This window comes from Priestia sp. MDV22-iso46, from assembly GCF_058629175.1.
Window position 1 is genome coordinate 461372 of record NZ_JBZVWT010000002.1, and the last position, 57671, is coordinate 519042.

General features: G+C 40.6%; 55 protein-coding genes (2 of these 55 running past the window's edge). 53 read left to right on the forward strand and 2 right to left on the reverse strand.

All coding sequences use genetic code 11. From position 1 onward, the window contains the following. From ileS to pyrE, 14 genes are all read left to right on the forward strand, one after another. Positions 1 to 1984, forward strand: the 3' portion of a protein-coding gene (gene ileS, locus AC4NPH_RS14335) for an isoleucine--tRNA ligase (protein WP_098793012.1). It extends 782 nt beyond the left edge of the window; 1984 of the gene's 2766 nt are visible here — the last part of the coding sequence; the start codon falls outside the window, past its left edge; it ends in the stop codon at positions 1982 to 1984. A gap of 170 nt (positions 1985 to 2154) precedes the next feature. Further along, positions 2155 to 2442, forward strand: coding sequence for a conjugal transfer protein TraR (locus AC4NPH_RS14340; RefSeq protein WP_013058943.1), 288 nt, complete (start codon positions 2155 to 2157; stop codon positions 2440 to 2442). A gap of 80 nt (positions 2443 to 2522) precedes the next feature. Further along, on the forward strand, positions 2523 to 2990 hold the full coding sequence (gene lspA / locus AC4NPH_RS14345) for a signal peptidase II (protein WP_013084844.1): 468 nt from the start codon (positions 2523 to 2525) through the stop codon (positions 2988 to 2990). Beyond that, the gene (locus AC4NPH_RS14350) at positions 2987 to 3901 is read left to right on the forward strand and encodes an RluA family pseudouridine synthase (RefSeq protein ID WP_013058941.1); all 915 of its coding nucleotides are present in this window, start codon (positions 2987 to 2989) and stop codon (positions 3899 to 3901) included. The genes lspA and AC4NPH_RS14350 overlap by 4 nt, the downstream gene beginning before the upstream one ends. A gap of 191 nt (positions 3902 to 4092) precedes the next feature. Next, entirely contained in the window at positions 4093 to 4635 is a 543-nt protein-coding gene (gene pyrR / locus AC4NPH_RS14355; RefSeq protein WP_013058940.1) for a bifunctional pyr operon transcriptional regulator/uracil phosphoribosyltransferase PyrR, read from the forward strand. 156 nt (positions 4636 to 4791) lie between these two features. Then, positions 4792 to 6099: a uracil-xanthine permease family protein gene (locus tag AC4NPH_RS14360; RefSeq protein ID WP_013058939.1), complete on the forward strand. Its 1308-nt coding sequence runs from the start codon at positions 4792 to 4794 to the stop codon at positions 6097 to 6099. Between the two features lie 148 nt (positions 6100 to 6247). Next, a complete protein-coding gene (locus tag AC4NPH_RS14365; protein ID WP_013058938.1) occupies positions 6248 to 7186 on the forward strand; it encodes an aspartate carbamoyltransferase catalytic subunit in 939 nt (312 codons plus the stop codon). Next, positions 7149 to 8438, forward strand: a complete 1290-nt coding sequence (pyrC, locus tag AC4NPH_RS14370; protein WP_013058937.1) for a dihydroorotase — start codon at positions 7149 to 7151, stop codon at positions 8436 to 8438. Before AC4NPH_RS14365 ends, pyrC begins: the two co-directional genes overlap by 38 nt. Further along, positions 8423 to 9508 carry a carbamoyl phosphate synthase small subunit gene (locus tag AC4NPH_RS14375; protein ID WP_013058936.1) on the forward strand — a complete coding sequence of 362 codons (1086 nt, stop codon included), beginning with the start codon at positions 8423 to 8425 and terminating at the stop codon, positions 9506 to 9508. The genes pyrC and AC4NPH_RS14375 overlap by 16 nt, the downstream gene beginning before the upstream one ends. Continuing rightward, positions 9508 to 12720: a carbamoyl-phosphate synthase large subunit gene (gene carB / locus AC4NPH_RS14380; protein ID WP_098314817.1), complete on the forward strand. Its 3213-nt coding sequence runs from the start codon at positions 9508 to 9510 to the stop codon at positions 12718 to 12720. Before AC4NPH_RS14375 ends, carB begins: the two co-directional genes overlap by 1 nt. Beyond that, positions 12717 to 13490 (forward strand): dihydroorotate dehydrogenase electron transfer subunit, encoded by a 774-nt coding sequence (locus AC4NPH_RS14385; protein ID WP_013058934.1) that lies wholly within the window; start codon positions 12717 to 12719, stop codon positions 13488 to 13490. Before carB ends, AC4NPH_RS14385 begins: the two co-directional genes overlap by 4 nt. Then, complete coding sequence (locus AC4NPH_RS14390) at positions 13487 to 14428, forward strand: dihydroorotate dehydrogenase (protein WP_013058933.1); 942 nt, start codon at positions 13487 to 13489, stop codon at positions 14426 to 14428. The genes AC4NPH_RS14385 and AC4NPH_RS14390 overlap by 4 nt, the downstream gene beginning before the upstream one ends. Next, a complete protein-coding gene (pyrF, locus tag AC4NPH_RS14395; protein ID WP_013058932.1) occupies positions 14400 to 15122 on the forward strand; it encodes an orotidine-5'-phosphate decarboxylase in 723 nt (240 codons plus the stop codon). Before AC4NPH_RS14390 ends, pyrF begins: the two co-directional genes overlap by 29 nt. Next, complete coding sequence (gene pyrE / locus AC4NPH_RS14400) at positions 15119 to 15757, forward strand: orotate phosphoribosyltransferase (protein WP_013058931.1); 639 nt, start codon at positions 15119 to 15121, stop codon at positions 15755 to 15757. Before pyrF ends, pyrE begins: the two co-directional genes overlap by 4 nt. A gap of 50 nt (positions 15758 to 15807) precedes the next feature. Here the strand turns inward: pyrE and AC4NPH_RS14405 are convergent, their stop codons facing one another. Continuing rightward, positions 15808 to 17520, reverse strand: coding sequence for an Rqc2 family fibronectin-binding protein (locus AC4NPH_RS14405; RefSeq protein ID WP_041816621.1), 1713 nt, complete (start codon positions 17518 to 17520; stop codon positions 15808 to 15810). A 141-nt stretch (positions 17521 to 17661) separates the two neighbouring features. Between AC4NPH_RS14405 and AC4NPH_RS14410 the strand changes: the two genes are divergently transcribed. From AC4NPH_RS14410 to spoVM, 17 genes are all read left to right on the forward strand, one after another. Beyond that, positions 17662 to 20340 carry a cation-translocating P-type ATPase gene (locus tag AC4NPH_RS14410; protein WP_013058929.1) on the forward strand — a complete coding sequence of 893 codons (2679 nt, stop codon included), beginning with the start codon at positions 17662 to 17664 and terminating at the stop codon, positions 20338 to 20340. A gap of 153 nt (positions 20341 to 20493) precedes the next feature. Further along, entirely contained in the window at positions 20494 to 21369 is an 876-nt protein-coding gene (locus tag AC4NPH_RS14415; protein ID WP_029320527.1) for a YicC/YloC family endoribonuclease, read from the forward strand. Positions 21370 to 21415: 46 nt separating this feature from the next. Further along, complete coding sequence (locus AC4NPH_RS14420; protein ID WP_013084831.1) at positions 21416 to 21676, forward strand: DUF370 domain-containing protein; 261 nt, start codon at positions 21416 to 21418, stop codon at positions 21674 to 21676. Positions 21677 to 21689: 13 nt separating this feature from the next. Next, entirely contained in the window at positions 21690 to 22304 is a 615-nt protein-coding gene (gene gmk / locus AC4NPH_RS14425; protein WP_013058927.1) for a guanylate kinase, read from the forward strand. Between the two features lie 2 nt (positions 22305 to 22306). Continuing rightward, positions 22307 to 22528, forward strand: a complete 222-nt coding sequence (gene rpoZ, locus AC4NPH_RS14430) for a DNA-directed RNA polymerase subunit omega (RefSeq protein WP_013058926.1) — start codon at positions 22307 to 22309, stop codon at positions 22526 to 22528. A gap of 180 nt (positions 22529 to 22708) precedes the next feature. Then, positions 22709 to 23926, forward strand: coding sequence for a bifunctional phosphopantothenoylcysteine decarboxylase/phosphopantothenate--cysteine ligase CoaBC (gene coaBC / locus AC4NPH_RS14435; RefSeq protein WP_013058925.1), 1218 nt, complete (start codon positions 22709 to 22711; stop codon positions 23924 to 23926). Further along, the gene (priA, locus tag AC4NPH_RS14440) at positions 23923 to 26337 is read left to right on the forward strand and encodes a primosomal protein N' (protein WP_013058924.1); all 2415 of its coding nucleotides are present in this window, start codon (positions 23923 to 23925) and stop codon (positions 26335 to 26337) included. Before coaBC ends, priA begins: the two co-directional genes overlap by 4 nt. Before the next feature lie 70 nt (positions 26338 to 26407). Then, a complete protein-coding gene (gene def / locus AC4NPH_RS14445) occupies positions 26408 to 26881 on the forward strand; it encodes a peptide deformylase (protein ID WP_013084828.1) in 474 nt (157 codons plus the stop codon). A 10-nt stretch (positions 26882 to 26891) separates the two neighbouring features. Continuing rightward, a complete protein-coding gene (fmt, locus tag AC4NPH_RS14450) occupies positions 26892 to 27830 on the forward strand; it encodes a methionyl-tRNA formyltransferase (RefSeq protein WP_013058922.1) in 939 nt (312 codons plus the stop codon). Then, positions 27823 to 29163, forward strand: a complete 1341-nt coding sequence (gene rsmB, locus AC4NPH_RS14455; protein ID WP_029320537.1) for a 16S rRNA (cytosine(967)-C(5))-methyltransferase RsmB — start codon at positions 27823 to 27825, stop codon at positions 29161 to 29163. The genes fmt and rsmB overlap by 8 nt, the downstream gene beginning before the upstream one ends. Before the next feature lie 2 nt (positions 29164 to 29165). Further along, complete coding sequence (rlmN, locus tag AC4NPH_RS14460; protein ID WP_013058920.1) at positions 29166 to 30257, forward strand: dual-specificity RNA methyltransferase RlmN; 1092 nt, start codon at positions 29166 to 29168, stop codon at positions 30255 to 30257. A gap of 4 nt (positions 30258 to 30261) precedes the next feature. Next, complete coding sequence (locus tag AC4NPH_RS14465; RefSeq protein WP_013058919.1) at positions 30262 to 31005, forward strand: Stp1/IreP family PP2C-type Ser/Thr phosphatase; 744 nt, start codon at positions 30262 to 30264, stop codon at positions 31003 to 31005. A gap of 5 nt (positions 31006 to 31010) precedes the next feature. Then, the gene (gene pknB, locus AC4NPH_RS14470; RefSeq protein ID WP_170960230.1) at positions 31011 to 33056 is read left to right on the forward strand and encodes a Stk1 family PASTA domain-containing Ser/Thr kinase; all 2046 of its coding nucleotides are present in this window, start codon (positions 31011 to 31013) and stop codon (positions 33054 to 33056) included. A gap of 13 nt (positions 33057 to 33069) precedes the next feature. Beyond that, a complete protein-coding gene (rsgA, locus tag AC4NPH_RS14475) occupies positions 33070 to 33951 on the forward strand; it encodes a ribosome small subunit-dependent GTPase A (protein ID WP_013058917.1) in 882 nt (293 codons plus the stop codon). A gap of 2 nt (positions 33952 to 33953) precedes the next feature. Continuing rightward, entirely contained in the window at positions 33954 to 34610 is a 657-nt protein-coding gene (gene rpe / locus AC4NPH_RS14480; protein WP_013058916.1) for a ribulose-phosphate 3-epimerase, read from the forward strand. Positions 34611 to 34726: 116 nt separating this feature from the next. Further along, complete coding sequence (locus tag AC4NPH_RS14485) at positions 34727 to 35374, forward strand: thiamine diphosphokinase (RefSeq protein ID WP_013058915.1); 648 nt, start codon at positions 34727 to 34729, stop codon at positions 35372 to 35374. A gap of 79 nt (positions 35375 to 35453) precedes the next feature. Continuing rightward, positions 35454 to 35534 carry a stage V sporulation protein SpoVM gene (gene spoVM / locus AC4NPH_RS14490; RefSeq protein ID WP_016765421.1) on the forward strand — a complete coding sequence of 27 codons (81 nt, stop codon included), beginning with the start codon at positions 35454 to 35456 and terminating at the stop codon, positions 35532 to 35534. A 57-nt stretch (positions 35535 to 35591) separates the two neighbouring features. Here the strand turns inward: spoVM and rpmB are convergent, their stop codons facing one another. Next, positions 35592 to 35780: a 50S ribosomal protein L28 gene (gene rpmB / locus AC4NPH_RS14495; protein WP_013058914.1), complete on the reverse strand. Its 189-nt coding sequence runs from the start codon at positions 35778 to 35780 to the stop codon at positions 35592 to 35594. Between the two features lie 314 nt (positions 35781 to 36094). Between rpmB and AC4NPH_RS14500 the strand changes: the two genes are divergently transcribed. The 22 genes from AC4NPH_RS14500 to rplS form a co-directional block, all read left to right on the forward strand. Continuing rightward, complete coding sequence (locus AC4NPH_RS14500; RefSeq protein ID WP_013058913.1) at positions 36095 to 36457, forward strand: Asp23/Gls24 family envelope stress response protein; 363 nt, start codon at positions 36095 to 36097, stop codon at positions 36455 to 36457. A gap of 16 nt (positions 36458 to 36473) precedes the next feature. Beyond that, entirely contained in the window at positions 36474 to 38141 is a 1668-nt protein-coding gene (locus AC4NPH_RS14505; protein WP_053487703.1) for a DAK2 domain-containing protein, read from the forward strand. Between the two features lie 195 nt (positions 38142 to 38336). Beyond that, entirely contained in the window at positions 38337 to 39365 is a 1029-nt protein-coding gene (locus AC4NPH_RS14510; RefSeq protein ID WP_016765419.1) for a PTS sugar transporter subunit IIC, read from the forward strand. Between the two features lie 212 nt (positions 39366 to 39577). Next, entirely contained in the window at positions 39578 to 40240 is a 663-nt protein-coding gene (gene sdaAB / locus AC4NPH_RS14515) for an L-serine ammonia-lyase, iron-sulfur-dependent subunit beta (protein WP_013058911.1), read from the forward strand. 98 nt (positions 40241 to 40338) lie between these two features. After that, positions 40339 to 41226, forward strand: a complete 888-nt coding sequence (gene sdaAA, locus AC4NPH_RS14520) for an L-serine ammonia-lyase, iron-sulfur-dependent, subunit alpha (RefSeq protein WP_053487702.1) — start codon at positions 40339 to 40341, stop codon at positions 41224 to 41226. Beyond that, entirely contained in the window at positions 41219 to 43267 is a 2049-nt protein-coding gene (recG, locus tag AC4NPH_RS14525; RefSeq protein WP_063672609.1) for an ATP-dependent DNA helicase RecG, read from the forward strand. The genes sdaAA and recG overlap by 8 nt, the downstream gene beginning before the upstream one ends. Positions 43268 to 43768: 501 nt before the next feature. Beyond that, positions 43769 to 44332, forward strand: coding sequence for a transcription factor FapR (gene fapR, locus AC4NPH_RS14530; protein WP_013058909.1), 564 nt, complete (start codon positions 43769 to 43771; stop codon positions 44330 to 44332). 20 nt (positions 44333 to 44352) lie between these two features. Continuing rightward, a complete protein-coding gene (plsX, locus tag AC4NPH_RS14535; protein WP_028410795.1) occupies positions 44353 to 45357 on the forward strand; it encodes a phosphate acyltransferase PlsX in 1005 nt (334 codons plus the stop codon). A 3-nt stretch (positions 45358 to 45360) separates the two neighbouring features. Continuing rightward, positions 45361 to 46305: an ACP S-malonyltransferase gene (gene fabD, locus AC4NPH_RS14540; RefSeq protein WP_098314816.1), complete on the forward strand. Its 945-nt coding sequence runs from the start codon at positions 45361 to 45363 to the stop codon at positions 46303 to 46305. 1 nt (position 46306) lies between these two features. Continuing rightward, entirely contained in the window at positions 46307 to 47047 is a 741-nt protein-coding gene (gene fabG / locus AC4NPH_RS14545; protein ID WP_013058906.1) for a 3-oxoacyl-[acyl-carrier-protein] reductase, read from the forward strand. A gap of 138 nt (positions 47048 to 47185) precedes the next feature. After that, positions 47186 to 47419 (forward strand): acyl carrier protein, encoded by a 234-nt coding sequence (acpP, locus tag AC4NPH_RS14550; RefSeq protein WP_013058905.1) that lies wholly within the window; start codon positions 47186 to 47188, stop codon positions 47417 to 47419. Positions 47420 to 47598: 179 nt separating this feature from the next. Next, positions 47599 to 48345 carry a ribonuclease III gene (rnc, locus tag AC4NPH_RS14555; protein ID WP_013058904.1) on the forward strand — a complete coding sequence of 249 codons (747 nt, stop codon included), beginning with the start codon at positions 47599 to 47601 and terminating at the stop codon, positions 48343 to 48345. A 77-nt stretch (positions 48346 to 48422) separates the two neighbouring features. After that, positions 48423 to 51983, forward strand: a complete 3561-nt coding sequence (smc, locus tag AC4NPH_RS14560; protein WP_491938792.1) for a chromosome segregation protein SMC — start codon at positions 48423 to 48425, stop codon at positions 51981 to 51983. A gap of 25 nt (positions 51984 to 52008) precedes the next feature. Then, positions 52009 to 53007 carry a signal recognition particle-docking protein FtsY gene (ftsY, locus tag AC4NPH_RS14565; RefSeq protein WP_013058902.1) on the forward strand — a complete coding sequence of 333 codons (999 nt, stop codon included), beginning with the start codon at positions 52009 to 52011 and terminating at the stop codon, positions 53005 to 53007. A 290-nt stretch (positions 53008 to 53297) separates the two neighbouring features. Next, complete coding sequence (locus AC4NPH_RS14570) at positions 53298 to 53630, forward strand: putative DNA-binding protein (protein WP_013058901.1); 333 nt, start codon at positions 53298 to 53300, stop codon at positions 53628 to 53630. A 12-nt stretch (positions 53631 to 53642) separates the two neighbouring features. Continuing rightward, on the forward strand, positions 53643 to 54986 hold the full coding sequence (ffh, locus tag AC4NPH_RS14575) for a signal recognition particle protein (protein WP_013058900.1): 1344 nt from the start codon (positions 53643 to 53645) through the stop codon (positions 54984 to 54986). 136 nt (positions 54987 to 55122) lie between these two features. Continuing rightward, the gene (rpsP, locus tag AC4NPH_RS14580; RefSeq protein ID WP_013058899.1) at positions 55123 to 55395 is read left to right on the forward strand and encodes a 30S ribosomal protein S16; all 273 of its coding nucleotides are present in this window, start codon (positions 55123 to 55125) and stop codon (positions 55393 to 55395) included. Between the two features lie 11 nt (positions 55396 to 55406). Then, positions 55407 to 55637 (forward strand): KH domain-containing protein, encoded by a 231-nt coding sequence (locus AC4NPH_RS14585; protein WP_013058898.1) that lies wholly within the window; start codon positions 55407 to 55409, stop codon positions 55635 to 55637. Between the two features lie 151 nt (positions 55638 to 55788). After that, a complete protein-coding gene (locus AC4NPH_RS14590; protein WP_013058897.1) occupies positions 55789 to 56172 on the forward strand; it encodes a YlqD family protein in 384 nt (127 codons plus the stop codon). A 12-nt stretch (positions 56173 to 56184) separates the two neighbouring features. Further along, positions 56185 to 56697 carry a ribosome maturation factor RimM gene (rimM, locus tag AC4NPH_RS14595; RefSeq protein ID WP_013058896.1) on the forward strand — a complete coding sequence of 171 codons (513 nt, stop codon included), beginning with the start codon at positions 56185 to 56187 and terminating at the stop codon, positions 56695 to 56697. Beyond that, positions 56697 to 57437, forward strand: a complete 741-nt coding sequence (trmD, locus tag AC4NPH_RS14600) for a tRNA (guanosine(37)-N1)-methyltransferase TrmD (protein WP_013058895.1) — start codon at positions 56697 to 56699, stop codon at positions 57435 to 57437. The genes rimM and trmD overlap by 1 nt, the downstream gene beginning before the upstream one ends. A 161-nt stretch (positions 57438 to 57598) precedes the next feature. After that, positions 57599 to 57671 carry the 5' portion of a 50S ribosomal protein L19 gene (gene rplS / locus AC4NPH_RS14605; RefSeq protein ID WP_013084808.1) on the forward strand. Its footprint extends 272 nt past the window's final position, so 73 of the gene's 345 nt are visible here — the first part of the coding sequence; the start codon lies at positions 57599 to 57601; its stop codon lies beyond the right edge, outside the window.

Sequence of the window (57671 nt, forward strand, 5' to 3'; positions counted from 1 at the left end):
ATATGTAGTGGCAACTGAACTGATTGAAACAGTTGCTAAAGAAATTGAATGGGCTGACTATAAGACGCTTCGTACGGTAAAAGGTTCAGAACTTGAGTGTGTAGTAGCTGAGCATCCAATCTACAAGCGCGATTCTTTAGTTGTTCTTGGCGATCACGTAACAACCGATGCTGGTACTGGGTGTGTTCATACAGCACCGGGACACGGGGAAGACGACTTTATCGTTGGTCAAAAATACGGTTTGGAAGTTCTTTGTCCAGTCGACAGTAAGGGTCATATGACGAATGAGGCGCCAGGATTTGAAGGATTATTCTATGATAAAGCGAATAAGCCGATTACAGACAAACTAGAAGAAGAAGGCGCGCTGTTAAAATTAAGTTTCATTACCCACTCATACCCACATGACTGGCGTACAAAGAAACCAACAATTTTCCGTGCAACGGCACAGTGGTTTGCGTCTATTAAAGATTTCCGTGAAGATTTATTAAAAGCAGTAGAAAAAACAAAATGGGTGCCTACTTGGGGTGAAACGCGACTTTATAACATGGTGCGTGACCGCGGAGACTGGTGTATTTCTCGTCAACGTGCATGGGGCGTTCCGATTCCGGTATTTTATGCTGAAAATGATGAGCCAATCATTACGGATGAAACAATCGAACACGTATCAAATCTATTTAGAGAGCATGGATCAAACGTATGGTTTGAGCGCGAAGCAAAAGACTTGCTTCCAGAAGGCTTTACTCATGAAGGAAGCCCAAATGGCCGCTTCACAAAAGAAACAGACATCATGGACGTATGGTTTGACTCTGGCTCTTCACATCAAGCTGTTCTTGAAGAGCGTGAAGACTTACAGCGTCCGGCTGATTTGTATTTAGAAGGTTCTGACCAATACCGCGGCTGGTTTAATTCAAGTCTTTCTACAAGTGTAGCTGTAACGGGTGAAGCACCTTATAAAGGGGTACTTAGCCACGGGTTTGCTTTAGACGGTGAAGGTCGCAAAATGAGTAAGTCATTAGGAAACGTTGTAATTCCAGAAAAAGTAATGAAACAACTAGGTGCAGATATTTTACGTTTATGGGTAGCTTCTGTAGATTACCAAGCTGATGTTCGTGTATCTGATAACATTTTAAAACAAGTAGCAGAAGTATATCGTAAAATCCGCAACACGTTCCGTTTCTTACTAGGAAACTTAGCGGACTTTAATCCAACAACTGATGCTGTAGCCGTTGAAGACCTTCGTGAAGTAGACCGCTACATGCTTGTGAAGCTGAACAAATTAATTGATAAAGTGAAAAAATCTTATGATTCATATGAATTCTCAAGCATTTATCACGCAGTGCATAATTTCTGTACAATTGATATGAGTTCATTCTACTTAGACTTTGCAAAAGATGTATTGTACATCGAAGCAGAAAATAATGTAGAGCGTCGCAGCATTCAAACGGTCCTTTATGAAACGTTATTATCGTTAACGAAATTAGTGTCTCCAATTCTTTCTCATACAGCAGACGAAGTATGGGTTCACATTCCAAATGTAACGGAAGAAAGCGTGCAGCTAGTTGATATGCCAGAGGTTCAAGAAATCGAAGGAGCAGATCAATTAGTAGAAAAATGGGATGCATTCATGGAGCTTCGTGATGAGGTATTAAAAGCGCTAGAACAAGCTCGTAATGAAAAAGTAATCGGTAAGTCTTTAGAAGCAAAATTAACGCTGTATCCAACAGCAGATACGAAAGAACTGTTAGCATCTATTTCTGAAAATGTAGGTCAACTCTTCATCGTTTCAGATCTTGAGGTAGCAGAAGGTGAAGCACCTGCTGAAGCACAAAAATTCAGCTATGCTTCAATTGTTGTAAGTAAAGCAGAAGGTGAGAAGTGTGAGCGCTGCTGGGTTGTATCACCAACAGTTGGCGAAGATCAAGATCACCCGACCTTATGTACACGCTGTGCGGATGTTGTAAAAAATCACTATGTTCAGCAGTAATTAACAAAAACACGTCCTTTTTGGGCGTGTTTTTTGCTGTACGAAATTCCCAAATACAATGGTATAAAGCATTTAAAGCCTTAGGAAAAACTTGTGTTGTAGATTCGATGGAAAACTCGGTAAACCTAACATCATTAATACTTCATCTTATCAGCACAGGAGGCGTTTGCATGTATGAAAATTATCTTTCCATTGGACAGGAATTAGCTCTTATTAAAGAAGAATTACAAGATCGCCTAGTGAGATATGCTACAGAACAATCTGGTTATATAGATGAAAAGGAACGTTATGTAATAGAAATGATTAAAGCAGATTTAAAAGATGTAGAACACGCGTTAGCAAAGCTTGACGTTGGTGCGTTCGGAATTGATGAACTAACTGGCGAAGTGATGTCTATTCATAAATTAAAAGTAATGCCGACGGCCCGCACAAACGAAGATTTATTTGTTTTATGGTGAGAAGCGAGAAAAAAAATGAATTATGTGCTAAAATGCTTTAGTATGGATTCGTTTGATTTTATTGCGGGAGGAAAACGTTTGTGTTTTATTATCTTATCGCTTTAGCTGTTATACTTATTGATCAGGTAACAAAATGGATGATTGTAAAAGAAATGTATTATGGACAAAGCATCACCGTAATTGAAAACTTTCTTTACATTACCTCTCATCGTAACAGAGGAGCCGCGTGGGGGATTTTACAAGGACAGATGTGGTTCTTTTATCTCATTACGGTGGTTGTGGTAGTCGGTTTAATAATTTATATTCAAAAGCTCAAAAAACAAGATAAATGGTTCGGTATTGCGCTAGCATTAATGTTAGGCGGCGCCATTGGAAACTTTATTGATCGAGTGGTCCGTAAAGAAGTAGTTGATTTCGTAAATACATACATCTTTACGTATGATTTTCCGATTTTTAACGTAGCTGATTCGGCACTTGTCGTCGGAGTAATCATCATGTTTATTATGACGCTGTTTGAAGGGAAAATGAAGAAGGAGCACAAAGAATGAATGTAATTGAAACAGTTATAAATGAAGAACAAGCAGGAGAACGTATTGATAAAGTACTTTCGACTGTAAATGCAGAATGGTCACGTTCACAAGTGCAGCAGTGGATTAAAGAAGGTCACGCAAAAGTGAACGATAAAACCGTCAAAGGAAACTATAAATGTAAAACAGGAGACGCTATTATTATTGAAGTGCCGGAACTAGAAGAGCTTGATGTGGTAGCGGAAGAAATGGATTTAGATATTTATTATGAAGATCAAGATGTGCTTGTTGTAAATAAACCTCGCGGCATGGTTGTACATCCAGCTCCTGGTCATCATAGCGGCACGCTTGTAAACGGCCTAATGGCTCACTGTAAAGATTTATCCGGTATTAACGGCGTTATGCGCCCTGGTATCGTTCATCGAATTGATAAAGATACATCCGGTTTACTTATGGTTGCAAAAAATGATTTAGCCCATGAATCATTAGTTAGTCAGCTTGTAGCTAAAACAGTGACGCGTCGTTATAAAGCTATCGTTCACGGAGTAATTGCGCACGATCACGGTACAATTGATGCGCCAATCGGCCGAGATAAGCAAGATCGTCAAAGCATGACGGTGACTGATGAAAACAGTCGTGATGCAGTGACGCACTTTACTGTATTGCAGCGTTTTAAAGATTTTTCACTGGTCGAATGTAAGCTAGAAACGGGGCGAACACACCAAATTCGCGTTCATATGAAGTATATTGGCTTTCCGCTTGCCGGGGATCCGAAGTACGGACCGAAAAAAACGCTTCCGATTGACGGACAAGCGCTTCATGCAGGCGTATTAGGCTTTATTCACCCTCGTACAAATGAATATATGGAATTTGAAGCACCGGCTCCAAAAGAGTTTAATGAGATGCTAGAGCTTATTGAAAAAAGAAGTTGACAACTGCCATAAGTGATGGCATACTTGTATTAACTTAATAAGAACCTTTAAGAACAGTCCAGAGAGGCTGAGAAGGAAACGGTGCAGAAAAGGCATACTTATAGCCTTTTTGAAGAAATATGTCTAAAACCAAATCCTCTTGCCTCAAGGCAAGAGGATTTTTTTATGTCAACAACTTGAGGTGAAAAACAGTGAACGTAAAAGCTACCGTACTTGACGAACAGGCTATTCGCCGCGCTTTAACTCGAATTGCACATGAGATTATTGAAAAGAATAAAGGAATCGAAAATTGTGTGCTAGTGGGGATTAAAACGCGAGGTATTTATATCGCAAAACGTTTAGCAGAACGAATTGCACAAATTGAAGGAAATACATTGCCAGTCGGAGAACTAGACATCACGCTTTACCGAGATGATTTATCGAAAGTGACAAGCAATGATGAGCCTCTCGTAAAAGGATCAGATATTCCGACAGATATTGCAAATAAGAACGTCATCTTAGTAGACGATGTGTTATATACGGGCCGTACGGTTCGAGCAGCACTTGATGCACTGATTGATATCGGCCGACCTGAACTCATTCAGCTGGCTGTTTTAGTGGATAGAGGGCACCGCGAGCTGCCGATTCGAGCAGACTATGTTGGCAAAAACGTACCGACAGCTAAAAGTGAAAAAATTGCGGTGCATTTAATGGAAGTAGACGAAAAAGACCACGTGTCTATTTACGAAAAATAAATTATATACCCTTTTAAATGGTAGTCCCGTGAGGCTGCAAAAGGGGGGTCACTATACAAGGAAAACTATACTGCGGTATAGCGTCTTCCTTGTATGCTGAAAACCTCTTTGCCTCTGCGTAAAGAGGTTTTTTAATAGTGATAGGAGGAAAAACATATGAGTCAACAACGAGATTTTGTACTTGATATACATGATAAACCAAAAGCAGTAAATTGGTTAACATTGAGTCTACAGCATTTGTTTGCAATGTTTGGGTCGACGGTGTTAGTGCCGTTCCTAGTCGGGTTCAGCCCGGCAATTGCTTTGATTTCAAGCGGGGTAGGAACGCTTGCTTTCCTGCTCATTACAAGAGGTCAAATTCCTTCTTATCTTGGTTCATCGTTCGCGTTCATCACGCCAATCATTTTCGCAAAAGCTTCGTTTGGACCTGAAGAAACGATGGTTGGCTGTTTCTTAGCCGGACTTGTTTATGGAATTGTTGCTTTGATTATAAAAGGAACAGGAATTAATTGGATTATGAAGCTGCTTCCTCCGGTTGTAGTAGGACCAGTTATTATGGTTATAGGCTTAGGACTAGCTAATACAGCAGTAGGCATGGCTATGAACGATGCAAAAGGAAATTACAGCTTAACTTACCTGATGGTTGCGCTTGTGACACTAGCGATAACCGTTGCTTGCTCAATCTTCTTTAAAAATATTATCAGTCTGATTCCGGTACTGATGGGAATTATCGGCGGATACATCTTCGCTTATACCCAAGGATTGGTAGACTTTTCAAAGGTAGTGAAAGCAGAGTGGATTGAAGTACCTCACTTCTACGTGCCGTTCGTCACATACACGCCGTCCATTTCATTAGGGATTGTGCTTATCATGGTACCTGTAGCAGTCGTAACACTCTCAGAACATATCGGACACATTCTCGTCTTAAATAAGATTGTGGATCGAAACTATATTGAAAAGCCAGGGCTGCACAGATCGATTTTAGGAGACGGAGTAGCAACTATGCTTGCTGCGCTGATCGGCGGACCGCCAAATACAACATACGGTGAGAACATCGGAGTGTTAGCCATCACAAAGGTGCTTAGCGTATTTGTGATAGCAGGAGCAGCAGTCTTCGCGATTTTGTTCGGGTTTGTCGGCAAAATCAACGCTCTTATTTCAAGTATACCAACGCCGGTCATGGGCGGGATTTCAATTCTCTTATTCGGAATCATTGCTTCATCAGGCTTGCGCATGATGGTGGATGCAAAGGTAGACCTTGGATCAAAACGAAACTTAATGATTGCTTCGATTATCTTAGTGTTAGGAATCGGAGGAGCACACTTAGATATCTCAGAACATGTAAAGATTGATAGCATGGCACTGTCTGCTATCATGGGAGTTCTGCTGAATCTAGTTCTGCCGAAAGAGAAGATAAAAGAAGCAGAAAACGTTCAACAAACGTCAGTACGAAAAATTTCATAGAACGCCTTTTAATTGAAATCCAGAGAGGTTTCTAAGGGTGTGTGAAAAGCGCGTTATAGACGAAGCTTTTTTTCTTACACCCTTTCTAAGTTAGAAAGGGTGTTTTTTATAAAGAAATGCGAGGAAAGCAAAAATGGAGGGAATCGATATGAAACATTTAGTGACAGTCTCAACACTAGAAACAAATGAAATTCTAGAGATTTTAGACAGCGCTGAAAACTATCGAACGAATAAACAAGGATGGAAACCGGAAGAGAAAATGTTTGTTGCCAACTTATTTTTTGAAGCGAGCACGCGTACTCGATGCAGCTTTGAAATGGCAGAACAGCAGCTAGGATTAACAACAATTCCGTTTGAAGTAACAACTTCAAGCGTCCAAAAAGGAGAAACGCTTTATGACACGATTGAAACATTAGCTTCAATCGGCGTTCAGTCAGTTGTTATTCGCCACCCGCAAGATCGTTATTATGAAGCACTGCAGGAAAAAGTATCGATTCCCATCATTAATGCAGGAGACGGATGCGGTCAGCATCCAACTCAGTGTCTGCTTGATCTACTGACGATTCGCCAAGAGTTCGGCTCGTTTAAAGGATTAAAAGTCGCAATAGTCGGAGATTTGCGACATAGCCGCGTAGCGAGATCGAATGCTGAAATGCTGACAAAACTAGGGGCGACCGTATATTTTGCGGGACCTGAAGAATGGAAAGATGAAGAGAACAGACACGGTACATATCTTGATATCGATGAAGCAATCGAAACGGTCGATGTTGTGATGCTGCTGCGTATTCAATTTGAAAGGCACGAAGAGAACACTTCAGAGCTTGCACAGAACTACCACAGCCGCTTCGGATTAACCGTTGAACGAGAGCGGAAAATGAAATCACATAGCATTATCCTTCATCCAGCTCCTGTAAACAGAGGAGTCGAAATTGCAGATGAGCTCGTTGAATGTGAACGATCAAGAATTTTTAAACAAATGCAAAATGGCGTGTACATTCGCATGGCAGTATTAGCAAGAGCGCTACAACCAATTGAAAGGGGACTTAATAATGACAACAATTATCAAAAATGCTACATGGTTAAATGAAGGGAAAATTGAAAAAGTCGAACTGAAAATTGAAAATGGTGTAATTGCTGAAATAGCTTCACACATCGATGTAGAGAATGAAGAAGTCATTGATGCAGGCGGGAACTTCTTATCACCGGGTTTAATCGATGTCCACGTTCACTTGCGCGAGCCAGGGGGAGAAAAGAAAGAAACGATTGAAACGGGTACTCTAGCAGCGGCAAAGGGCGGTTTTACAGCAATTGCTGCAATGCCAAACACGCGTCCAGTTCCGGATACTGTTGAACAAATGGAGTGGGTAAACAAGCGTATTGAAGAAACAGCACATGTTCGCGTATTACCATACGCATCGATTACCACTCGCCAATTAGGAAAAGAACTAACGGACTTTGAAGGCTTAAAAGAAGCGGGCGCATTTGCTTTTACAGATGATGGAGTAGGCGTTCAGTCAACAGGAATGATGCTGGAAGCGATGAAAAAAGCCGCTTCATTAAATAAAGCAATCGTTGCACACTGTGAAGATAATGATTTAATCAACAAAGGCTGCGTCCACGACGGAAAATTTGCAAAAGAACATGGACTAAACGGTATCCCTTCTATCTGTGAAGCCGTTCAAATTGCACGAGATGTACTGCTTGCTGAAGCAGCAAACTGCCACTACCATGTGTGTCACGTAAGTACAAAAGAATCCATTCGCGCCATTCGGGATGCAAAAAAAGCAGGAATTCGCGTAACCGCAGAAGTAACGCCTCATCATTTACTGCTAAATGAGGAAGACATCCCTGGGCTTGATTCAAACTTTAAAATGAATCCGCCGCTTCGAGGAAAAGATGATCAACAGGCATTAATTGAAGCTTTATTAGACGGAACGCTTGATTTTATCGCCACTGATCATGCACCGCACACAGCGGACGAAAAAGCAGCAGGCATGGAGCTTGCGCCGTTTGGGATTGTGGGACTTGAAACAGCTTTCCCGCTTCTTTATACAAACTTGGTATTAAAAGAAGTAATGACGCTAGAGCAGCTAGTATCATATTTAACAAACAAGCCTGCTGACACGTTCAACCTTCCTTATGGCACCATCGAAGTAGGGAAACCAGCAGATTTAACTATCATTGATCTTGAAACAGAAAAAGCAATTAATCCAGAAGAATTTGTATCAAAAGGTAAAAATACGCCGTTTGCTAACTGGGTATGCAAAGGTTGGCCGGTAATGACATTAGTAGAAGGTAAACGAGTATGGGAGGATGTTAAAGCATGCAACGTCAACTAATTTTAGAAGATGGAACAGTATTTATCGGAAAAGGATTCGGCAGCGACAAAGAAATGACAGGAGAAGTTGTTTTCAACACGGGAATGACAGGATATCAAGAAATTCTATCTGATCCATCATACTGTGCACAAATTGTGACATTAACATATCCTTTAATCGGAAACTACGGTATTAACCGCGATGACTTTGAGTCGATTGAACCAGCTGTACACGGTTTGATTGTAAAAGAAATTTGTGATGCTCCTTCAAACTTCAGAAGCGAACTATCAGTAGATGAATTTTTAAAACAAAAAGATATTCCAGGATTAGCTGGAATCGACACAAGAAAATTAACGAGAAAAATTCGTCAGCACGGTGCGCTTCGCGGACGCGTGTGCAACATGGAAGTCAATGTAGAAGAAGTAGTATCACAGCTTCAAAATCATGAACTTCCGACTGACTCAGTTAAAAAAGTATCAACAGTGAAGCCTTACCCAAGCCCAGGCAGAGGTAAAAAAGTGGTACTCGTTGACTTTGGAATGAAACACGGAATTTTACGCGAATTAACAGCTCGTCAATGCGACGTGATTGTGGTTCCTTATAACGTAACTGCGCAAGAAATTCTTCAATTAAATCCAGATGGCATCATGTTGAGCAACGGACCTGGAGACCCAAAAGACGTACCTGAAGCAATCGAGATGATTCAAGGGGTTTTAGGAAAGGTTCCTCTTTTCGGAATTTGTTTAGGACATCAGCTGTTTGCGCTAGCATGCGGAGCAGATACAGAAAAAATGAAATTTGGTCATCGTGGATCCAACCATCCTGTAAAGGATCTAAAAACCAATAAAGTAGCTCTTACATCTCAAAACCACGGCTATACAGTATGTGAGCCATCTCTTGTCAACACGCCATTAGAAGTGACGCACGTTGCGCTTAACGATGGAACAGTTGAAGGAGTAAAGCATAAAGAATATCCGGCATTTACGGTTCAATATCACCCTGAAGCATCACCGGGACCTGAAGATGCAAACGGATTGTTCAACGAATTTATGGATCTTATGAAAAACAATCAGAAAGTAGGTAATTGCTAATGCCAAAACGTCAAGATATTAACACAATTCTCGTAATCGGATCAGGACCAATCGTCATCGGACAGGCGGCAGAGTTTGACTATGCAGGAGCGCAAGCGTGTATTGCGCTAAAAGAAGAAGGATACAAAGTTATTCTTGTGAACTCCAATCCTGCAACAATCATGACAGACTCAGAAATGGCAGATAAAGTATATATTGAACCTCTAACGGTTGAATTTGTAAGCTCAATTATTCGTAAAGAACGCCCTGATGCACTGCTTCCAACGCTTGGCGGTCAAACGGGACTGAACTTAGCGGTAGAATTACACGAAACGGGTATTTTAGAAGAATTTAATGTAGAAATTCTCGGGACAAAATTATCGGCGATTGAACAAGCTGAAGACCGTGAGCAGTTCCGTTCACTAATGAATGAACTAAATCAGCCTGTCCCAGCAAGTGAAATCATTCATTCGTTAGACGAAGCTTATGCGTTTGTTGAACAAGTAAACTATCCGGTAATCGTGCGTCCTGCTTATACGCTTGGCGGTACGGGAGGCGGAATTTGTAACAACGAGCAAGAGTTGATTGAAATTGTAACAAGTGGATTAAAACACAGTCCTGTAACACAGTGCTTACTTGAGAAAAGCATTGCAGGCTTTAAAGAAATTGAATATGAAGTAATGCGCGATGCAAACGATAATGCGATCGTAGTATGTAATATGGAAAACTTTGATCCGGTCGGTATTCATACGGGAGATTCAATTGTTGTAGCACCAAGCCAAACGCTAAGCGACCGTGAGTATCAGCTGCTGAGAAATGCTTCACTAACAATTATCCGAGCGCTTAAAATCGAAGGCGGATGTAACGTTCAGCTAGCACTAGACCCAGAAAGCTTCCAGTATTACGTAATTGAAGTAAACCCTCGTGTAAGCCGCTCATCGGCTTTAGCATCAAAAGCAACAGGGTATCCAATTGCAAAATTAGCAGCAAAAATTGCGGTAGGCTTAACATTAGATGAAATGATGAACCCGGTAACTGGGAAGACATATGCATGTTTCGAACCGGCACTAGATTACATCGTATCTAAAATTCCACGCTGGCCGTTTGATAAATTTGAATCAGCTAACCGTAAACTCGGTACACAGATGAAAGCAACAGGTGAAGTAATGGCAATTGGCCGCACGTTCGAAGAGTCAATTTTAAAAGCCGTACGCTCACTAGAGTCAAACGTTCATCACTTAGAGCTGAAAGATGCGCATGAATTTGATGATGCAATTATTGAAAAACGTATTCGCAAAGCTGGTGATGAGCGATTATTCTACATCGCAGAAGCGATTCGCCGCGGCATAACGATTCAGCAAATTCACGAGTGGAGCAAAATCGATCTCTTCTTCTTAGTAAAACTTGAAAAAGTGATTGCTTTTGAAAATGTGTTAAAAGAAGAGATTCATAACGTAGAAGTTTTACAGGAAGCAAAAGAAATGGGATTTGCAGACTGTACGATTGCTAAGCTATGGAATCAAACAGAGCGTGAAGTATATGACTTCCGCAAACAAAATGGCGTGATGCCAGTGTACAAAACAGTAGATACATGTGCAGCTGAATTTGAATCTACAACACCATATTTCTACGGTACATTTGAAGATGAAAACGAATCGATTGTTACAGATCGTAAAAGCGTTGTAGTGTTAGGGTCAGGTCCAATCCGCATCGGGCAAGGAATTGAGTTTGACTATGCAACAGTTCACTCCGTGTGGGCGATTAAAGAAGCTGGATACGAGGCGATTATTGTCAATAACAATCCAGAAACAGTATCAACTGACTTCAGTATTTCAGATAAATTATACTTCGAGCCGCTGACGATTGAAGATGTGATGCATATCATCGATTTAGAAAAACCAGAAGGTGTGGTCGTACAGTTCGGTGGTCAAACAGCAATCAACTTAGCAGACGAGCTAGAAGCAAGAGGGGTCAAGATTTTAGGAACGTCGCTTGAAAGCTTAGATGCAGCGGAAGACCGTAAAAAATTCGAAGCGACGCTAGCGCGTTTAGAAGTACCTCAGCCTCTTGGAAAGACGGTTACATCCGTAGAAGAAGCAGTGATTGTGGCAAAAGAAATTGGTTATCCGGTGCTTGTACGACCTTCATATGTACTAGGCGGACGCGCAATGGAAATTGTGTATAAAGAAGAAGAACTGCTTCACTATATGAAACACGCGGTAAAAGTACACGCTGATCACCCTGTGTTAATCGACCGCTACTTAACTGGAAAAGAAATTGAAGTCGATGCCATTTCAGACGGTGAAACAGTGGTTATTCCAGGGATTATGGAACATGTAGAGCGCGCGGGTGTACACTCAGGTGACTCCATTGCTGTATATCCACCGCAAACTCTGTCACAGGATGTAAAAGATACAATCATTGATTACACAATACGTATTGCAAAAGGCTTAAACATTATTGGACTGCTCAACATTCAGTTCGTCTTATCAAAAGGAGAAGTGTTTGTTCTTGAAGTAAATCCTCGTTCAAGCCGTACGGTGCCGTTCTTAAGTAAAATTACGCGTATTCCGATGGCGAATGTGGCAACAAAAGTTATTTTAGGAACAAGTTTGCGAGAGCTTGGTTATGAATCAGGCATGCACCCTGAAGAAGAAGGTGTCTACGTAAAAGTGCCGGTCTTCTCATTTGCAAAGCTGCGTCGCGTAGATATTACGCTTGGACCTGAAATGAAATCTACTGGAGAAGTAATGGGGCAAGATTCAACGTACGAAAAAGCATTATATAAAGGACTAATTGCGTCAGGTATGTCCATTAAGCCGTACGGTTCAGTGCTTATGACAGTAGCGGATAAAGATAAAGAAGAGGCAACAGCGCTAGCGAAGCGTTTTGCTAACATTGGCTACCAGGTGATTGCAACGGAAGGAACAGCTTCAACGTTTACAAAAGAAGACATTCGCGTAAAAGTAGTAAATAAAATTCATCATGAAGATCACAATCTTTTAGATGTGATACGAAAAGGTGAGGCGCAGCTTGTCATCAACACGCTAACAAAAGGAAAACAGCCTGCGCGTGACGGATTTAAAATTCGCCGTGAAGCAGTTGAAAATGGTGTACCTTGCTTAACATCACTTGATACAGCAGAAGCGATTTTACGAGTGCTTGAAACGATCAGCTTCCATACAACACCAATGAAAAAAGTTCGTCCAACTAAAGAGGTGACAACCGTATGATCAAACATGAAATGATGCAAGTCGTCAGTCAGCGACCGTTAACACACAATGTATATGAATTAACCCTTCAAGGCGAGCTTGTTCGTTTCATGAATGAGCCGGGGCAGTTTGTGCATATCCGCGTCAACAACGACTATTTGCCACTGCTTCGCAGACCAATCAGTATTGCAGAAATTGACCAAACGCACGAACAATTTACGATGATTTACCGTGCAGAAGGGGCGGGAACATCGCTGCTTGCCGAAAAACAAGCTGGACAGTCGATTGACGTGTTAGGTCCGCTTGGCCACGGTTTTCCATTAGATACCATAGAGGCAGGTCAAACCGCTTTATTAGTAGGGGGAGGCATTGGAGTGCCTCCGCTCTATGAGCTTTCAAAAAGACTTCGTGAAAAAGGCGTGCAGGTTATTCACGTCTTAGGCTTTCAATCAAAAGCAGACGTATTTTACGAGCGAGAGTTTTTAGCTTTAGGAGAAACATATATTGCAACGGTAGACGGCTCTTACGGAACAAAAGGTTTTGTCACAACGGTGATTGACGAGCAGCAGTTTTCATATGATGTTATGTTTTCATGCGGTCCAACTCCGATGTTGAAAGCACTAGAAAATAATTATACAAACAAGCCGCTTTACATTTCTTTAGAAGAAAGAATGGGTTGTGGAATCGGCGCTTGTTTTGCATGTGTATGCAGAGAAAGTGAAGATTCTACGGCGTATAAAAAAATCTGCAGCGACGGTCCCGTCTTTCAAGCAGGGGAGGTGCTTCTATGAGCATGCTAAAAACGACATTGCCAGGATTAGATTTGAAAAATCCAATTATGCCAGCATCCGGCTGTTTTGGATTTGGACGTGAGTATGCTCAATTTTATTCACTTGATGCACTTGGAGCCATTATGATTAAAGCGACTACTGCTGAAACTCGTTTTGGCAATCCAACTCCTCGCGTAGCGGAAACATCTGCAGGAATGTTAAATGCAATCGGATTACAAAATCCTGGGTTAGAAAAAGTAATGAATGAAGAGCTCGTTTGGCTTCAGCAATATGATGTGCCGATTATCGCGAACGTAGCCGGTGCTTCAATTGAAGAATATGTGCACGTGGCAAAAGAAATTTCAACCGTATCAAATGTAAAAGCACTTGAATTGAATATTTCATGTCCTAACGTAAAAGAAGGCGGAATTGCGTTTGGCGTAGATCCTGTCATTGCTGCTCGTTTAACGAAAGCAGTAAAAGATGTTTCAAATGTTCCAGTTTATGTTAAACTATCACCAAACGTATCCAATATTGTAGACATGGCGATGGCTGTTGAAGAAGCTGGTGCGGATGGCTTAACGATGATCAATACGCTTCTCGGGATGCGTCTGGATTTGAAAACAGCTCAGCCGGTTTTAGCGAACGGCACAGGCGGACTGTCAGGCCCATCAATTAAACCGGTAGCGATTCGAATGGTATATGAAGTGAGCCAAAAAGTGAACATTCCAATTATCGGTATGGGCGGAGTGACGACTGCTGAAGATGCACTCGAGTTCCTATATGCAGGTGCAAGTGCAGTGGCGGTTGGTACAGCAAACTTTGTTGACCCGTATGTATGCCCAACCATCATTGACGAACTGCCAAGGCTATTAACATCATTAGGATACGAGCATGTTTCAGAATGTATCGGAAGGAGCTGGAAAAAGCGTGAAGCAACCGTTAATCATTGCTCTTGATTTTTCATCAATTAACGATGTACAGCAGTTTTTAATGCCTTTTCAACAAGAGTCATTATTTGTGAAAGTAGGCATGGAACTGTTTTATAAAGAAGGGTTATCCATTATTTCTGCATTAAAAGAGCAAAACCACCAAATCTTTTTAGACTTAAAGCTTCATGATATTCCCAATACGGTAAAGCAAGGGATGAAGTCTTTAGCTTCTCTTGAAGTGGATTTGGTTAACGTTCACGCAGCGGGCGGAATGAACATGATGCAAGCAGCCGTTGAAGGACTTGACTTAGGAACCGCTGCCGGCAAAAAGCGCCCGGATTGTATTGCGGTTACTCAGCTAACGAGTACATCTGATGAAATGCTAAAAGAGCAGCAGCTCATTACACATTCGATGCAAGAAGTGGTTACGCATTATGCAGCACTTGCTAAAAAAAGTGGACTTGACGGCGTTGTATGTTCTACTCATGAAGTGCCTTCGATTCGAAAAGCAGCAGGAGAAGACTTTTTGACCGTAACGCCGGGTATTCGTATGGGCACAGATTCAGTAGATGACCAAGTCCGTGTGGCAACACCTCAGCTAGCGAGAGAATATGGCTCAAGTGCCATTGTCGTTGGACGTTCTATTACTAAAGCAAAAGACCCGCTTAAAGCATATTATGAGATGTTACAGCAGTGGAAAGGGGAGCGTATTACGCGATGACAAAACTACGAAAAGAAATTGCAAAACAATTAATTGATATTGAGGCAGTAAGCCTTCAACCAAACGAGCCGTTTACGTGGGCCTCTGGAATTAAGTCGCCTATTTATTGTGACAACCGTCTAACGCTTAGCTACCCGAAAGTGCGAAAAGAAATTGCAAAAGGTCTGCAGCATTTAATTAAAACGTATTTTGCCAATGCAGAAGTGATTGCTGGTACCGCTACAGCTGGTATCCCTCATGCAGCATGGGTAAGTGAAGCGCTAGAGCTTCCAATGTGCTATGTGCGAAGCAAAGCAAAAGAACATGGCCAAGGAAATCAAATCGAAGGAAAAGTAACAAAAGGTCAAAAAGTTGTTGTGATTGAAGATTTGATTTCAACTGGCGGAAGTGTGTTTACCGCAGTCGATGCATTAAAAGCGCAGGGGTGTGAAGTGCTGGGAGTTGTGTCTATCTTTACATATGAGCTGGAAAAAGCGCGTCAGCTGTTTAAAGAAAAAGAACTTCAAGTTTATTCGCTAACAGACTACTCTACGCTAGTAGAAGCGGCAAACGAAGCGGGATACATTGAAGAAGAAGCTATGGACAAACTATTTAAATGGCGTGAAAATCCTTCAGACCCTTCGTGGATGAACTAAACTAGATCTATATAATAAAAACCCCCTTTCTCTATAGAAAGGGGGTTTTATTATGACTGACGCAGCTTCAGTACAAGTTCTTCGCTAGGCGTTACGTACACCGTTTGCTGGTTATCGTACGTCACAAAACCAGGCTTGGCACCACTTGGTTTTTTTACGTGGCGAATTTTTGTATAGTCCACGGGTACTGAACTTGAATTCTTGGCTTTACTAAAGTAAGCAGCAAGATGAGCCGCTTCTAAAATTGTTTCTTCTGAAGGCTCTTGGCTGCGGATAACAACGTGAGAACCCGGTATATCTTTTGTATGAAACCAAACGTCATCACGAGCAGCAAGGCGATTTGTTAAATACTCATTTTGCTTATTGTTTTTTCCAACTAAAATCGTCGTGCCGTCGCTTGAAACGTATTGTTCAAGTGTAGGCGTGGTGTTTTTTTGTTTTTTCGCTTGTTTTTGCTGACGGTTGCGCAAATATCCTTCTTCCACAAGCTCTTCACGAATCTCTGCAATGTCTTTGTGAGTAGCAGTATCCATTTGCTGAATAAGTGATTCAAAATACTGTACTTCTTCGTTTGCTTTTTCAATTTGTTCGATTACAATCGAAACGGAATTTTTCGCTTTTTGATACTTTGTGAAATAGCTTTGAGCATTTTGAGACGGTGATTTTTGCGGATCTAATGAAATCGTAAGTGTACCGCTATTTTCATCATAATAATTAATAACATCCACTTTCGCATCTCCTTTTTTGACAAGGTGTAAATTTGCGGTAAGGAGTTCACCGGCTAGCTGATATTCAGATGCTTTTTCTGCATTTTGCAGCGTTTGCTCAAGTTTTTTTATTTTTTTCTCATTTTTCTTTTTCTCGGTAGAAATAAACTGTACTAAGTCATGCGCTTGCTGCTTTACACGATCTCGCTCTGCTTTCCCGTAGTAATAGCGGTCAAGAAGCTCGCTGATGGTTGCATACGTTTTTTTCGTACCCTCTAAATGCGTTAATTCCAGTAAATAAAAGTAGTCTTTTTGATTAACGGTTGTCAGAGTTGGTGTAAACTGACCTTCTTTGATCAGCGTCATCGTTTCGACGAATGATTTTGGAAGGGTAGAACGATTCGCTAAGCCAGAGCGAAACACCACTTCATTTGCAATTAAAGGAGAAAGCCCCGAGAAGGTCTGCACTAGCTGGGTGGCTAACTTTCCGCTATTAAAATCAATTTTTTTAACCACGGTTTCTTCATCCGCTTCAAATGGATGAAGCTTATCTTGACTAGGAGGCAGTACGTAAGGTGCTCCAGGTAGAAGCGTACGGTGCCTGTTCAAGGCCATTGGAACGTGTTTAATGCTGTCGATAATCGTTTGTTTTTCTTTATCTACAAGCACAACATTACTATGTCTTCCCATGATTTCAATAATAAGCTGCTTGTACGTCACGTCGCCAATTTCATTTCGTCCTTTTGTTTCAATGACTAAAATGCGGTCTAATCCAAGCTGATATACTTGTTCAATAATGCTTCCTTCTAAATGTTTGCGAAGAAGCATACAAAACATAGGAGGCTCAGATGGATTTTCATAAGGCTCATTTGTAAAATGAACGCGTGAATAGTTAGGGTGAGCTGAGATTAAAAGTTTGCGGTTTTCACCTTTAGCGCGTACTTGTAAAATCAACTCGTTTGGAAACGGCTGATATATTTTTGAAATTCGTCCTGAAACCAAGGTCTCAGATAATTCTTGTAAAATGCCATATGTAAAAATACCATCAAATGACATAGTGCTCACATCCTTAAGTAATTGAAAATTGTCCTATAGAAAAGTATAGCATTTTTTAGGACGAGTCTGAATAAGCATACGATATAAGATTGTAACAATCTAATAGGTGCATTTACAAATAAAAGGGTGTGAAAAGATGCAATGAAATGGTATGAATTAGGTGAAAAAGCAATAGTAGAAGTAACAAAAACAGACAGACAGCATGGTCTTACACACAAAGAAGTAAAAGCACGTCAGCAGCAGCAAGGATTTAATGAATTGACTGAAGGAGAGAAAAAACCGGCCATTCTTGTGTTTGTAGAGCAGTTTAAAGATTTTATGGTGCTGGTTTTACTAGCTGCTACGCTTATTTCAGGTCTTTTAGGCGAATACATCGATGCGATTGCTATTATTGCCATTGTAGTAATTAATGGATTTCTAGGTTTTTTTCAAGAAAGAAAAGCAGAGAAATCTCTTCATGCATTAAAAGAGCTTTCTGCTCCTCAAGTAGCAGCTATGCGTGAAGGGAAATGGGTTAAGTTGCCATCTAAAGAGCTGGTAGTAGGAGACATTGTAAAGTTTTCAAGCGGAGACCGCATCGGGGCTGACCTTCGGATTATGGAAGCCAAAAGTCTAGAAATTGAAGAATCAGCGCTTACGGGAGAGTCTTTGCCAGTTGCCAAGCAAATAAAAGCTTTGCCAGGAGATGAAGTGCCGCTTGGAGATCAGGACAATATGGCTTTTATGGGTACGCTTGTGACGCGAGGAAGCGGAACAGGTATCGTTGTAGGGATTGGAATGAAAACAGCGATGGGACAAATTGCTGATTTGCTTCAAAATGCTGAAGTCATGATTACCCCTCTTCAACGGAAGTTAGAGCAATTAGGTAAAATTTTAATCGTTGTAGCGCTTGCACTTACTGTATTAGTGGTCGGGATTGGCGTGCTGCAAGGCCATGATTTATATAGTATGTTCTTAGCGGGAGTTTCCTTAGCTGTTGCTGCCATACCCGAAGGTCTTCCTGCCATCGTAACCGTGGCGCTATCTCTTGGTGTACAGCGCATGATTAAGCAAAGATCCATTGTTCGCAAACTTCCTGCTGTTGAAACACTAGGATGCGCGTCAGTCATTTGCTCAGACAAAACGGGCACATTAACGCAAAATAAAATGACGGTTACTCACCTCTGGTCAGGAGGAATGACGTGGAGGGTATCAGGGACAGGGTATGAACCTACGGGCGTATTTTCGCGAGAGGAAAGAGAAGTTGATACACGGAGTGAAAAACCGCTTCAGCAGCTTTTGGTGTTTGGTCTGCTTTGCAATCAAACGTCCATTTCGAGAAAAGATAAAGAATATGTCATCGACGGGGATCCTACTGAAGCGGCTTTGCTTGTTGCCGCAATGAAAGCGGGGCTGACAAAAGAAAACATTCAAAAGCAGTTTACGATTATTGAAGAGTTTCCATTTGATTCAACGCGTAAAATGATGAGTGTAGTCATTGAAGACGCATCTAATAAGCGCTATGTCATAACAAAAGGTGCTCCCGATGTGCTGCTTGTAAACAGCAAAAATATTTTGTGGGAAAGCAGACAACAAACGCTGTCGGTAACGGTTCATAATGAAGTAAAAGGAGCGATTGATCAGTTAGCTAGCCAAGCGCTTCGAACCATTGCTATTGCTTATCGTCCGTTAGGAGACCATGAGAGCGTTCATACAGAGAACGAAGCGGAAAAAGACCTGACTTTCCTCGGGCTTCAAGGAATGATTGATCCGCCAAGACCAGAAGTCAAGCAAGCGGTCAAAGAATGCCGAGACGCAGGAATCAAAACCGTTATGATTACAGGTGACCACGTCATTACAGCACAGGCGATTGCAAAACAGCTAGGCATTCTACCGAAAAACGGTCAAGTCTTGGAAGGAACGGATTTATCCAAAATGACGCAGGAAGAGCTAGAAGAAGTAGTGGATGATGTTTACGTATATGCCAGGGTATCACCTGAGCATAAGCTTAAAATTGTTAAAGCTCTTCAAGCAAAAGATCACATTGTAGCCATGACGGGTGACGGCGTAAATGATGCACCTGCTATTAAAGCAGCAGACATAGGCATCGCGATGGGCATCACCGGGACAGACGTAGCAAAAGAAGCGTCTTCACTCGTTTTGCTTGATGATAATTTTGCTACTATTAAATCAGCAATCAAAGAAGGACGAAACATCTATGAAAATATTCGAAAGTTTATCCGTTACTTGCTTGCATCAAATGTAGGAGAAATCTTAGTTATGCTCTTTGCGATGATTTTAGCACTTCCGCTTCCGCTAGTGCCCATTCAAATACTATGGGTAAACTTAGTAACAGACGGTTTGCCTGCGATGGCTCTTGGCTTAGACCAGCCAGAAGATAACGTGATGAAGCGCCATCCAAGGCATCCGCGTGAAGGTATCTTTGCAAGAGGGTTAGGGTGGAAAGTAGTCAGCCGCGGATTTTTAATTGGAGCTGCTACACTTGCTGCATTCATGATTGTTTACGACAATGACCCAGATCGGCTGCAGTATGCACAGACGATTGCATTTGCCACACTTGTTATGGCACAGCTTATTCACGTATTTGACTGTCGAAGTGAAAAATCAATCTTTGATCGCAATCCATTTCAGAACTTATATCTTGTAGGAGCTGTTATTTCATCTATTATCCTTATGCTGGTGGCCATCTACTATCCGCCGCTGCAGCCTATTTTTCATACAATGGCCATTGCACCGCGGGAATGGCTCGTTATTTTAGGACTTGCAAGCCTTCCAACTTTTTTACTTGCCGGTTCACTTTTAACAAGAAAACCTTCATAAATTGTGCTATACTTTAATACAGGCTGTCCCAAATGAGAAAACTCATGAAGGCAGCCTTTACAGGTTGAATAAAGAAGAGAGATTTCTTTTTTTTGCTAACACTTTCTTTTATGATACTTTTTATGTAAGATGTACATAGTGGATGTGATGATAATGATAAAAAGTATGACTGGTTTTGGCCGCGGAAAAGCGGAAGTGGAAAATCGATCAGTGACAGTGGAAATGAAGTCTGTTAATCATCGTTTTTGTGAAATTGTTATTCGTATGCCAAGACAATTAATTGAAATTGAAGATAAAATAAAAAAAATCGTTCAAACATACATAAAACGTGGTAGAGTAGAAGTATTTGTTACTATTTCAGGTGAAGAAATGGCAAAAAAGAAACTGCAGACGGATTGGCAGCTGCTTGAGGAATACATGAATGCGTTGCAGCAAGTACAAGAAAAGCATGGGCTGTCACAATCTGTTCAAATTCAAGACATTTTACACATGCCTGAAGTGATGACAACTTATGAAGAAGAAGCTGATCAGACGAGTATTCATGGTGCAATCTTTGAAGCCGTTGACGCTGCTGTGCATCAGTTAGTGGATATGCGGAAACGAGAGGGATCAGAGCTGTATCACGATTTGATGGGGTACTTACAGGACATTCAAGACATTCGCGAAAAAATTACACAGCTTGCTCCTGAAGTTGCTGAACAATATCGCGAGCGTATTAAAAGAAAGCTGAGCGACTATTTAGAAGGTACTTTCGATGAGCAGCGAGTGCTGACTGAAGTAGCAATTTTTGCTGAAAAAGCAGATATTAGCGAAGAACTTACGCGAATTCAAAGTCATGTTTCACAATTTATTCAAGCATTAAATACACCTGATTCAGTAGGACGCAAGCTGGATTTTCTTGTTCAAGAGCTGAATCGTGAAATGAATACAATCGGTGCGAAGGCAAATAATGGTACTATTGCTCAGTATGTTATTAGTATGAAAGCACAATTAGAACGCATAAAAGAGCAGGTTCAAAATATTGAATAGCCTTCGTGTAAGATAAAGATTATATTGGTATAGCAGGAGGCTTCTTATGAGCGGTAAATTAGTGAACGTTGGATTTGGAAATTTTATTTCTTCTAATCGTATAATCTCTGTCGTTCATCCTGAATCAGCTCCAATCAAACGCATTATTCAAGATGCAAAAGATCGAGGCTCTTTAATAGATGCAACGCAAGGACGTAAAACACGATCTGTTATTGTTATGGATAGCGATCATGTTATTTTAGCTCCTGTACAGCCAGAAACTGTGTCACAGCGACTTATAAACAAAGAAGAATTATTAGAAGGGTAGGTCACTTGAACCGATGATTGAAAGAGGTTTATTAATTGTTCTTTCCGGACCATCAGGTGTTGGAAAAGGAACGGTACGAAAAGCATTGTTTGAGCAAGAAGACATTAAATTGCAGTATTCTATCTCTGCAACAACAAGAAAGCCCCGCGAAGGTGAAGTAGACGGTGTTGACTATTTCTTCAAACCACGCGAAGAGTTTGAGCGCATGATTGAAAACAAGAAATTATTAGAGTGGGCTGAATACGTAGGTAACTACTACGGTACCCCGGTTGATTATGTAGAACAAACGTTATCTGAAGGAAAAGACGTATTTCTAGAAATTGAAGTACAAGGTGCTCTTCAAGTGAAAGAAGCGTTTCCAGAAGGTTTGTTCATCTTCTTGGCACCGCCGAGTTTGTCAGAGCTTAAAAGTCGTATCGTAAACCGCGGTACTGAAACAGAAGATTTAATCAATAACCGTATGCGCGTGGCAAAAGAAGAAATTGAACTTATGGACGCCTACGATTATGTTGTAGAAAATGACAAAGTAGAAAATGCTTGTGCTCGCATCCGTGCTATCGTAACGGCTGAACACTGCCGTCGTGATCGTATTTCTGCGCGCTATAAAAGAATGCTGGAGGTAGAATAAACATGCTTTATCCATCAATTGATTCCCTAATGGAAAAATTAGATTCTAAGTACACGCTTGTGACAGTAGCTGCAAAACGTGCACGTCAATTACAGCTTCACAATGATACGCCGATTGAAAAGCCGGTTTCTTATAAGTTTGTAGGCTGTGCTTTAGAAGAAATTAATGCTGAACAATTAAGCTATAAGCAAGGTGTAGCAGAAGAAGATTCTAAACATCAGTAAGTGAAAAAATAACAACCTACTTTATAGGTTGTTATTTTTTTGGTGCTTTTATCTGTGTTCAAGCAGGATAGTGAATGTCTCACTACAAAAATGGTATAATAATTAAATTGAAAAGCTTTAGATAGTTACCCGAGTAAACAAGCGGATGCTGGTTGAGCGGGATAAATAGATGGGGGCATAATGATGAAGGGAAAACGAATTTTATTATGTGTTAGCGGCGGAATCGCCGTATATAAAGCTGCAGCTTTAACAAGTAAATTAGTACAAGCGGGAGCGGAAGTTAAAGTAATGATGACTGCTTCAGCATGCGAGTTCGTAACGCCGCTTACGTTTCAAGCTCTGTCTCGAAACCCAGTTTATACAGATACGTTTGATGAAAAAGATCCATCTGTGATTGCACATATTGATTTAGCAGATTGGCCTGATTTAATTTTAGTAGCTCCTGCTACGGCAAATATGATAGGGAAAATAGCAAATGGTCTTGCAGATGATATGATTTCCACAACGCTGCTGGCTGCTACTGCACCTGTGTGGATTGCACCTGCAATGAATGTTCATATGTACGATCATCCAGCTGTTAAAAAAAATATGAGCACTCTTTCATCATTTGGTTACTCTTTTGTAGAACCTGGAGAAGGGTATTTGGCATGCGGTTATGTAGGAAAAGGTCGTCTTGAAGAGCCAGAAACAATTGTTTCACTAATCGGATCTTATTTTTCACAAGCATCACATACACAAAAGATCCTTGAAGGTGTTAATGTATTGGTTACAGCAGGACCTACGGTAGAACGCATTGATCCCGTCCGATTTTTTACCAATCGCTCTACTGGGAAAATGGGCTATGCCCTTGCAGAACAAGCTGCTAAATTAGGCGCATCCGTAACACTTGTAACGGGACCGACGAATTTAGAGTATCCAAAAGGAGTGCAGGTTGTTCAAATTGAAAGTGCACAGCAGATGCTTGAAGCTGTTATGCAGCGTTATCATGAAGCAGATGTTGTCATTAAATCAGCCGCAGTGGCAGATTACCGACCAAAGCATGTATTTGATCAAAAGATGAAAAAGCAGCCTGGTGAAGCAGTACTAGAGCTAGAGAGAACAACAGATATTTTACGCACGCTTGGAGAGCGAAAAGAACACCAGCTTTTAGTCGGCTTTGCAGCAGAAACAGAACAAGTGGATGAATATGCACAAAAGAAACTTGCATCTAAAAACTTGGATATGATTGTAGCCAATAACGTGACGACAGAAGGAGCAGGTTTTGGGACGGACACAAATATTGTAACGCTCTATAAGCGAAGCGGAGAGTCTAAAGAACTTCCCATTCTTTCAAAACACGATGTAGCTACCGAGGTGTTAAAAGAAGTGAAGGAAATGTTAGAAGGGCTGAAAAAATGAGTGTAGCTAGTGTAATTGTGGACGTGGCTGCTAAGCAAACAGATCGAGCTTTTGACTACGCTATTCCCGACAAATGGAAAGGAATTATTGTTCCGGGTATGCGAGTTGTCGTTCCGTTTGGTCCTAGAAAAGTTCAAGGGTTTGTGGTGGCTCTTAAAGAAGAGGCTGAAGTTAAGCGTGTTAAACCAATCGCTGACCTGCTTGATTTAACGCCGGTTCTGACTCCCGAACTGTTAGAGATTGGGCACTGGCTAACCGAAAAAACGCTTTGTTTTATGATATCGGCTTTTCAAGTTATGCTGCCTGCGGCGATGAAAGCAAAATATGATAAAGAACTGTCACTCCTTTCAAAAGAGGCACACGAACAGCTTCATGAGCAAGTAAAGCCGTTTTTTCAGTCAAGATCCTCGCTGAAGTGGAGTGAAGTAGAAAAAACAGCCGCTGCTCCTGCTTTTCACCGTGATATTCAAAAAGGTCTAATTGAAGTCGTCTACGTTGTTAAAAACAAAGGAAACAAAAAAACGGCAAAAGGCGTAAAACTGAATCAAAGCCTTGAAGAAATTCAGCAGTTTATGAGCGAGTTAAATAAGCAGGCAGAAAAGCAAAAACAAGTGCTGTCTTTTATGCTGAATCGAAATGAAGAAGTAGCCATAAAAGAAATAGCGGAAGATTTGCAGATTACCTCCGCTCCTATAAAAGCGCTGATTAACAAAGGACTCTTAGCGGAAACGGAAATTGAAATATACCGTGATCCTTATCAAGATCGATACTTTAAACCATCACAGCCATTTCAATTGACCGATGAACAAGCTGAGGCAATCGCACCGATTCTGCATGACATCGAAGAAAATCTTCACGATGTGTTTTTAATGTACGGAGTAACCGGAAGCGGAAAAACAGAAGTGTATCTCCAATCAATTGATCAAGTGCTAAAAAAAGGGAAAGAAGCGATTATGCTTGTTCCGGAGATTTCACTTACCCCTCAGATGGTCAAGCGTTTTAAAGAGCGATTCGGCTCAAAAGTTGCTGTGCTCCATAGCGGCTTGTCTACTGGAGAAAAATACGATGAATGGCGAAAAATTCAGCGAAAAGAAGTATCCGTTGTAGTAGGGGCCCGCTCTGCTGTATTTGCGCCATTTGAAAATTTGGGCCTTCTTATTATCGATGAAGAACATGAGACGAGTTACAAACAAGAAGAAAACCCCCGTTATCATGCTAGAGATGTAGCCATTTACCGAGGGCAGCATCATCAGTGTCCAGTCATTTTAGGAAGTGCAACCCCAACGCTTGAGTCCTTTGCAAGAGCGCAAAAAGGTGTGTATAAGCTACTGACGTTAAAGCAAAGAATGAATAAGTCATCAATGCCGTCGGTGGATATCGTTGATATGAGAGAAGAGCTTCGTAGCGGCAATCGCTCTATGTTTTCAACTATGCTGTTTGAAAAGATGAAAGACCGTTTGGAAAAAGGGGAGCAAATCGTTTTATTTTTAAATAAAAGAGGTCATTCTTCTTTTGTTATGTGCAGAGACTGCGGTTACGTTCCGACATGTGAGCACTGTGAAATTTCACTAACGTATCACCGCTATCAAAATAAATTAAAATGCCATTACTGCGGACACGAAGAACATGTCCACACTGATTGCCCAGAATGCCACAGTGAACATATCCGCTTTTTCGGATCTGGTACACAAAAAGTGGAAGAAGAATTAACAAAAGTGCTGCCCGAGGCTAGGGTCGTTCGAATGGATGTTGATACGACAAGCCGAAAAGGCGCGCATGAAAAGCTCCTGAATAAGTTTGCAAGTGGAGAAGCGCAAATTTTATTAGGGACGCAGATGATTGCGAAAGGACTCGACTTTCCAAACGTCACGCTTGTAGGCGTTTTAACAGCAGATACGATGCTGAATTTACCTGACTTTCGTGCATCTGAAAAAACGTTTCAGCTTTTAACACAAGTAAGCGGAAGAGCAGGACGCCACAAACTTCCAGGAGAAGTAGTGATTCAAACGTACACGCCTGAACACTACAGCATTCAACTTGCGAGTCAGCATGATTACGATGCGTTTTATAAGCAGGAGATGGAAATTCGTAAAATGCATAAATATCCGCCTTTCTTTTACTTGGCGCTTGTAACGGTATCTCATGAAAATATTGCAAAAGTGGTGTCTGTTACAGACAAAATTTCGCAGTATCTGAGTCAGAAACTTTCGCCGCAAACAACGATCTTAGGGCCAGTCGCATCTCCGATTGCTAAGATAAAAGATAGATATCGCTATCAATGCATGTTAAAATACAAGCTGGAACCAAGCCTGATTCCGCTGTTGAAATATATATTAGAACGTTATCAAGCGGAAATGCAGAAGGAGAATTTAACGATCACTATTGATTTGAATCCATACTCGATGATGTAACTAGTCGTCTTGATGGCGTTAAAGAAGAAGCTTTTTGGATATAAATAGAAAGAATAAAGGAGGTGCCTATTTGGCTAAGCTTAAGCTTGTTTACCATCCTAATGAAGTACTTGAACAAGAATGTGAAGTCGTTAAAAACTTTGATAATAAATTAGCGAAATTACTAAACGGCATGTATGATTTAATGCTTGAAGCAGACGGTGTGGGTCTAGCTGCTCCTCAGGTAGGAGTTCTGCAGCAAGTGGCAGTGGTAGACGTGGATGACCGACACGGTAAAATTGAGTTAATTAATCCGGTAATTATTGAGCAACGAGGCGAACAAATCGGTCCAGAAGGCTGCCTAAGTTTTCCGGGCCTTTTTGGTGACGTGGCTCGAGCTGATTATGTGAAAGTACGTGCGCAAAACCGTAAAGGAAAACCTTATTTTATAGAAGCAAAAGGTTTTTTAGCACGAGCAATTCAGCATGAAATTGATCATTTACACGGTGTATTGTTCACGGAAAAAGTAACAAAGTATTACGAAGAGGATGAACTAGAAGGGTAGGTTTTACACGATGAAAGTCGTATTTATGGGAACGCCGGATTTTTCAGTGCCGGTTTTACAAACATTACTTAAAGATGGATATGAAGTGGTCGCAGTGGTTACACAGCCGGACCGACCAAAAGGACGCAAGCGCGTATTAACACCTCCTCCTGTAAAAGTTGAGGCGTTAAAGCATGAAATACCTGTACTGCAGCCAGAAAAGATTCGTTTAGAAGAAGAATATCAGCAAGTGTTAGCGTATGAGCCTGACCTAATTGTAACAGCGGCTTTTGGTCAAATTTTACCAACCCCTATTTTAGAAGCGCCTAAATACGGCTGTATTAACGTGCATGCTTCTCTGTTACCTGAACTGCGCGGAGGCGCGCCGATTCATTATTCAATTCTACAAGGTAAGCCGAAAACTGGTGTTACAATTATGTATATGGTAGAAAAATTAGATGCAGGTGATATCTTAACACAGGTAGAAGTTCCGATTGAAGAACGTGATCACGTTGGCACACTTCATGATAAACTCAGCGCTGCTGGTGCAAAATTGCTTTCAGAAACCATTCCTTCTCTTGTAAAAGGTGAAATTACGCCGGTTAAACAAAACGATGACGAAGCGACATTTGCTTCTAACATTAAGCGTGAACAAGAGAAAATTGATTGGGCCCGTACAGGAGAAGAAATTTATAACCATATCCGCGGACTTCACCCTTGGCCCGTTGCTTATACAACAGCAGACGGTCAGGTCATGAAAATTTGGTGGGGAGAGAAAGTATCCGCATCAGGCAAACCGGGTACCGTTTTATCACTTGAAGAGGATGGATTTATAGTAGCAACTGGAAATGAAACAGCTATTAAAGTGACGGAACTTCAGCCGGCTGGAAAAAAACGTATGGATGCAGCGCAGTATTTACGAGGTACATCCGTTGAAGTCGGAACAGTATTAGGGGATGTCAATGAGTAAGTACAACGTTCGAGACATAGCTTTAGATATTTTACTAGCTATTGAAAAAAATCAGGCATTCAGCAATCTATTGTTAAATAACAGCATACAAAAACGGGGTATTCAAGGAAAAGATGCAGGACTGTTAACGGAAATTGTGTATGGAACGATTCAAAGACGTGATACGTTAGATTACGGGTTAGCGCCTTTCTTGAAAAATCCAAAAAAGCTTCAGCCTTGGGTGCGAGTGCTGCTTCGTTTATCTCTTTACCAAATGGTATATTTAGACCGGGTGCCGGACCGGGCAATCCTTCATGAAGCAGTAGAAATTGCCAAAAAACGCGGTCACAAAGGAATTGCCTCAATGGTAAACGGCGTTTTACGAAATATTCAGCGCAGCGGCACGCCTTCTTTAGAAGAAATACAAAATCCTGTGGAGCGCTTGGCGATTGAAACGAGTCATCCATTGTGGCTTGTAAAACGCTGGGTGGAACAATATGGATTGGACAAAACACGCGGAATCTGTTTAGCTAATTTAATGGCCCCCAAACAAACAATCCGAGTAAACAGTGCACGCTTTACGCAAAATGAAGTAAAAGAAGCGCTTGAAAAAGAAGGGATTGTTGTAGAACCAGGCCATTTTGTAGAAGAAGCGCTAGAAGTTCAAAAAGGAAATGCAGCTCATACACAAGCATTTCGTGAAGGAATGTTTACCGTTCAAGATGAAAGCTCTATGTTAGTGGCTCATGCGCTCGGTGCAGAGGCAGAAGAGCTAATTTTAGATAGCTGTGCTGCACCGGGAGGAAAATCAACTCATATTGCAGAGCAGCTTAAAAACAGTGGTAAGGTTATTTCCTTGGACATTCATGACCATAAAGTAAAGCTGATTGCCCAGCAGGCAGAGCGTCTGCATCTTACCAATATTGAGCCGACGGTTCAAGACAGCCGCAAAGCGGGCGAACAGTTTGATAAAGAAATGTTTGACCGCATCTTAGTAGATGCCCCATGCTCAGGTTTTGGTGTAATGAGACGAAAACCTGATTTGAAATATACAAAAACTGAGCAAGATGTAAAGCAGCTGGCGCGTATTCAACAAGATATTTTAAATGCGGTTGCGCCTTTATTAAAAAAAGGTGGGACCCTTGTATATAGTACATGTACAATTGACCGAGATGAAAATGGGGATGTTGTAGCAGCATTTTTAACAGATCATGCTGATTTCCAAAAAGATGAAACACTTGCTGCACGGATGCCGCAAAAGCTTAAACAAAACGTAAAACATGGTGAAATTCAATTGCTGCCAGATGCACAAAGCGATGGATTTTATATTGCATGTTTACAGAAGAAGGTGTAAAAATGGAAGAAGTAGCTAAAAGAAAAGCAAAAGCAGAAGAAAAACCGCAAAAACCATCTATTTATTCATTAGAAATGCACGACCTAGAAAATTGGTTAGTAGAACACGGAGATAAGAAGTTCCGTGCTAAACAAATTTTTGACTGGTTATATGTTAAACGCGTAACGGACTTTGACGATATGTCAAACTTATCTAAAGGATTACGTGAACAATTAAAAGACAAATTTGCATTAACGACATTAAAAACAGTTGTTCAGCAAACGTCTGGGGACGGCACGATGAAGTTTTTATTCGAACTCCATGACGGTTATACGATTGAAACAGTGCTTATGCGTCATGAATACGGAAATTCTGTCTGCGTAACGACTCAAGTTGGCTGTCGCATCGGCTGTACGTTCTGTGCGTCTACTCTTGGAGGTTTAAAGCGTAATTTAGAAGCTGGAGAAATCGTAGCGCAAGTAGTAAAAGTACAAAAAGCGCTAGATGAACAAGGAGAACGCGTGAGCTCTGTCGTAATTATGGGTATTGGGGAGCCGTTTGATAACTATGATGAAATGATGCGCTTCTTAAAAACAATTAACAGTGATGATGGATTAAATATTGGTGCACGTCATATCACAGTATCGACAAGTGGAATCATTCCGAAAATCTATAAGTTTGCTGATGAAAAAATGCAAATCAATTTTGCAATTTCACTTCACGCTCCAAACAATGACATCCGCTCACGCTTAATGCCAATTAACCGTGCGTACAAACTTCCTGATTTGATGGAAGCTATTAAATATTATACGGATAAAACGGGAAGACGTATTAGCTTTGAGTATGGTCTATTCGGAGGAGTAAACGATCAAGTAGAGCATGCCGAGGAATTAGCGGATTTGATTAAAGACGTTAAATGTCACGTGAACTTGATTCCGGTAAACTATGTGCCTGAGCGTGATTATGTTCGTACACCGCGTGAACAGATTTTTGCATTTGAACGTACGCTTAAAAAGCGTGGCGTTAACGTGACTATTCGTCGTGAGCAAGGTCATGATATCGATGCAGCTTGTGGCCAATTACGTGCGAAGGAGCGTAAAGAAGAGACGAGGTGATTGTATGGCAACTGTCTTCATGACAGACCGAGGGAGAGTTAGACAACACAATGAAGATAACGGAGGGGTATTTTTGAACCAACACAATCAGCTGCTTGCAATTGTGGCTGATGGTATGGGAGGTCATCGAGCTGGCGACGTCGCCAGTGAGATGGCGGTTCAAAAATTGCAAATAGCGTGGGAAGAAGCGGACAAAGTAACGTCTCCTGATGAGGCAACGCAGTGGATTCGTACGCATGTTTCGCAAATTAATCAAGATATTTATCAGTATGCTCAGGAGCATGAAGAGTGTAAAGGTATGGGTACAACAGTTGTACTTGCTTTATGCGCCGATACGTTTTGTGCGATTGGTAATATAGGAGACAGCAGATGCTATATTTCAAATGAATATGGATTTCAACAAGTAACAGAAGATCATTCTCTTGTGAATGAACTCGTAAAAAATGGTCAAATCACAAAAGAAGATGCTGAGCATCATCCACGAAAAAATATCTTATTGCGAGCACTAGGTACCGAAGAAAATGTTAGTTTAGATGTAAAAACAATTGAAGTGGAAAAAGAAGATCGATTATTATTATGTTCAGATGGACTGACAAATAAGGTAACGGAACAAAAGCTGAACGAAACGTTATCAACAAGTTCATCACTTCACGAAAAGGGTACGAGCCTGATTCAATTAGCAAATGAGCTTGGTGGAGAAGACAATATTACACTTGCAATTGTGGACTTTACATCTGAAAGTGGGTGAGAGTGTTGCTAATAGGTAGACGGCTAAACGACCGTTATAAGGTATTGCAAGTAATTGGTGGAGGCGGAATGGCAAACGTCTATTTAGGTCGCGACATGATTTTGGATCGTGATGTGGCAATTAAAGTGCTTCGTTTAGACTTTGCAAGTGACGATGCGTTTATAAAGCGTTTCCATCGAGAAGCACAATCTGCTACGAGTATTGCTCATCCTAATATTGTCAGCATTTATGATGTTGGAGAAGAAGAAGATATTTACTATATCATCATGGAATATGTACCGGGTATGACATTAAAGCAATACATTCTGCAAGAATCACCACTATCTCTTGATAAAGCCATACATATTATGACGCAGATTACATCAGCTATTGCCCATGCTCATCAGTACGGAATTATTCACCGGGATATTAAGCCTCAAAATATTTTAATTGATCATGATGATACCATTAAAGTTACTGACTTCGGCATTGCCGTAGCACTAAGTTCTACAACCATTACGCATACTAATTCTGTTTTGGGCTCTGTTCATTATTTATCTCCTGAACAGGCAAGGGGAGGGCTTGCGAATAAGCGGTCTGATATTTATTCGCTTGGCATCGTCCTATTTGAATTGCTAACGGGTCGAGTCCCTTTTTCTGGGGAATCGGCTGTGTCAATTGCATTAAAACATTTACAGACAGAAACACCTTCTCCAAAAAGATGGAATCCATCTATCCCTCAAAGCGTGGAGAATGTTGTATTAAAAGCAACAACTAAAGATCCATTTTACCGATACAGTTCCGTCGAAGAACTCGAAGCGGATTTACAGTCTGCTGTTCATCCAAATCGTTATAATGAACAAAGGTTTACGGTGCCTGATGATGAAGAAGTGACAAAAGCCATTCCAGTTATTAAGGAGGATTTTGTTGAATCCGAAGAAACGCACGTACCTGTGAGAAAACCACCTCACTTAGAGCGGGAAGAACAAGAGGAAGAAGAGTTAAAGCCGAAGAAAAAAAAGAAGAAAAAGAAAAAAGGCAAAAGCAAGCTGATTGTAACGCTTGTTTTAATTTTTTTGCTACTAGCAGCTGCTAGTGTAGCCGCTGTTACATTTATTCCGGCTTTATTACTGCCAAAAGACGTAAAGGTTCCTGATTTACATAATCAAGATTATGAATCAGCAGTAACCGATTTAGTTTCTTTAGGCTTTAAAGTGAAGAATCCTAAAGATATATCCGATAATGAGGTGGAAGAAGGCGACGTGGTTAAAACGATGCCAGAAGCGGGAGACGTTATCAAAGAAGGATCTAATGTCATTATTTATCGAAGTACAGGAAAGAAAAAAGAAGCATTTAACCGGTACATTGGAAGAAGCTTTACGGAAGTAAAAAGTCTGTTAGAAAAGCAGAATTATAAAGATATCCAATCCATCGAAGTTGAAAGCACAGAACCGAAAGGCAATATTACAGATCAGACGCCTAAAGAAACCGAACAAGTCGTGCCGGAAGATACAACGGTTACGCTATGGGTAAGTAAGGGTCCGCCGAAGATTACATTAAAGGATTTCTCGGGCTGGACGGAAAAAAGCGTAAAAGATTATGCATCAGATGAAGATATTGAAGTGGACGTAAAAACAGCGTATTCCGACACTGTTGAAAAAGGTCTTGTGATGTCTCAAAAGCCTGCAGCGGAGCAGAGTATCGAGCAAGGTGATAGGCTCACCATTACAGTCTCAATGGGCAAGGAGCCAAAAGCTCCTCAAACGGTGTCAGTGGATGTGACTATTCCGTATAAAGAAGAGACTGACACCGAAGCAAGTACGGAACAAGGCGACGCAACGGAAACAGGCGATGCCACCGGAACAGAAGAGGAAAAGCCAAAGCCGCAAAAAGTACAAATTTATATCGAAGATGCAGATAACGATATGTCCGTTCCTGCTAAAGAACTAACGATTACTGAAACAACAAAAGAATCGTTCGATGTTTTAGTTGATGAAAATGAAAAGGCGTCTTATAAAATTGTCCGAGACGGGGAAGTTATTGAAGAAAAAGACGTTGAATATCCAGAGTGATAGGAGTGAGGTTATGCCAGAAGGAAGAATTATTAAATCCCTTAGCGGATTTTATTATGTTCTTCATGACGGACAAGTAACGCAATGTCGAGGACGAGGTGTTTTTCGTAAAAAGAAGGTAACGCCTTTAGTCGGTGACAATGTAGTATTTCAGGCGGAAAATAAGCTTGAAGGATATATACTTGAAATTAAAGAACGTAAAAATGAATTAGTTCGTCCCCCTATTTCAAATGTTGATCAGGCGCTGCTTGTTTTTTCAGCGATTGAACCTGATTTTAGCACAATGCTTCTTGACCGATTTTTAGTGTTAGTGGAGTCTAATCATATTGAACCTATTATTTGTATTTCAAAAGTAGATCTTTTATCACAGCAGCAAAAGCAAGAAATCGAGCAATATGCCGAAGAATATCGTAAAATAGGATATGAGGTCATTTTAACGTCGACAGTCACAGAAAAAGGCATGGAACAAATTCAGCCGTTATTTGAAGATCGCGTAACGGTTATTGCCGGACAGTCAGGTGTAGGTAAATCTTCACTGTTAAATACACTTAAACCAGAGCTTGAATTAAAGACAAATGATATTTCAATGTCACTTGGAAGAGGAAAGCATACAACACGTCATGTAGAACTGATTTCGTTTGGTGAAGGTTTAGTAGCCGATACGCCAGGCTTTAGCTCACTAGAATTTTTAACATTAGAAGTAGAAGAGTTAACCGATTGTTTTCCTGAAATGTCGCGTTTGAGTGAACAGTGTAAATTTCGAGGTTGTTTGCATGTGAAAGAACCAAAATGTGCGGTGAAAGAAGCATACGAACAAAAAGAAATTCCGAGTTATCGCTACGAACATTACTTGCAATTTATTGAGGAAATTAAGCAAAGAAAGCCGAGGTATTAAAAATGACAAAAATCGCACCTTCCATTTTATCTGCCAATTTTTCAAAGCTTGCTGAAGAAATTCGTGAAGTTGAAGCAGGTGGAGCAGACTACATCCATATAGACGTTATGGATGGCCATTTTGTTCCTAATATTACAATTGGACCGCTTATCGTTGAGGCTGTACGCCCTGTCACAACACTGCCATTAGATGTGCATTTAATGATTGAAAACCCAGATCAATACGTTCCAATGTTTGCAAAGGCAGGTGCTGATATTTTAACGGTACATGCTGAAGCGTGTACTCATTTGCACCGCACCATTCAATTAATTAAAGAGCACGGCATGAAAGCAGGCGTTGCTTTAAATCCTGCAACGCCAATTGACGTGGTAAAGCATATCTTAGAAGATATCGATCTTATTTTATTAATGACGGTGAACCCAGGCTTTGGAGGACAAAACTTTATTCCAAGTGTATTGCCAAAAATTGAGCAAATCTCTCAGCTTATTGAAATTCGTCACCTTTCTATTGAAGTAGAGGTTGATGGAGGAATTAATGAAGAAACAGCAAGAAAATGTGTGGAAGCAGGAGCAAATGTCTTAGTGGCTGGCTCAGCTATTTATAATCAAGAAGATCGAGCTGGCGCAATTAGTCAAATTCGCACAACTGTTCAAGCGTAAGTAATAAAAGCTGCTGTGTACAACGAGTAGAACTTGTACACAGCAGCTTTTTCTTTTAGGATAAAGAAAACATATTTATTTCGTCCATTTTTTAATAGAAAAGGAGCATATACATAATGAAAATTCATATTCTAGCAGGGGGACCGGATGAACATATGCCACCCCTGCACCAATCAAATGATGTAAAGTGGGTAGGAGTAGACCGTGGCGTATTCCTTCTTCTTCAACAAGACATTTTGCCCGTAAAAGCATTCGGAGATTTTGATTCCATTACAAATGCGCAGCTTAAGCTAGTGAGAGAAGCATTACAAGATGTTGAATTGTATCCTGCAGAAAAAGATGCAACGGATTTGGAACTTGCTTTTGAGTGGGCAATAGGGCAAAAACCGGACAGTATTTGTATCTTTGGAGCAACAGGTGGAAGGCTTGACCACATGTTTGGAAGCATTCAGCTCCTGTACAAAGGGTTAAAAAAGAAAGCGAATGTACAAATGATTGACAATCAAAATATCATTCAATTGTTTGAACCAGGCACTTATCATGTTGATCGTTTAAAGGAGTTTCACTATATTTCATTCGTTCCTTTTGCAGGCGGTGTAAAAGAGCTTACGCTAGAAGGTTTCAAATATCCGCTCAATAAGCATGAAGTAGAACTGGGCTCAACTTTATGTATTAGCAATGAACTTATTCAACAAAGAGGTACTTTTTCATTTACAAAAGGCATATTAATGATGGTAAGAAGCAATGATAAACGTTGCTTGTGATGAAGTATGGAAAATGAGAGCAGGACATAGGGCTTTCTTTAAAAGGAGATAAAGTGTGGAGACGGTTAGGAGGGACAGTATGAAATTCTATACAATCAAACTTCCAAAGTTTTTAGGTGGCATCGTAAAGGTCATGCTTAATTCGTTCAAAAAAGATTAACAACGCCGGAATAATAAAAGAAGCACCATAAAATATGGTGCTTTTTCATTATAAAGATTAAACGCGTTGAACTTTACCAGACTTAAGGGCTCTAGCTGAAACGTACACACGTTTTGGTTTACCGTTCACTAAGATACGTACTTTTTGAACGTTAGCACCCCATTTACGCTTAGTAGCGTTCATTGCGTGAGAACGTGCGTTACCTGAACGAGCTTTTCTACCAGTTACTACACATTTGCGTGCCATGATTTTCCCTCCTAACACCAAAAAAACTACTCAATTCTGTTTTGAGAAATACTATATTAATTTATCACAGCCTTACAGAGAATGCAATAGTTCTGGAGAAAAGCTTTCAAGAAATTTTCCTTGACATATAAAATGAATCTATGTTCAATAATATAGAGAGTAGAAATAGGTATAACCTGGGCTATTACTTATTTTAAGATAAGTTGATACCTAATACTGTCATCTTTAAAAGGGACAAGCTGGACGCCTCTTTTAAAACGAGATTGATTATAGTAGAATATTTATAACCTATGAAAGTAGAAAGGGGAACGAGTATGTCCATCGAAATGAAAACGAAATATGGTCAAATTGATATCTCTACAGATGTAATTGCCACAATTGCTGGAGGAGCAGCTGTTGATTGTTACGGGATTGTCGGAATGGCTTCAAAAAATCAGCTTAAAGATGGTCTTACAGAAATTCTTCGCAAAGAAAACTTTACACGAGGTATTGTGGTAAGACAAGAAGAGGATGACGTACATATCGACATGTACATTATCGTAAGCTATGGAACAAAAATTTCTGAAATTGCTCATAATGTGCAAACAAAAGTAAAATACACACTGGAACAAACGGTTGGTTTAACGGTTGATTCAGTAAATATTTATGTGCAGGGTGTTCGTGTAACGAACGTTTAATTAAGGAGGAAGATTCGTGTCAATGACAACGTTGGACGGAAAGCGGTTTAGAGAAATGGTGCTTCAAGGAGCCCAGCATCTATCTAACAATGCAGATTATGTAGATGCGCTGAACGTTTTTCCTGTACCAGATGGTGATACTGGAACAAATATGAACTTATCGATTACGTCTGGTGCTAAAGAAGTGAAAAATAAACTATCTGATCACATCGGCCAAGTGAGTCAAGCTTTGTCTAAGGGCTTATTGATGGGGGCGCGCGGTAATTCAGGAGTTATTTTATCTCAATTATTCCGCGGTTTTGCGAAATCGGTTGAGCAAAAGTCAGCGATTACAACAGTTGAGTTTGCTGAAGCTCTTGAGCTTGGGGTAGAAACTGCTTATAAAGCTGTTATGAAACCAATCGAAGGAACTATTTTAACAGTAGCTAAGGATACTGCTAAAAAAGCAGCGGCTGTTGCTAAAAAGCAATCTGATATGATTCTGTTCATGGAAGAAGTACTTAAGGAAGCTAATGCTTCGTTAAATCGCACGCCAGATCTTTTACCCGTGTTAAAAGAAGTAGGCGTAGTGGATAGCGGAGGCCAAGGGCTTGTTTTAATTTATGAAGGGTTTTTAGCTGAATTAAAAGGTGAAAAACTTCCGGGTGTACCCATGTCAGCTCCTTCGATGAATGAACTCGTAAATGCTGAGCATCATAAGCATGCGCAAAGCCATATGAATACAGAAGATATTGAATTTGGCTATTGTACAGAATTTATGGTAAGGCTGGAAGAGGATAAGCCTGCAGCTAAAACATTTTCTGAAGAAACGTTTCGTCAAGACTTAAGTAAATGGGGCGACTCATTGCTTGTAGTATCTGATGATGAAATCGTGAAAGTTCATATTCACGCTGAGCATCCTGGAGAAGTGTTAAACTACGGGCAGCAATATGGAAGTTTAATTAAAATGAAGATTGAAAACATGAGAGAACAGCATAGCAGCATTGTTTCAGGTGAAGAAAAGCCTGCAGTAAAAAATGCTGAAAAACAGCCCTTTGGCATTGTTACTGTGTCAATGGGAAAAGGAATTGCTGAATTGTTCAAGAGCCTTGGGGCAACGGTTGTCATTGAAGGCGGACAAACAATGAATCCAAGTACGGAGGATATTGTCAAAGCGATTCAAGAAACAAATGCTGAACAGGTACTGATTTTACCTAATAACGGAAATATTGTGATGGCTGCTAACCAAGCGGCTGCTGTTGCCGGCAGTCACGTTTCGGTTGTCCCGTCTAAAACGGTTCCTCAAGGAATGACAGCGCTGCTATCATTTAATCCTCAGCAAAGCTTAAAAGAAAACGAGGAAGTAATGACAGAAGCTCTACAGCACGTGAAAACAGGACAAGTAACGTATGCAGTTCGCGATACAAATATTGATGGTCTTGAATTAGCTAAAGGCGATTTTATGGGTATTGCCGAAAAGAAAATCGTCGTAAAAGATTCAGAGAAATTAGAAGCAGCGAAAAAGCTTTTGACTTATATGATTGATGACGAAGCGGAAATCCTTACGATTCTTCAAGGAGAGGATGTCTCAGATGATGAAGCTGAAGCGCTAACATCGTTTGTAGAAGAAACGTTTGAAGAAGTTGAGGTAGAGCTTCATAAAGGAGATCAACCTTTATATTCTTACATTTTTGCAATTGAATAACAAAAAAAGAAGCATCCCTCCTGAGGGGTGCTTCTTTTTTGTGTTTTTTAAGTTAAATACGAACTATTTTACTTTTAAATGTTGTAATTGTTCGGTATGTTAGGTATATTAGTTGAAAAGAACCCGTTTGTATGGTAGTTTTGAAAACTGATTGAGTCAAATGTGAAAGAAAACAGCATGAGAGGAGAGACAACAGTGGATATTTTAAAAGGAACAGGTTTATTATTATTAGTTTTATTTTTATTTTGGTTGTTTAGCAACAAGGCACCTTATGGCATGAAAGCAATGGGGGCTCTGGCAAGCGGAGCGGTAGCTGCGTTTCTCGTAGAGGCCTTTCAGTCATATGTAGGAGGAGATTTACTAGGTATTTCATTCCTAGGTGAAGTAGGAAAGGCTGCAGGAGGAATGGGAGGAGTTGCGGCGGCAGCACTAGTTGCTTTGGCGTTAGGAGTATCTCCTGTATATGCTCTTATGATGGGGGTGGTGTGTTCAGGGCTAGGCTTGCTCCCTGGATTTTTTGCGGGATACCTCATGGCATTTGTAGTGAAATTTATTGAGAAAAAGGCACCTGCTGGTCTAGACTTATTAGGCAACATCTTAATTGCAGCACCTTTAACAAGATTAATTGGTAATGCATTCTCACCTATTGTAGATGCGACGCTTTTAAATATTGGAGGAATTATCAAAGATACAACAAGTGCTAGCCCTATTTTGATGGGAATTATTTTAGGGGGAGTGATTACAGTAGTAGCAACGGCTCCGCTTAGCTCAATGGCTTTAACGGCTATGCTAGGGTTAACGGGATTGCCTATGGCGATTGGAGCTCTTGCTGTGTTTGGTTCTTCTTTCATGAACTATGTGCTGTTTGATCGATTAAAAATTGGGGATCGTCGTACAACTATTTCAGTTGCAGTTGAACCTTTAACACAAGCGAATATTATTTCAGCAAATCCGATTCCTATCTACATTACAAACTTTGTTGGAGGTGCACTAGCCGGTGTAGTTGTGGCTCTGTTCGGATTGGTAAATGATGCTGCAGGCACGGCAACGCCAATCGCAGGACTTGCAGTGATGTTTGGGTTTAATGACCCTATGAAGGTCACAATTTGTGCAGTACTTTGCGCACTAGCGGGAGCATTAGCTGGGTTTATAGGTTCAGTTGTTTTTAAAAACTTTAAAATTAAAACAGTAGACGATGTAGCTTCCGAGCAAGAAGCAGCTTAAGTAATTCATCTTTTCCTGCATAATATAGCAAAAAAAGCGGTGTGCTTATCTTATTTTTATGGATAAATACACCGCTTTTTTTATGCGTGAATCCCTAATAAAAATGAGAATTTTTAAATTTTTTAAGAGCGTGAAACAAAGCTTCCAAAAAGTCAAAAGCTCAAGTAACATATAAGTAATAACAATGTCTAAATAGCAGGGGGAAAATCCTTATGAAATATAAATCTGTCTTTGATATTATTGGTCCGGTAATGATTGGACCATCTAGCTCACATACAGCTGGTGCAGCGCGTATTGGACGCGTTGCCCGAACGCTTTTTGGCAAGCAGCCCACAAAAGTTGTGGTTTCACTGTACGGTTCTTTTGCTCAAACGTATAAAGGGCACGGAACAGACGTAGCGCTGATTGGCGGTATTTTAGATTTTGATACGTTCGACCAGCGTATTCCGCAATCTTTGGACTTAGCTAAAAAAGAAGGAATGGACGTCACATTTGTTGAGGAAGCGGCAATCACAGATCATCCGAATACTGCTCGCATCAAAATGAGCGACGGATTAAAGGAAATTGAAGTTGTTGGAATTTCAATTGGCGGAGGGAAAATTCAAATTACGGAGCTGAACGGATTTGAATTAAATTTATCAGGCATGAATCCAGCTATTCTCGTTGTGCATAATGACCGATTTGGTGCCATTGCGACCGTTACGAATATTTTGATGAAACACTCAATTAATATCGGACATATGGAAGTATCTCGCAAAGAGCGCGGAGAAGTAGCGCTCATGGCAATTGAAATGGACACGAATATTGAAGATGATGTAATTGAAGAGTTAAAAACATTGCCTCACATTATTCAAGTAACAAGAATGGTTGAGTAGGATAGAGCGAATAGGACCGGCTTGAGAGAATAACTGGGGCCGAGTGATTATAGATGATTCTAAAGTGAAAATAAGACAGAATGATAGCGGAGGTTACTATGTTTCGAAACGTAGCAGAACTAGTAGAATTAGCAGAAAGTCAAAATGTAAAAATTGCAGAGATTATGATTCAACAGGAAATAGATATCACAGGAGTTACTCGTGAAGAAATCATGGGAAAAATGGACCGGAACTTAACGGTTATGGAAGAAGCGGTTGAACGCGGTTTAAAAGGGGTACAGTCTGTTACAGGTTTAACAGGCGGAGATGCAGTGCTGCTTCAAAACTATATTCAAAGTGGAAAATCTTTATCTGGAAATTTAATTTTAGATGCAGTCAGCAAAGCTGTAGCGACAAACGAAGTAAATGCGGCAATGGGGACAATCTGTGCAACACCTACTGCTGGATCTGCGGGAGTAGTGCCAGGAACGCTGTTTGCAGTGCAAAATAAGCTAAACCCAACTCGTAAAGAAATGATTGAATTTTTATTTACATCAGGTGCTTTTGGGTTTGTTGTAGCCAATAATGCGTCTATTTCAGGAGCAGCAGGCGGATGTCAAGCAGAAGTTGGTTCAGCTTCAGGTATGGCAGCTGCAGCGATTGTTGAAATGGCAGGAGGTACACCGAGTCAGGCAGCTGAAGCAATGGCAATTACTCTCAAAAATATGCTAGGATTAGTATGTGACCCAGTAGCGGGGCTAGTAGAAGTTCCATGTGTGAAACGAAACGCAATGGGAGCGGCGAATGCAATGATTGCAGCAGATATGGCCTTAGCAGGCATTACAAGTCGTATTCCATGTGATGAAGTCATTGATGCTATGTATAAAATTGGTCAAACAATGCCGGTTGCATTACGAGAAACTGCACAAGGAGGCTTAGCGGCAACACCAACAGGTCGCGAGCTTGAAGCGAAGATCTTTGGTATTGCATTAAATAAAAGTGAATGAACTAACAACTATTTCAATTAAAGCCATTAAAGGTATTGGAGAGGAAACAGCACAAGCATTAGAGGATATGCATATTCACAGTGTGCATGACTTGTTAGAACATTTCCCATACCGCTATGAAGATTATGAGTTAAAAGATTTGGCTGAAGCAAAGCATGACGAAAAGGTCACCGTAGAAGGAAAGGTTCACAGCGTCCCCTCGCTTACGTATTACGGAAAAAAACGTTCGCGCCTTACGTTTCGGCTGCTAGTAAACCGCTATTTGATTACGGTTACTTGTTTTAATCGCCCTTACTATAAATCAAAGTTAGAAATCGATCAAACTGTTACGGTTACGGGGAAATGGGATCAGCATCGGCAAACGATTAACTTGCAGGAGCTTCAATTTTCTCCGTTTGTTAAAAATCAAACGATTGAGCCTGTTTACTCAGTTAAAGGCAGCTTAACGGTCAAAGGAATGAGGAAGTTCGTCTCTCTTGCGTTGAAGAATTATGGCAGTAGCATTCAGGATATGCTCCCGGCCTCTATTCGTTCTAGATACAAACTAGTAACGCGTGAAGAAGCGGTTAGAAGTATTCACTTACCTCGTGATCATGAAGATTTAAAACAAGCAAGACGTCGATTTGTCTATGAAGAATTTCTACTTTTTCAATTAAAAATGCAGGCGCTTAGAAAGCGCGAAAGAGAAGAAACGCCTGGAATGAAGCAAGTATTTGATTCAACTGAGCTGGTAAACTTCACGAACTTGCTGCCGTTTCCGTTAACAAACGCTCAAAAACGTGTAGTAAACGAAATTACGCACGATATGAAATCGCCTTATCGCATGAATCGCTTGCTGCAAGGTGATGTAGGGTCAGGTAAAACAGTCGTAGCAGCGGTTGCTTTATACGCTACTGTTTTAGCAGGGCATCAAGGTGCTTTAATGGTACCGACTGAAATTTTAGCTGAACAGCATGCTGAGTCATTGACTGCGATGCTTGAAAAGGTAGGAATCGGCGTAGGCTTGCTAACAGGGTCTGTTAAAGGAAAAGCAAGAAGAGAGCTGCTTCAGCGAGTGAAAGACGGAGATGTTCATGTATTAGTAGGTACACATGCCTTAATTCAAGACGAAGTTATATATAATAGTTTAGGGCTCGTCATTACGGATGAACAGCACCGCTTTGGAGTTGGGCAGCGCCGGGTTTTACGTGAAAAAGGAGAGAGTCCGGATGTACTGTTTATGACGGCGACTCCTATTCCAAGAACCCTTGCTATTACGGTGTTTGGGGAAATGGATGTGTCCATTATTGATGAAATGCCAGCAGGACGTAAGGCAATTGAAACATACTGGGTAAAACATGATATGCTTGAACGTATTTTACATTTCGTTGAAAAAGAAATACATGACGGCAGACAAGCTTACGTTATTTGTCCGTTGATTGAAGAATCGGACAAGCTGGATGTTCAAAATGCAATTGATGTACATGCAACACTCACTCACTATTTTAATGGAAAAGCAAGCGTTGGTCTCATGCACGGAAGATTGTCACCTGATGAAAAAGAAGAAGTGATGAAACAGTTTAGCGTAAATGACGTGCAGATTTTAGTATCAACAACGGTTGTAGAAGTAGGAGTGAACGTTCCGAATGCAACCGTGATGGTCATTTATGATGCAGAGCGCTTTGGGTTATCTCAGCTTCATCAGCTAAGAGGACGCGTAGGACGAGGAGATGCACAGTCGTATTGTATTCTGCTCGCGGATCCAAAATCAGAAGTTGGAAAAGAACGAATGACCATTATGACGGAAACAAACGATGGATTTGTATTATCAGAAAGAGACTTAGAGCTTCGTGGACCTGGTGATTTCTTTGGTAGAAAACAAAGCGGGATGCCTGAGTTTAAAGTAGCCGATATGGTGCACGATTACCGTGCGCTTGAAGTAGCTCGAGAAGATGCTGCTAAGCTTGTAAATTCCGACAGCTTTTGGACAGAAGATCAGTTTGCACTGCTGAGAATACAACTAGAAGCAACGGGCGTATTAACTGGAGAAAAATTTGATTAGTAAAAGAGACTGAAACAAAGTATTTTAGTTGAAGGAAAATCCGAACGATCAATCGTTCGGATTTTTTTCATTGTGATGATGAACGTAGATTTCATGTATGTGATGGGTATGCAGGTGCTTTTAACTGTTGAGTGAAGGGCAAGGCACTCCTGCGGGGAAAGCGGAATAGATGAGACCCCGCAGAAGCGTAAGGGACGAGGAGGATCACCGGCCGGCCGCGGAAAGCAAAGTCTTGCACGGAAATCAGCAGCGGTGTAACAAGCAATCTATACGAGCTCCTTTATCCCATTTGTTCATCTTTAGATTGAAGTGATCTAGTTATGTCTCAATCTCTTTTCGTCTATAAAGATAAAAAGCGGCTTAGAGTGAAAGAGTTAGCGGCTGGTGGCCATTAATACTACGTTAATGCGCAGAATCCAGCATGTGAAAAATGTTGCAATTAGAAGGTAATGATTATATACTGCTATTAGTACCTAGTATTAAAAGTTCGGATGGTGGAGAATGAAGCGCAGTAAAAAAGAAAGACAGCAGCTATTAAAAACGACAATTGAAGAAAACCCATTTATTACGGATGAAGAACTAGCAGACCGTTTTTCAGTGAGCGTTCAAACAATTCGATTAGACCGCCTAGAGTTGTCGATTCCTGAACTGCGAGAACGCATTAAGCATGTAGCTTCAAAACAACTAGACGAGGAAGTGCGTTCGCTTCCGATTGAAGAAGTAATTGGAGAAGTTATCGACATTGAACTAGATCAATCAGCGATATCTATTTTTGATGTGAAAACAGAGCATGTGTTTCAGCGTAATCAAATTGCTCGTGGTCACCACCTTTTTGCGCAAGCTAATTCGTTAGCTGTCGCTGTTATTAACAACGAACTAGCGCTCACAGCAGATGCGTCGATCCGTTATCATCGCCCTGTTAAGCTTCATGAACGAGTGATAGCAAAAGCGAAAGTTCTGTCAACTAGTGAAGTGCGAACCACCGTTGAGGTAAACAGCTATGTAGGGCAAGAGCAAGTGTTCTCTGGCACTTTTAAAATGTATCGTTCTACAAAGGATAAATAATAAAAAGGATGAGACGCAACATGAAACTAGCTATTGATGCAATGGGCGGAGATCATGCACCGAAAGCCATTATTGAAGGTGTAGAAAAAGCTACTGCTCAATTTAAAGAATTACATATTACGTTAATTGGAAACGAATCAGAAATAAAAAAGTATTTAACAAATTCAGATCGTATTTCGATTATTCATACAGAAGAAACCATTGATGCAACTGATGAGCCAGTGCGAGCTGTGCGCCGTAAAAAACAAGCATCTATGGTATTAATGGCAAATGAAGTAGCCGAAGGTCGTGCGGATGCTTGTATTTCAGCAGGAAATACAGGGGCGTTAATGACAGCGGGACTTTTTATTGTAGGTCGTATCAAAGGCATTGAACGTCCAGCACTTGCTCCGACGCTTCCGACACTAGATGGAAAAGGCTTTTTAATGCTAGACGTTGGTGCAAACGTTGATGCCAAGCCTGAACATTTGCTCCAGTATGCTGTGATGGGGTCTGTGTATGCCGAAAAAGTACGCGGCATTCAAGCTCCTAGAGTGGGGCTGCTGAACATTGGAACTGAGGATAAAAAAGGAAATGATTTAACAAAGCAAGCCTTTCAGCTGCTAAAGAATGCTGATCTCAATTTTGTAGGCAACGTGGAATCCCGTGATTTGCTAAACGGCGTAGCGGATGTGGTTGTAACAGATGGTTTTACAGGGAATATGACTCTTAAGAGCATTGAAGGAACGGCGCTTTCCTTGTTTTCTATGATTAAACAAGAATTAATGAGCACGTTAAAAAGCAAGTTAGCCGCAGCGGTGCTAAAGCCTCAGCTGCAGGGCTTAAAAGCGAAAATGGATTACAGTGAATATGGAGGAGCAGGGCTGTTTGGATTGCATGCGCCTGTTATCAAAGCGCACGGTTCGTCGGATGCGAATGCAGTATTTAGCGCGATTAAGCAAGCTGTGAATATGGTGGAAAACAATGTGTCTTCCACTATTCAAAAAGCAATCGAACAAACTGCTAATGAAGAAAAGGAGAGATAAGAAATGGGGAAAATTGCTTTTATCTTTCCAGGCCAAGGGTCACAAACTGTTGGTATGGGAAAAGATTTATATGATGGAACAGAGGAAGCGAAAAAGCTGATTCATACAGCTGACGAAGCTTTAGGGTTCAGTCTTTCAAACATTATTTTTGAAGGGCCTCAAGAAGAATTGACTTTAACTTATCACGCTCAACCTGCTCTTTTAACAACGAGTACAATGCTGCTTGAAGCATTTAAAACGAGCGGAATTACACCCGATTTTGTTGCGGGTCACAGTCTAGGAGAATACAGTGCGCTTGTGGCTGCTGAGGTTTTATCGTTTAAAGATGCCGTTGTTGCTGTTCACAAAAGAGGTCGCTATATGGACGAGGCTGTACCAGCAGGTCAAGGTACAATGGCAGCAGTGCTTGGCATGTCAGCGGAAGATCTAGAAGCCGTTACCGCTCAAATTACAAGCGAAGGCGACGCTGTTCAGCTTGCAAATATTAACTGTCCGGGTCAAATTGTTATTTCTGGTACGGTAAATGGCGTAGAAAAAGCAGGAGCTCTTGCCAAAGAAAAAGGTGCAAAACGCGTGATTCCTCTAGTGGTAAGCGGTCCGTTCCACTCTAGTTTAATGAAGCCAGCTGCTGAAAAACTACGTGATACGCTAGAAACAGTGGGCTTTAGCGATGCGAAGGTTCCAGTTATAGCAAACGTAACAGCAAAGCCGGTTACTGACAGTCAAGATATTCAAAACAAGCTAGTGGAACAACTGCATTCTCCAGTGAGATGGGAAGAAACAGTTGAAACACTTCTTGCAGAAGGTGTAGATACATTTGTTGAAATTGGACCAGGAAAAGTATTATCAGGTCTTGTGAAAAAAGTAAATCGCCGTGCGACTGTGTATGCTGTTAATGATCTTACATCATTAAAATCAACGATTGACGCACTAAAAGGGGGAGAATAACATGTTACAAGGGAAAGTTGCGGTTGTAACAGGCGCTTCTCGCGGAATTGGTCGTGCCGTTGCAATTGAGCTGGGAAAGCTTGGTGCTAAAGTAGTTGTAAACTATTCTGGCAGCGAAGCGAAAGCTCTTGAAGTTGTGGATGAAATTAAAGGATTAGGAACGGATGCAATTGCTGTACAAGCAAATGTGGCAGAAAGTGATTCTGTACAAGCAATGATAAAAGAAGCGATTTCTACATTTGGTTCAGTAGATATTTTAGTGAACAACGCGGGCATCACACGTGATAATCTTCTTATGCGTATGAAAGAAGACGAATGGGATGATGTTATTAATACAAACTTAAAAGGCGTATTTTTGTGTACAAAAGCGGTTACTCGTCAAATGATGAAGCAGCGCGCAGGACGTATCATTAATATTTCATCAATTGTCGGCGTCAGCGGTAATGCTGGACAAGCAAATTATGTAGCAGCAAAATCAGGCGTGATTGGTTTAACAAAAACAACTGCCAAAGAATTAGCAAGCCGCAATATTACAGTGAATGCAGTTGCTCCTGGTTTCATTGCAACAGACATGACGGATAAATTGAATGAAGAAGTGCAGGCGGAAATGTTAAAGCAAATTCCTCTTGCAAGCTTCGGCCAGCCTGAGGATGTTGCGAACGCAGTTGCGTTTTTAGCATCAGATGCAAGCCGTTATATTACGGGTCAAACGATTCACGTTGACGGCGGAATGGTGATGTAAAAAATGCACTTTACGAAAAGTGTAATTTGGTGATAAAGTACAAAGGGACGTTTACTAGGCGACCGATAAACTTTATTATTCAACCATAGTATTTTAGATGGAAATCATCTATAATGACTTGAGGGGAGGTGAAGAACAATGGCAGAGGTACTAGAACGCGTAACAACAATCATTGTTGATCGTCTTGGTGTAGACAAAAGTGAAGTGAAACTAGAATCTAGTTTCAAAGAAGACTTAGGTGCTGACTCTCTAGACGTAGTTGAATTTGTAATGGAGCTTGAAGAGGAATTTGATATCGAAATTTCTGACGAAGAAGCTGAAAAAATTTCAACTGTAGGAGATGCAGTTAATTACATACAGAGCCAAATTTAATCTGTAGTATATGTATGAAAAGCCCCGTTAAACAGCGGGGCTTTCTCTTCTTTTTAAGAATTTCAAAAAAAGACCTCTTTTTTTGAAAAGGTAGTGTATCTTTTAGGATACCTCGTTTTATAATGAGAGATGTTAGGAAAAACTACGAAACAATTGAAGCATGTCAGCGGAGGTATTTTATGCCTAAACAATATTCAAATCGAGATCGAAAGATGAACGTGAAATTCAAGCAAAATTTTGCAGAGTTTCAAAAGGAAATTGGTATTCAGTTTACAAATGAAGCGCTTCTTTTTCAAGCATTTACACATTCATCCTATGTGAATGAGCATCGCAGAAGACCGTATGAAGACAATGAGCGTCTTGAGTTTTTAGGAGATGCCGTATTAGAGCTAACCGTATCACAATTTTTATTTAAAAAGTATCCAACGATGAGTGAAGGTGAGTTAACGAAGCTTCGTGCAGCAGTTGTGTGCGAACCGTCGCTTGTTACTTTTGCAAATGAAATGGATTTTGGTAAACTAGTGTTACTTGGAAAAGGTGAAGAGATGACCGGCGGCCGATCTAGACCGGCTTTACTGGCCGATGTGTTTGAAGCATTTATCGGAGCTCTTTATTTAGACCAAGGGCTTGATACGGTAGTAACGATTCTAAAAAAAGTTGTCTTTCCAAAAATTAATGAAGGTGCTTTTTCTCATGTGATGGATTTCAAAAGCCAGCTTCAAGAAGTGATTCAACGTGATGGAGTTGGACAATTAGAATACAAAGTTTTGCAAGAAAAAGGTCCAGCGCATAATCGCGAATTCTTATCTCGCGTATCGTTAAATGGTGAAGAGCTCGGCGTTGGTGTAGGCCGTTCGAAAAAAGAAGCAGAGCAAAAAGCAGCTCAAGTAGCTATTACGAAAATTAGAGCAAGTCAAACGAAATAAAATGATCCCCCTCTTAACGTATTCGTTATAAAGGGGGATTTGCTATGAAAAGATTACAAGTGTGAGGGGGGATTTCTATGTTCCTCAAACGATTAGATATTGCAGGATTCAAATCGTTTGCAGAAAAAGTATCGATAGATTTTGTGCCAGGTGTAACGGCGGTAGTAGGACCGAATGGAAGCGGAAAAAGCAACATTACGGATGCCATACGCTGGGTGCTTGGAGAACAATCAGCCAAATCGCTTCGTGGAGGGAAAATGGAGGACATTATTTTTGCAGGAAGCGAATCGCGCCGTGCTGTAAATGTTGCTGACGTAACGCTTACGTTGGAAAATGATGACCAGTTTCTCCCGCTTGACTATCATGAAGTTAGTATTACAAGGCGCGTGTACCGCTCAGGAGACAGTGAATTTTTTATTAACAACCAGCCGTGCCGCTTGAAAGATATTGTCGATTTATTTATGGATTCAGGACTTGGAAGAGAAGCTTTTTCGATTATCAGTCAAGGAAAAGTAGAAGAAGTACTAAGCAGTAAATCTGACGAGCGCCGTAAAATTTTTGAAGAAGCAGCAGGTGTATTAAAATACAAAACGCGTAAACGAAAAGCGGAGCTTCGACTTCTTGAAACGCAAGAAAATTTAAATCGAGTGGTAGATATTCTTCATGAAATTGAAGGTCAGTTAGAGCCTTTACAGATTCAATCGTCTATTGCAAAAGATTATTTGCAGAAAAAAGAAGAATTAGAGCACATTGATGTGGCTGTTACGGTATTTGAAGTTGAAGATCTTCATCAGAAATGGGAAAAATTAAAAGCTGAAATGGCTCAGCACGAGCAGCTTGAAGAATCTCTCGCGACGAATATTCGCACGCGTGAAGGAGAAATCCAGACCCTTCGTTTGCACATTCAGCAAATAGATGAACAACTAGACTCTTTACATAAAAAACTACTATATGTAAGTGAAGAAGTAGAAAAGCTAGAAGGCAAAAAAGAAGTATTAAAAGAGCGTAAGAAAAATGCCTTTCAAAATAAAGAGCAGCTGGAACGTTTAGTAAAAGAGTATACTCATAAGCATCAAGAGCTAAGTAAAGCAAAAGACAGCGAAGGAAAAGATCTTGAGCAATCTCAAAAAGAAGTACAAGAGATACGTCTGAAGCTTACTGAGCAGGAACAACTGTTCAGGCAGTACAGCGAGAATCTAGAAGAAAAACTTGAACAGATGAAAAGCGAGTATTTTGAATTAGCGAACGCTCAGACATCCGCCCGAAATGAAATTTCATTTTTAGAGCAGCAAAAATTGCAAACGTTTGAAAAAGAGCAGCGTTTAACAAAATCCAACGAGCAATACGTAGAACAGCGCCGTGAATTAACGCAGCGAAAAGAAGCGGCGATCAAAAGGCTTGCTCAGTTTCGTCAAGAGCTTCAGCAAGCTGTACAAGTGTATAAGCAGCAAGGAGAGAAGCTTGAGTCATTAAGGCAAGCCTATCGTAAACAAGAGTCTACGCTTTATCAAGCTTATCAGTACGTGCAGCAGACAAAATCACGAAAAGAAATGCTTGAAGAGATGCAAGAAGACTATGAAGGTTATTTTCACGGTGTAAAAGAAGTATTAAAAGCGCGTGATGAGAAGCTTGCAGGTATTAAAGGTGCCATTGCTGAGCTAATCAATGTTCCAAAAGAGTATGAAACAGCGCTTGAAATTGCGCTTGGAGGAGCAGCTCAGCATATTGTCGTTCAAGACGAACAAAGTGCACGTCAGGCAATTGGCTTTTTGAAACAAAACGGTTACGGGAGAGCTACATTTTTACCACTGACGTCTGTAAAAGACCGCTATGTTCCGGCTCAAACTATTTCTATGCTAGAGAGTCATGAAGCGTATGTAGGAATTGCTTCATCTCTTGTTAAATACGAAGCTACCTACGAACGAGTTATTAAAAATTTGCTCGGAACTGTTATTGTTGTCAATGATTTAAAAGGTGCAAATGAACTTGCCCGTCTTGTACAGCATCGCTATCGTTTTGTGACCGTTAAAGGAGATGTCGTCAACCCCGGTGGTTCGATGACAGGCGGTTCAATGAAGCAAAAGTCCAACTCTTTGTTAGGCCGTCAGCGTGAAGTGGAAGCCATTACGGCAAAAATAGAAGAGATGGAACAAAAGACGCTTGTGCTCGAGCAAGATGTGAAAGATAAAAAGTCACAGATTGAAGAACTTCAGCAGGAAATTAATAAACAGCAGGCATTTGTGGAACGCTTGAAAGACAAAGAGCAGGAGTCTGACCGAGAAGTAAAGCAAATTGACATCGAAGAAAAAGCAGTGAATGACCGCTTGACCATGTACGATCATGATATTGCTAGCTTTAGGCAAGATCAAACGAGCTTGTCCGCTCGAATTGATGAGCTGCATACGAGTTTGCAAGGAAATCAGCAGCAGGCAAATGTGTTAGAGAAAAACATTGAAGAGTTAGCTGCACGCAAGCATACACAGCAAACGTCTAAAGAAACGGTTCAACATGAGCTTACAGAAGTAAAAGTCCTTCTTGCGAAAAAAGAACAGTTCCTCGCAAATCAGCAAGAAAAATATGAAAGAGTGTGTTTTGAGCTTGATCAAACCATTCAGCGTTTATCTGAAACTACAGATGATCTTTCTCTTTTAACGAGTGAAATCACGAGCAACGACTCGGGTGAACTTCAGCTCGAAGAAGCGGCGCATGAGCGAATAAAAGAAAAGACAGAAACGTTGAAATTAATGGATGACTGCAGATCAGAGCGGTTAAAAGCCCAGAATAAACTTGAAGACGAAGAGAGGATTGTAAAAGAGCTGCAGCGTCAGTACAAACAAATTGCGGATGCTTTAAAAGATGAAGAAGTCAAAATTAATCGAATTGACGTAGAGCTAGACAGCCGTCTGCAGCAGCTGACAGAAGAGTACGAAATTAGCTTTGAAGCAGCAAAAGAAAAGTATCCTTTAACATTAGATATTCAAGAAGCGAGGAAAAAAATCAAGCTCATTAAGTTGGCAATTGATGAATTAGGAACCGTAAACTTAGGTTCTATTGAACAATACGAACGCGTTTCAGAGCGCTATGAATTTTTAAATACGCAGCGAGCGGACCTTGACGAAGCGAAAAATACGCTGTATCAAGTGATTGAAGAAATGGACGAGGAAATGAAGAAACGTTTTTCTGATACTTTCTCTCGTATCCGCAATGAATTTGGTACAGTGTTCTCTTCACTATTTGGGGGAGGAAAAGCGGATTTGAAATTAACAGATCCGAAAGATTTATTAAATACAGGGGTGGAAATTGTTGCCCAGCCTCCTGGGAAAAAACTGCAGAATCTAGGGTTGCTGTCAGGCGGAGAGCGTTCGTTAACAGCCATTGCTCTCCTGTTTTCTATTTTGAAAGTACGTCCAGTGCCGTTTTGTGTGCTAGATGAAGTGGAAGCGGCGCTTGATGAAGCAAACGTTCATCGCTTTGCTACGTATTTACGCAAATTTAGTAATCAAACACAGTTCATTGTTATTACTCACCGAAAAGGTACAATGGAAGAAGCTGATGTACTGTACGGTGTGACGATGCAAGAACCTGGCGTATCGAAATTAGTCTCTGTTCGTTTAGAAGAATCAAAGCAATATGTTTAACTCATAGAATGAAAGGGTGGTACGAATGAGCTTTTTTAAGAAACTAAAAGAAAAAATTACAATGCAAACGGATTCTGTTACACAAAAATTTAAAGATGGACTATCAAAAACGCGCAATTCTTTTTCAGAACGCGTGAATGATCTAGTGTCTCGCTATCGTCAAGTAGACGAAGAATTTTTTGAGGAATTAGAAGAAATTTTAATTAGTGCTGATGTCGGTGTGGCTACCGTGTTAGATTTAATTGATGACTTAAAATCGGAAGTGAAACGCCGTAATATTAAGGACCCTCAAGATGTGCAGGCTGTCATCTCTGAGAAATTAATTGATATTTATGAATCTGGTGAAGAGCAGATTGGTGAACTGAATATGCAGCAAAATGATTTAACGGTGATTTTGTTTGTAGGGGTAAACGGCGTTGGGAAAACAACAACAATTGGGAAAATTGCGCATAAATTCAAACAAGAAGGCAAAAAAGTCGTAATGGCAGCAGGAGATACGTTCCGTGCCGGTGCGATTGAGCAGTTAGAAGTATGGGGAGAACGCGTTGGTGTTGATGTTATTAAGCAATCTGCAGGCTCTGACCCTGCCGCTGTCATGTATGACGCTGTTCAGTCAGCCAAGGCTCGAAAAGCAGATGTTTTACTATGTGATACAGCAGGGCGCCTTCAAAACAAAGTGAATTTAATGAAAGAATTAGAGAAAGTAAAGCGTGTTATTGAGCGAGAAATTCCTGGTGCTCCTCATGAAGTACTTCTTGTACTTGATGCGACGACGGGTCAAAACGCTTTAAGTCAGGCTAAAACATTCTCAGAAGCAACGAACGTGACGGGAATTGTGTTAACAAAACTAGATGGTACGGCTAAAGGCGGAATTGTTCTTGCCATTCGAAATGAACTGAAGCTTCCTGTTAAATTCGTTGGACTTGGAGAAAAAGTAGACGACCTTCAGCCGTTTGACACGGAGCAATATATCTATGGGTTATTTGCCAATGCTGTAGAAGAAGAAACAGAAAAAGAGGCGTAATCTAAAAAGAGGCTGGGATATAAGTATCTTAGCTGAAGAAAGATCCGAACGATTAATCGTTCGGATTTTTTTATTAGTAGGGTGGATGCAGGTTTCATACGAGCTCCCTTAACCCGTTTGTTCGTCTTTAAATTGAAGTAATTTAATCATATCTCCATCTCTTTCAAGTGGGAAAATGTGAGGTGTTAAGGAAAAAACTTGACATTCAAACCTAGCCTAGTTAAACTAATAACATGTAAAGGCTTTTCACTTAACAAGGGGGCGGTCAGATGGTTGAAAAGAGCGTGCATATGCTCGAAAAAACAACAAGAATGAATTACTTATTTGACTTCTATCAGGCGCTGTTGACGCCCAAACAAAGAAGTTATATGTCACTTTATTACTTGGATGATTATTCCCTCGGTGAAATAGCGGAAGAATTTGATGTGAGTCGTCAAGCAGTTTATGATAATATAAAACGTACAGAGCAAATGCTTGAACAATATGAGGAAAAGCTATTGTTATTTCAACGGTTTCAAGAGCGTCAATCAATTGTTCAACAACTGAAAGACGAACTTGCAGCTGACTTAAACAAGAACAGTAAGCTTTCTTCTCTTCTTGATTCGCTCGAGAAATTAGATTAGGGGGCGGCGTATATGGCATTTGAAGGATTAGCCGACCGTTTGCAAAGCACACTGCAAAAGTTAAAAGGAAAAGGAAAAGTTAACGAAGCTGATGTTAAAGAAATGATGCGTGAAGTTAGACTTGCCCTTTTAGAAGCCGATGTAAACTTTAAAGTAGTAAAAGACTTTGTTAAGCGCGTAAGCGAACGTGCTGTAGGTCAAGACGTTCTTAAGAGCTTAACGCCTGGACAACAAGTTATTAAGGTTGTACAAGAAGAATTAACTGCACTTATGGGCGGAGAGCAAAGCAAGATTGCAGTAGCTCCAAAAGCTCCAACTGTAATTATGATGGTTGGACTTCAAGGTGCAGGTAAAACAACAACAACCGGTAAACTTGCCAATTTATTACGTAAAAAATATAACCGTAATCCATTGCTTGTAGCAGCAGATATTTATCGTCCGGCAGCTATTAAACAGCTTGAAACACTAGGGAAACAGCTTAGCATGTCTGTTTTTTCATTAGGTGATCAAGTAAGTCCTGTGGAGATTGCGAAACAAGCTATTGCTCATGCGAAAGAAGAGCATCACGATTATGTATTAATTGATACAGCGGGACGTTTGCATGTTGATGAAAATCTAATGGAGGAGTTAGAACAGATCAAAGAGCTTTCTAACCCAGACGAAATTTTCCTTGTTGTCGATGCGATGACGGGTCAAGATGCGGTAAACGTTGCGGATAGCTTTAATAAGCAATTAGGATTAACTGGAGTTGTATTAACGAAACTAGACGGCGATACGCGCGGTGGTGCAGCGCTTTCTATTCGTGCAGTAACCGATACACCAATTAAGTTTGTCGGTCTTGGAGAAAAAATGGATGCTATTGAAGCATTCCATCCAGAGCGTATGGCTTCCCGTATCTTAGGTATGGGTGATGTGCTGACGCTTATCGAAAAGGCTCAGGCAAATGTAGATGCTGAAAAAGCAAAAGAGCTTGAAGCTAAGTTGCGCACGCAGTCATTTACATTTGATGACTTTTTAGATCAACTTGCTCAGGTGCGTCAAATGGGACCGCTTGATGAGCTAATTGGTATGCTTCCGGGCGCAAATAAAGTAAAGGGGCTCAAAAACCTGCAGGTTGATGAAAAGCAAATTAATCATGTAGAAGCAATCATTCGTTCCATGACGAAAGCGGAAAAAACAAACCCTGAAATCATTAATGCAAGTCGAAGAAAGCGTATTGCAAAAGGAAGCGGACGATCTGTACAAGAAGTCAACCGTTTACTTAAACAATTTGAAGACATGAAAAAAATGATGAAACAAATGACAAATATGTCAAAAGGCAAGAAAAAGGGTATGAAACTTCCATTCTTTTCATGATAAAATGCTTGATTTGGACTGAAAAACCAAAGAAAATAAAATATTTTTCTAGTGTTAAGAAAAAAACCTTTACAAACATTTTACCTATTTGATATTATATTATCTTGTTGAAACATATTCGGAGGTGCTTTATAAAATGGCAGTAAAAATTCGTTTAAAACGTATGGGAGCTAAAAAATCTCCTTTCTATCGTATCGTAGCAGCAGACTCTCGTTCACCACGTGATGGACGTTACATCGAAGTAGTTGGAACTTACAATCCTGTAGTTCAACCAGCTGAAGTTAAAATCGATGAAGAGCTAGCTCTTAAATGGTTACAAAATGGTGCTAAACCATCTGATACAGTTCGTAACCTTTTCTCTAACGAAGGCATCATGGAAAAATTCCATAATGCTAAATTAGGAAAATAATTTCACTCGAGATGACATCACTAATCGAAACAATTGTAAAGCCGCTTGTTGATTATCCAGCTGATGTTAAAGTGGAGGAACAAGAAGATGAACGTCAAGTGACTTACATCCTTACTGTTCACCAAGAAGATGTCGGCAAAGTAATCGGCAAACAAGGCCGCGTTGCAAAAGCGATTCGAACTGTTGTGAATGCAGCAGCATCACAGCAAGGTAAAAAAGTGTATGTGAAAATTCAAGAGTAATCAAAAAGGGAGAGGGATAACCTCGCCCTTTTTTTATGTTATGATAAGATGAACGTTTTGATCACAGTAAGTCTTTTGCGAGCAAAAGGTAGCTATTTCAATATGCATGTGAAAAGCACAAGGTCACTATCTTGAGGGCGGAGGGAACGTTTTGAACATTATTCAAAAAGTGGTTGTGAAACAAGTGTTAACTGAAGCAAGCAAACAAGATCTTGAAAATCGTTTTATAAACCGCAAGCAGGCGCTTGAAAAAGAAATGGAACAGCTGAAATTTCAGTTAAAGCACATGGAAAAAGCCAATAAAGGTTCTTCTTTATTACATAGTCAGTTTGAAAAAGAAAAATCCGCTCGCCTTGAAAAAATTGAAGTGTTGAACTTTCAGCTGACGCAATTAGAAAAGCTTCCTTTAGGGAGCGAACTCGTTGAAACGGAACTGGATGCCTTAGTAGAGGTAAAAATCGGCGATGATTGGGAAAAGATAAAAGAAAGTAAAACAATTATTATAAAAGATAGCAAAGTTGTTGAAATTAGATAGAGGTGAAGAAGCATGAAATGGTTTAAGGTTGGAAAAATTGTGAATACCCATGGTGTAAAAGGAGAAGTTCGTATTGTATCAACTACGGATTTTGCTGATGAGCGCTATGAAAAAGGAAATAAACTTTATATCTTCAAAGAAAAGCAAAGCGAGCCGGTAGAAGTAACGGTAGCAAGCCACCGCAGGCATAAAAATTTTGATCTGCTTACATTCGAAGGCTATCAAAACGTAAATGATGTTGAGCAGTATAAAAACTGCGAAGTGAAAATCCCTGAGGAGCAGCTAACGGATTTAGAAGACGGTGAATTCTATTTCCACGAAATTATTGGCTGTACAGTAAAAACAGAAGACGGAGTAGAGGTAGGAACGGTCAAAGAAATTTTAACGCCGGGAGCTAATGATGTGTGGGTTGTTAAAAAAGGCGGAAAAGAAGTTCTTATTCCTTACATCGACGACGTTGTACAATCTATTGATATAGATGAAAAAGAGATTGTTATTACAGTAATGGAAGGGTTATTGGACTAATGAAAATTGATGTACTGTCGCTATTTCCTTCTATGTTTGACGGTGTTTTTGGTGAATCAATTTTGAAAAAAGCACAGGAAAAAAATGCGGTTGAACTGAATGTAGTTAATTTCCGAGAATATTCTACGAACAAACATCAAAATGTGGACGATTATCCTTACGGCGGAGGTGCTGGAATGGTATTGACGCCTCAGCCTATTTTTGACGCTGTAGAAAAGCTGACTGAAACAGCTAAGAAGCCCCGGGTAGTTTTGCTTTGTCCGCAGGGCGAACGTTATACACAGGCAAAAGCAGAAGAGCTAGCAGCAGAAGAGCATTTAATTTTTATTTGCGGTCATTACGAAGGATATGATGAACGAATTCGTGAGCAGTTGGTAACTGATGAAATTTCAATTGGTGACTATGTATTAACTGGAGGAGAGCTTGGTGCAATGGTTGTGATCGATAGCGTTGTTCGCCTGCTTCCCGATGTGCTTGGCAATAATCATTCAGCTGTACAGGACTCACACAGTACAGGTTTACTAGAGCACCCCCACTATACGCGTCCTGCTGATTTTAGAGGCTTAACGGTTCCTGAAGTACTTATGTCAGGAAATCATAAAAAAATTGAACAGTGGCGCCAAAAAGAGTCTTTAAAGCGCACGCTGCTTCGAAGACCGGATATGCTTGAAAAGATGGAGCTAACGGAAGAGCAAAAGAAACTAGTAGCTCAATTAAAAGAAGAAAACCAGCTTTCATAAATCCATAAAATTTATGCATAAACTCTGTTGCATACGGTATAAGAGTGTGCTAAGATAGATTTTGTGGCTTGGGCAGATGTCTGGTCACCTATAACGATGTTCCGCTGCAATGATTGAAAAGCATTGGTATGAGCGTCTGTTGGAAGGAGTTGAAACACGCGATGCAAAAATTAATCGAAGAGATTACAAAAGAACAATTAAAAACAGATCTTCCTACGTTCCGTCCTGGTGATA

Bases quoted from the DNA above. Each gene is read 5' to 3' on its own strand.
- carB (WP_098314817.1), top strand. From the start codon at position 9,508: ATGCCAAAACGTCAAGATATTAACACAATTCTCGTAATCGGATCAGGA.
- AC4NPH_RS14410 (WP_013058929.1), top strand. From the start codon at position 17,662: ATGAAATGGTATGAATTAGGTGAAAAAGCAATAGTAGAAGTAACAAAA.
- AC4NPH_RS14585 (WP_013058898.1), top strand. From the start codon at position 55,407: ATGACATCACTAATCGAAACAATTGTAAAGCCGCTTGTTGATTATCCA.
- acpP (WP_013058905.1), top strand. From the start codon at position 47,186: ATGGCAGAGGTACTAGAACGCGTAACAACAATCATTGTTGATCGTCTT.
- ftsY (WP_013058902.1), top strand. From the start codon at position 52,009: ATGAGCTTTTTTAAGAAACTAAAAGAAAAAATTACAATGCAAACGGAT.
- plsX (WP_028410795.1), top strand. From the start codon at position 44,353: ATGAAACTAGCTATTGATGCAATGGGCGGAGATCATGCACCGAAAGCC.
- AC4NPH_RS14485 (WP_013058915.1), top strand. From the start codon at position 34,727: ATGAAAATTCATATTCTAGCAGGGGGACCGGATGAACATATGCCACCC.
- rpoZ (WP_013058926.1), top strand. From the start codon at position 22,307: ATGCTTTATCCATCAATTGATTCCCTAATGGAAAAATTAGATTCTAAG.
- AC4NPH_RS14350 (WP_013058941.1), top strand. From the start codon at position 2,987: ATGAATGTAATTGAAACAGTTATAAATGAAGAACAAGCAGGAGAACGT.
- pyrE (WP_013058931.1), top strand. From the start codon at position 15,119: ATGACAAAACTACGAAAAGAAATTGCAAAACAATTAATTGATATTGAG.
- AC4NPH_RS14390 (WP_013058933.1), top strand. From the start codon at position 13,487: ATGAGCATGCTAAAAACGACATTGCCAGGATTAGATTTGAAAAATCCA.
- trmD (WP_013058895.1), top strand. From the start codon at position 56,697: ATGAAAATTGATGTACTGTCGCTATTTCCTTCTATGTTTGACGGTGTT.
- fabG (WP_013058906.1), top strand. From the start codon at position 46,307: ATGTTACAAGGGAAAGTTGCGGTTGTAACAGGCGCTTCTCGCGGAATT.
- rpe (WP_013058916.1), top strand. From the start codon at position 33,954: ATGACAAAAATCGCACCTTCCATTTTATCTGCCAATTTTTCAAAGCTT.
- AC4NPH_RS14405 (WP_041816621.1), bottom strand. From the start codon at position 17,520: ATGTCATTTGATGGTATTTTTACATATGGCATTTTACAAGAATTATCT.
- rpsP (WP_013058899.1), top strand. From the start codon at position 55,123: ATGGCAGTAAAAATTCGTTTAAAACGTATGGGAGCTAAAAAATCTCCT.
- AC4NPH_RS14360 (WP_013058939.1), top strand. From the start codon at position 4,792: ATGAGTCAACAACGAGATTTTGTACTTGATATACATGATAAACCAAAA.
- AC4NPH_RS14415 (WP_029320527.1), top strand. From the start codon at position 20,494: ATGATAAAAAGTATGACTGGTTTTGGCCGCGGAAAAGCGGAAGTGGAA.
- fabD (WP_098314816.1), top strand. From the start codon at position 45,361: ATGGGGAAAATTGCTTTTATCTTTCCAGGCCAAGGGTCACAAACTGTT.
- rnc (WP_013058904.1), top strand. From the start codon at position 47,599: ATGCCTAAACAATATTCAAATCGAGATCGAAAGATGAACGTGAAATTC.
- sdaAA (WP_053487702.1), top strand. From the start codon at position 40,339: ATGTTTCGAAACGTAGCAGAACTAGTAGAATTAGCAGAAAGTCAAAAT.
- pyrC (WP_013058937.1), top strand. From the start codon at position 7,149: ATGACAACAATTATCAAAAATGCTACATGGTTAAATGAAGGGAAAATT.
- AC4NPH_RS14385 (WP_013058934.1), top strand. From the start codon at position 12,717: ATGATCAAACATGAAATGATGCAAGTCGTCAGTCAGCGACCGTTAACA.
- rimM (WP_013058896.1), top strand. From the start codon at position 56,185: ATGAAATGGTTTAAGGTTGGAAAAATTGTGAATACCCATGGTGTAAAA.
- fmt (WP_013058922.1), top strand. From the start codon at position 26,892: ATGAAAGTCGTATTTATGGGAACGCCGGATTTTTCAGTGCCGGTTTTA.
- coaBC (WP_013058925.1), top strand. From the start codon at position 22,709: ATGATGAAGGGAAAACGAATTTTATTATGTGTTAGCGGCGGAATCGCC.
- gmk (WP_013058927.1), top strand. From the start codon at position 21,690: ATGATTGAAAGAGGTTTATTAATTGTTCTTTCCGGACCATCAGGTGTT.
- AC4NPH_RS14340 (WP_013058943.1), top strand. From the start codon at position 2,155: ATGTATGAAAATTATCTTTCCATTGGACAGGAATTAGCTCTTATTAAA.
- rsmB (WP_029320537.1), top strand. From the start codon at position 27,823: ATGAGTAAGTACAACGTTCGAGACATAGCTTTAGATATTTTACTAGCT.
- priA (WP_013058924.1), top strand. From the start codon at position 23,923: ATGAGTGTAGCTAGTGTAATTGTGGACGTGGCTGCTAAGCAAACAGAT.
- AC4NPH_RS14365 (WP_013058938.1), top strand. From the start codon at position 6,248: ATGAAACATTTAGTGACAGTCTCAACACTAGAAACAAATGAAATTCTA.
- ffh (WP_013058900.1), top strand. From the start codon at position 53,643: ATGGCATTTGAAGGATTAGCCGACCGTTTGCAAAGCACACTGCAAAAG.
- spoVM (WP_016765421.1), top strand. From the start codon at position 35,454: ATGAAATTCTATACAATCAAACTTCCAAAGTTTTTAGGTGGCATCGTA.
- rsgA (WP_013058917.1), top strand. From the start codon at position 33,070: ATGCCAGAAGGAAGAATTATTAAATCCCTTAGCGGATTTTATTATGTT.
- sdaAB (WP_013058911.1), top strand. From the start codon at position 39,578: ATGAAATATAAATCTGTCTTTGATATTATTGGTCCGGTAATGATTGGA.
- rlmN (WP_013058920.1), top strand. From the start codon at position 29,166: ATGGAAGAAGTAGCTAAAAGAAAAGCAAAAGCAGAAGAAAAACCGCAA.
- AC4NPH_RS14570 (WP_013058901.1), top strand. From the start codon at position 53,298: ATGCTCGAAAAAACAACAAGAATGAATTACTTATTTGACTTCTATCAG.
- AC4NPH_RS14465 (WP_013058919.1), top strand. From the start codon at position 30,262: ATGGCAACTGTCTTCATGACAGACCGAGGGAGAGTTAGACAACACAAT.
- smc (WP_491938792.1), top strand. From the start codon at position 48,423: ATGTTCCTCAAACGATTAGATATTGCAGGATTCAAATCGTTTGCAGAA.
- AC4NPH_RS14375 (WP_013058936.1), top strand. From the start codon at position 8,423: ATGCAACGTCAACTAATTTTAGAAGATGGAACAGTATTTATCGGAAAA.
- fapR (WP_013058909.1), top strand. From the start codon at position 43,769: ATGAAGCGCAGTAAAAAAGAAAGACAGCAGCTATTAAAAACGACAATT.
- rpmB (WP_013058914.1), bottom strand. From the start codon at position 35,780: ATGGCACGCAAATGTGTAGTAACTGGTAGAAAAGCTCGTTCAGGTAAC.
- AC4NPH_RS14420 (WP_013084831.1), top strand. From the start codon at position 21,416: ATGAGCGGTAAATTAGTGAACGTTGGATTTGGAAATTTTATTTCTTCT.
- AC4NPH_RS14500 (WP_013058913.1), top strand. From the start codon at position 36,095: ATGTCCATCGAAATGAAAACGAAATATGGTCAAATTGATATCTCTACA.